The organism is Streptomyces sp. NPDC007088, assembly GCF_042869355.1.
GTDB lineage: Bacteria > Actinomycetota > Actinomycetes > Streptomycetales > Streptomycetaceae > Streptomyces.
In genome coordinates this window covers 56,853-114,523 of sequence record NZ_JBIAFO010000011.1, presented here as the reverse complement: position 1 = coordinate 114,523, position 57,671 = coordinate 56,853, and the positions used below count along the sequence as shown (strand labels likewise).

The window sequence follows — 57,671 nt, the reverse complement described above, 5'->3', positions numbered from 1 at the left end:
GCGCGACCATCTCGACCGGGGACGGCCGCCCCGGCCCCGGGACTTCTTCCGGGACCTGGCGGCGGTGATCGACGCCCCGTGGGACATGGCGGTGGGCGGCGATCTCGGCCACCCCGGCGTCCAGGGACGCCGGGGCCTCAAGGTCCGCTGGGGGAATTTCTACATCCCGCGCCTCCAGGCGGCCGCCGCGAAGGACGGCGTCCTCTCCGACGCCTTCCTGCGGGCCGCCGGGATGGTGGACCCGCCACAGGCCCTGATGCGTCCCAAGGTCGCCCTCCGGGTTCTGCGGGGAGCCACCTCCTCGTGACACCACGGCGGCCCTTCCGGCACATGCCACCACCGGCCGGCCCCGTCGGCCGGCCCGGACTCAGAGGAGTGAACGTGACGACCACGACCACCGCACCCCCCGACGTGGACCTCGCCCAGCGCGTGGCGCAGACCCTTCCGGTCCTGAGGGAACACGCCGGATGGGGCGAGAGCAACCGGCGCCTGCACGAGGAGACCCTGGAGGCGCTCTCCGGGGCCGGCGTCTTCCGCATGCGGATACCGGCCCGCTACGGCGGCTACGAGACCGACGCCACCACCCTCCTCGACGTGGTGGCGGAGATCGCGCGGGGAGACGGTTCGGCGGCCTGGACGGTGTCCGCCTGGTCCGTCTCGGCCTGGCTCGCGGGCCATTTCCCCGACCACGTCCAGGACGAGGTGTTCACCCCCGGGGCCCGCGTGTGCGGTGTGCTCAGCCCGAGCGCGACCGCCACCCCGGCAGGCGGCGGCGACTACCTCGTGAACGGCCGCTGGGGGTTCGTCAGCGGCGCCCACCACAGCCAGTGGCAGGTGGTCCTCGCCATGGCGCCGGCGCCTGACGGCACCTCTCAGTGGCCGGTCATGGCCGTGGTGCCCATGTCCGGACTCTCCCTGCTCGACGACTGGCACACCATGGGACTGCGCGCGACCGGCAGCGTCACCACCGTCGCCGAGAACGTCCGGGTGCCCGCGGACCGGGTCGTGCCGCTGGTCTCGGTACTGCGGGGGGAGTCCGCCTCGCAGGCCAACCCGCTCTCGCCCGTGTACCGCAGCCCGATGATCCCCACGGGCTGTTCCACGTTCACCGGCCCCGCCGTCGGGATGGCGAGGGTCGCCCTGGAGTCCTTCATGGCCCGGCTCGACCGGAAGATGACCTACACGGACTACCCGAGCCGCCGGGACGCGCCGGTGACACACCTCCTCGTGGCGGAGGCGGCGATGAAGGTGGAGGAGGCCGAGTCGCACGCCTCCCGGCTGGCGGCGCTCACGGACGCCAAATGCGCCGCGGGAGAGGAGTGGAGCCAGGAGGAACGCGTCCGCTCCCGCGCCTACCTGGGACGGGTCTTCCACCTCGCCGACGAGACCGCCTCCCTTCTGGCGGCGGAGGGCGGCGGCTCCTCGATCCGCACCTCGGAGCCGCTTCAGCGCGTGGCCCGCGACCTGCGCGCACTGAGCACACACGCCCTGATGCACTCGACGACCAACGCCGAGCTCTACGGCCGGGTCCTGTGCGGACTCGAACCGAACACCATGTACGTCTGACCCGGTCCGGGCCTCCGGAGCAGAACAGGCCCGGCCCCGCGCACGTCGCCACGATCCGCGAGCGAGGCCGGGCCACCCACTGGTGCCGGAGACCGGACGAGCCTGCCGCCGGCCCGGCGGGTGCCGGCCGGCGCCGGCGGCGCGGAGGGACGTCTCGTGGAAGATCGCGCACAACGTCGCCCCTGAGCGCATCCGCGCGCCGACGCCGAGGACGGCACCCGGGGAACCAGTACCGGTGTCGCGGGCGACGAGCGGTACCCCGTCGACCAGCAGTCACGTCAGCAGCGGGCTCATGAAAAGCGGCCCCCCAGCAGCGGCGTGCCGGACGCCCGGCCTTCGGTGAACAGGCGGATGACCGGTGAGCGCGGCGCACGATCCGGCTCGACCCTGAGGAGGGAACCTGTCGGTGAGCACGCCCGCGGCGAAAGACCGGCCCGGCGGCGGGGCCACGCCGGGGCCACGGCGGTGCGACCGGCGTCGCGGCTCTCTCGCCGGTGCGCCGGTCGGCCGGTCGGCCGGTCGGCTGCGAGCGCGAGGCATCGTTCCCGCGCAGGCAAGCCCTCCCGCGCCGGTACAGGCCCCCGCCCGCCGCCCCACCCACACGCCTACGGAAGCAGCTCGGCCACCAGCGTCCGGTACAGCCATTCCTGGTAGCGCTCCGCATCCCAGCGTCGGTCGGCGGTGAACCGGATGAAGACCTGGGGCCCGGTGAGGACCCAGCAAGCATCAGCCAGCCCGGCCGGGTCCGCGCCCGTACGCAGGAGATTCCGCTCGTCGAGGTGGCCGACGAAGGCCGTGACACCGGTGAAGCGCTCCTGTTCCGTCACGGCGAGGAGCTGGGCCACTTCGGGCCCCGCCTCGCCGAGCAGGGCGAAGAGTGGGGCGGTCCGGGCATGTACGCCGCACACGAAGGCCGCGTACCCGCGGAGCTTGGCGTGCGGCTCCGGTTCGGCCCACACCTGCCGGAGGGCGGCGCGCCCGGACATCGGCACGGGTTCGTCGTCCCCGGCCAGAGTGGTGTCCCACAGGGCCTTCATCAGGCCGGACTTGTTGCCGTACATCTTGTAGACCGCTTCGGGGGAGACCCCGGCCCGCGCGGCCACCGCGCGCATCGTCGTGGCCCGGTACCCCTCGGCCGCCAGCAGCTCCAGGCTCGCCCGCAGGACGGCGGCGCGCCTGCGCCGGGCGGCGGCCCGCCGCCCGCTGGCGTCGTACGGCCTGCGCGAGGCCGGCTCGGTCGAGGACACGGGCGGAACCCCCAGAAATTGATTACAGTCACTTGCATCCAAAATGCGGGGGAGGACCGCTGCCCCTTCCGCCGCCTCGCCCATTCTCCCGCCACCGGAGCACGCCATGCCCTCCACCGCCCCCGCCCGCACCGTCGCCCCCGGCGTCGACCGCCTCGGCGACGACATCGTCAACTTCTACGTGGTCCACCACCCCGACGGCCTCGTGCTCGTGGACGCGGGCCTGCCGGGGCACCTGAAGCAACTGCGCGCGCACCTGTCGGGCACCGGCCTCGGCCTGGCCGACGTGAGGGCCGTCCTGCTCACCCATTCCCACCCCGACCACACCGGCCTCGTCACCGCGCTCCACCGGGCCGGAGCCGAGATCCACGTGCACCGGCCGGACGCCGCGACTCTCACCGACGGACCGCGCAGCTCGATGCGGCACGCGAAGCCCGAGCGCTCGATGGCCCCGTATCTCTTGCGCCGGCCGGCCGCCCTCGGCACGCCCCTGCACATGGCCCTGCGGGGCGGGTTCACCGCGCCACCCTTCGCGCACGCCCACCCCTTCGACGGCGACACGACCTTCGACGCGCTCCCCGGACGGCCCGCCGCGGTGCCCCTCCCCGGCCACACCCCGGGAAGCGTGGCGTACGTCTTCGCCGAGGCCAAAGCGGTCTTCACCGGCGACGCCCTGGTCACCCACGACGGCATCACCGGACACCGCGGCCCGGCCACCGTCTGCCGCGCCTTCACCAGCGACAGCGCCACCGCCCTCGCCTCGCTCGACCGGCTCGCCGGACTGCCCCACACCGTGCTCCTGCCAGGACACGGGGAGCCGTTCACCCGGGGCGCGGCCGCCGCGGCCCGCGAGGCCGAGGCGTACGGCGCCTCCTGAGCGGCGTGGACCGCGTCACGGCCGGGCGGTGGCACTGAGCGCCGCGCCTCATCGCCGCAGCGCTCGCGGCGATTCGAACGTAACCCATGTCCGGCCGTTGTAGCCCCCCTCCAAAAAAGCGAGCCAGCCCCGTCAGCGGCCCCGAGTAACGGCTTGCACACCCCGGTGCACGCGACGCCACGGGCACGCCACGCGTGCTCACACAGAGAGCGAAGAGCGGAGGGCCACTCGCGCCTCATCGCTCACCCCAACGACAAAACCCCAGGTCACGTAGTCCGTGACCTGGGGTTCTATGGAGCCGCCTTCGGGATTCGAACCCGAGACCTACGCATTACGAGTGCGTTGCTCTGGCCATCTGAGCTAAGGCGGCGTGACGTGCTGACCATCGTGGGGCAGCGGCCTCGGCAAGTCTACACAGTTTTGGGGGGTGCTCCTGACCACCTCCGAGGTCTCGTCGGTTCAGGAGCAGCGGGTGTCCTGCTTCGGGGGGCGGCCCGTCAGGAGGTACGTGGTGACGTGGGTGTCGACGCAGGTGCTGCCCCGGCCGTACGCGGTGTGGCCGTCGCCCTCGTAGGTGAGGAGGACGCCTGAGCCGAGCTGGGTGGCGAGGGAGCGGGCCCAGCGGTAGGGGGTGGCCGGGTCGCGGGTGGTGCCGACCACGAGGATCGGGGGCGCGCCTCGCGCTGTGAGGCGGTGCGGCTCTCCCGTGGCCCGCACCGGCCAGTACGCGCAGTTGAGGGCGGCCCAGGCCATGCTCTCGCCGAAGGCCGGGGACGCCTTCTCGAAGTCCGGGAGCGCCGCCTCCACGGCTTCGGGGCCGGAGAAGGCCGGTGGGAGGTCCAGGCAGTTCACGGCCGCGTTGGCCGCCATCAGGTTCGAGTAGGCGCCCTTCTCGTCCCGCTCGTAGTAGGCGTCGGACATCGCGAGGAGCGTCGAGCCGTCCCCGTCCCGGAGGGCCCGCGTCAGCGCCTCGCGCAGCAGTGGCCAGGCCGCCTTGTTGTACATCGCCGCGATCACGCCCGTCGTGCCCTGCGCCTCGCTCAGGTCCCGGTCCGTCTCCGACGTGCGCAAGGGCTTCTCGTCCAGCCGGCCGAAGAACGTCCTGAGTCTCCGGCCCGCCGCGTCCGGGGCGCCCCGGCCCAGCGGGCAGTCCGTGTGGGTCGCGCAGTCCTCGGCGAACGACCGGAAGGCCGTCTCGAAGCCCGCCGTCTGGTCGAGGTTCACGCGCAGCGCGTCCAGTGAAGGGTCCGTCGCCCCGTCCAGGACCAGGCGGCCGGCGCGCGCCGGGAACAGTTCCGCGTACGTCGCCCCGAGGAACGTGCCGTACGAGGCACCCACGTAGTTCAGCCTCCGGTCGCCCAGGGCCGAGCGCAGCAGGTCCATGTCGCGTGCCGAGTCGGCTGTGGAGACGTGCCCGAGGACCTTCCCGGACCGCTCCGCGCACGCCGAGGCGTAGTCCTTGAAGGAGCGGATCAGGTCGTCCTTGTCCGCCTGGTCGTCCGGGGTCAGGTCGGTGCGGGTCCAGCGCTCCGTGCGGGGGCCGTCCAGGCAGGTGACGGGGGTGCTGCGGGCCACTCCGCGGGGGTCCGCGGCGACCATGTCGTAGCGGGCCCGCACCTTCTTCGGGTAGTGCTCGCCCGCGTACGCCGTGAGGTAGTCCACCGCCGAGCCGCCCGGACCGCCGGGGTTCACGAGGAGGGAGCCGAGGCGCTCACCGGGGCCCGTCGCCCTCTTCCGTGCCACCGACAGGTCGACGTGCCCCTCCGCCGGGCGCGCGTAGTCCAGCGGGGCCTTCAGCGTCGCGCACTCGAAACCGGTCGCGGCCGCGCCCGCCGGAGCGGAATCCGGAGCGGAATCCGGGGCGGCCGCACCTGCCGGAGCGGAATCCGGGGCGGCCGCATCTGCCGGGGCCGGGCCTTCCGGCGACGGAGCCGACGGTTCGCATGCTCGCCACCGCAGGCGTTGCCCCTCGTACGCGGCGACCGGCCCGGCGGACGACGCCGCCGGTGCGGACGCCGCCGTCTCCCGCGCGGGCGCGGAGCCGCTCGCCGTGCCGGAGAGGCAGGCCGCGGCCAACAGGGCGACGGCGGCCGGCACAGTCGTCGCGGTGGCGGTGAACTTCATCCGCCGATGTTAACGGTAAGCGATCACGGCACTACCTTGCGTCCGCTCCTTCCGCCCTATCGGGTGACCGGGGGGAGGCGCCCGTGGACCGGGGGACCGGACGAGGGGCCTCCGGACCGGGTGACCAGGACCAAGTGACCCGTATCGGCGAATCGGCGCCTCGGCCGCGCGTCAGCCGGCGTCTCGCCGCGCGCGAGTCGGCGCCTCGGCCGCGCTCCCTCCGACGAGCAGTCGGCCCCGGGGCGGGTCAGCCCGCGCGCAGGGCCATCGCCATCGCCTCGACGGCGAGGAGCGGGGCCACGTTGCGTTCCAGCGCCGTGCGGCACGCGCCGATGGCCTCCATGCGCCGCAGCGTCGCCTCCGGGCTGCTGTCCCGCGCGATCCGTTCCACCGCGTCCTGCACGTCGGCGTTGGCGAGGGGGGCCCGGGAGCCGAACTGGAGGGCCAGCACGTCGCGGTAGAACCCGGTGAGGTCCACGAGGGCCAGGTCGAGGCTGTCGCGCTGGGTGCGGGTCGAGCGGCGCTTCTGACGGTCCTGGAGTTCCTTCATCACCCCGGCCGTGCCGCGCGGCATCCGGCCGCCCGCCTGCGCGCCGAGCGCGGCCCGCATGTCCTCGGTCTCCTTCGCGTCGGTCTCCTCCGCGACCTGTTTCGCGTCGTCGCCCGCCGCGTCGATCAGTTCCTGCGCGGCCCGCAGGCCCGCGCCGACGTCCCCGACCCGCAGGGGCAGTTTCAGCACCGCCGCGCGCCTGGCGCGGGCCCGCTCGTCCGTCGCGAGGCGCCGCGCGCGGTCGATGTGGCCCTGCGTCGCCTGCGCGACCGTCGCCGCGAGGGCCGGTTCGACTCCGTCCCTGCGGACGAGGAGGTCGGCGACCGCGTCCACCGGCGGCGTGCGCAGCGTCAGGTGACGGCAGCGCGAACGGATCGTGGGGAGCACGTCCTCCAGGGACGGGGCGCACAGCAGCCAGACGGTACGCGGGGCCGGTTCCTCGACGGCCTTGAGCAGGACGTTGCCCGCCCCCTCGGTCAGCCGGTCGGCGTCCTCCAGGACGATGACCTGCCAACGGCCCACCGCGGGCGAGAGCTGCGCCCGCCTGACGAGGTCGCGGGTCTCCTTGACGCCGATGGACAGCAGGTCGGTCCGCACGAACTCGACGTCCGCGTGCGTACCGACCAGGGTCGTGTGGCAGCCCTCGCAGAACCCGCAGCCGGGGTCGGCGCCCAGCGCGCGGTCGGGGCTCACGCACTGGAGCGCGGCGGCGAAGGCGCGCGCCGTCTCCGCGCGGCCCGAGCCGGGCGGGCCCGTGAACAGCCAGGCGTGCGTCATCCGTGAGCCCTCGGGACCGAGTTCGCCACCGGCCACGGCCGTGACCTGCGTGTCCGCGTCCTTGGCGGCGGCGGCGAGCTGCGCGCTCACCCGCTCCTGGCCCACCAGATCGTCCCACACCGTCATGCGGTCACCGCCTCTCCCTCACTCCGCCGCCGCCCTGCGCCGGCACGGCCACCCGTACTTCCTCTTCGTGCGGCGCGCGGCCCCTGCCCGCACCTCGCGCGCTGGTCCATTGTCGACGATGCCACCGACAACGGCGGACGAGGACGAAGACGAAGACGAGAAAGGGGACAGGACGGGACGAGGCCGGGGCCGGGGACGGGACGACAACGGGAGCGGGGCGAGAACCGGACGGGAGCGGCGGGGGCGGTCGGCCGCACCGGGCGGCGTACGGCCCCTGCCGCTCTCCCCTCACGGCACCAGCCGGCCCCTGCCGCGCTCCCCTCACGGCACCGGCAGACCGGCTACCGCCCTCAGTCCCGTCGACCCTTCCCGCGGCCGCGACCGCCCCCGCGTCCGGAACCGCCGTCCTCCTCCTCGTCGAAGCGGGGGCCGAGCAGTTCGTCCGCGAGGGTCGGGAGGTCGTCGAGCGGGGTCTCCTCCGCCCAGTCGGGGCGCGGGCGGCGGCGCGGGGCGCCGGTCTCGTCGAGCTGCGGCAGTTCCCTGGTCCGGTCGTTCGGGCCGAGCGCGTCGGCCCTCCCGGTGTTCCCGGCCGCTCCCTGTCCGGGCCGCTGCCGGTCGCCGCGTCCGGCAGACGGGGCCTCGTCGCGGAAGAACCCGGGCGGGACGCGGTCGGCGGGGCTGTCGGTCGGCGCGCCGGAGAAGGGCCGCCGGGACGCCTCCCCGGAACCACCCTTACGGGCCTCCGCGGAACGGCTCCCGCTCCCCTTCGCGCCCCGCGACTTCCGGCCCGGCGCGTTCCCGTCCGGCGCGTTCCCGTCCGGCGACCGCCGGTCCGACGGACTTCCGTCCGTCGCCCCTCCGGCCGCTTCCGGCGCACCGTCACGGAACTGCGGCAGCACCGTCGTCTCGTCCTGGGCCCCGGGCGGCGGCGTCTCGCTCTCCCGGCCCTCCTCGGCGTCGGCGTCGGTCGCGTCACGGAACTGCGGGAGCACCGCCGTCTCGTCCTCGGGATACGCCGGGCGGGCGTCCTGCGGCCGGACGACCGGAGTGGAGATCGTCGTCTCGTCGCCGTGCCGGAAGATCGGCGTCGGCACCGTCGTCTCGTTGTCCGGGACGGGGTCCTCACCCGTGCCGCCGGCCGTTTCGCGGCTCTCGGCGGCCTCCTCGACGCGGCGCGCCTCCCCGGCGGCCCTGGCCCGCTCGGCGGCCTCGGCTTCCTCGGCGGCCCTGGCCCGCTCGGCGGCCCACGCCTGTTCGGCCGCCCGCGCCGCCTCGACCCTGGCCGCCTCGGCCTCCGCCCTGGCGGCCTCCTCGGCTTCGGCCTCGGCGGCCCGGCGTCGGCGGTCCTCCTCCTCGGCGCGCTGGCGCGCCTGTTCCTCCGCGAGCCTGCGCGCCTGTTCGGCGCGGAGCAGGGACTCCTCGGCCTTGCGCTGCTTCTCGCGGCGCTTGGCCTCGGCCTCCTCGCGCAGCCGCTTCTCCTCGGCGGCCTGCCGGCGCAGGCGTTCCTGCTCGGCCTCGCGCGCGGCCTCCTCCTCGGCCTTGCGGCGGGCCTCCTCCTCGGCCTGGCGGCGTTCCTCCTCGGCGCGCTGCCTGGCCTCCTCGGCGAGGCGCTCCTCCTCCTGCCGGCGGGCCTCCTCCAGCTCGCGGCGCTTGCGCTCCTCCTCCTCGGCGCGCAGCCTGGCGAGCTGTTCCTGACGCTCGCGCTCCAGCCGCTCCTCCTCGGCCTTGCGCGCGGCCTCCTCCTCGGCCTTGCGGCGGGCCTCCTCCTCGGCGGCCCTGCGCGCCTCCTCCTGGGCCTTGATCTCGGCCTCGGAGAGCGGAAGCATCTGGTCGAGACGGTGCCGGACTGTCGTCGTGACGGCCTCCGGCTCCCGCGCCCCGTCGACCACGAGGTACCGGCCGGGGTCGGCCGCGGCGAGCGTGAGGAACCCGGAACGGACCCGGGCGTGAAACTCGGCGGGCTCCGACTCCAGCCGGTCGGGCGCCTCGGTGAACCGTTCCCGCGCGGCCTCGGGCGCCACGTCGAGCAGCACCGTCAGATGCGGGACGAGCCCGCCCGTGGCCCACCGCGAGATCCGCGCCACCTCGACCGGCGAGAGGTCCCGGCCCGCGCCCTGGTAGGCCACGGAGGAGTCGATGTAGCGGTCGGAGATGACGACGGCCCCGCGTTCCAGCGCGGGCCGGACGACGGTGTCGACGTGTTCGGCGCGGTCGGCCGCGTACAGCAGCGCCTCGGCGCGGTGCGACAGACCGGCGCTGGAGACGTCGAGCAGGATCGAGCGCAGCCGCTTGCCGACCGGGGTGGCGCCGGGCTCGCGGGTCACGACGACCTCGTGGCCCTTGGCCCTGATCCACTCGGCGAGCGCCTCGGCCTGCGTGGACTTGCCCGCTCCGTCGCCGCCCTCCAGGGCGAGGAAGAAGCCGCTGGTCGCGGGGGCCTGGGCCGGGTCGCCGCCGCGCAGCGCCTCGCGCAGGTCACGGCGGAGCGGTACGCCCTGCCGGTCGTCGGTCTTCGCGAGGACGAAGGCGGCGACCGGGAGCAGCAGCGCGCCCACGAGCATCAGCGTGAACGAGGCCCCGTCGTGCTCGAAGGTGAACTTGCCGTTGACGACACGGTGCGGACCGATGAACGCGCCGAACACCGGCGCGGCGATCGCGGCGACCGCGACGGCCAGCCGTGCGACGGCCTGGAGATGCTCGGTCGTACGGGCCCTGCGGCCTTCCTCGATCTCCTGGTCGAGCAGGGTGTGCCCGGTGTTCGCGGCGACACCCGCGCTCACCCCGGCGAGCAGCAGGAGCAGCAGGACGGTGGTGATGTCGGGGACGAGCCCGGCGACCAGCAGCGCGACACCGGCCACGGCGATCGCGAGGGACAGCAGCCTGCGCCGGGACAGGGTGGGCAGCACCGAGCGCGCCGTACGGATACCGAGGACGGTGCCGCCGGTCAGGGCGAGCACGATCAGGCCGTACGCGACCGGTCCGCCGCCCAGGTCCCTGGCGTGCAGCACGCCGACCGAGACGGCCGCGCCGATCGCCGCGGCCACGGCCCCGCAGGCTCCCACCAGGACGGGGACGGCGCCCGTACGCCCCTTGTCGGCGGGCTCCGCCGCGGGAGTGGCGGCCGCCGTGGACCCGGCCTCGGTGTCGGGGCCGGCGGTCCGGGGCCGCCGGCTCGCGGCGCGCGGCCGGCGCAGCCCTTCGAGCGGGGAACGCGGGCGCGGCGTGCGGGCCGAGGGCAGCTCCAGGGCGGAGACGACGGACAGCGAGGCGGCGAACAGTCCGGCCGCGACGTACGAGGCGAGCGCGGCCTGGTGCTGCGCGAACCAGTCGAGTCCGGCGCCCAGCAGGTTGCCGACGAGGGACACGGCGACGAGGGTCAGCGCGGCGGCGGGCAGCGCGCAGAACGTGGTGCGCTGGAACAGGCGGCGCAGGGTCTCCAGGTGGTCCGGGAGCGGCCGTACGGCGTCGCCCTCGGGCGGCGGGACGGGCAGCAGCCCGGGGGCGGCGCCCTCCCGGCACACCGTCCACAGCCGTTCGGCGCCCCCGGCGAGGAACGCGGTGATCAGCACAATGGTGAGGGCGTTGTCCGGGGTCCAGTCGATCCACAGCGGCGCGACGATCATGAGCGCCGCGCGCACGCCGTCCGCGACGAGCATCGTCCAGCGCCGGTCGAGCGCTCCGCCGGGGGCGGTCAGCGCGGACACCGGTCCGAGCAGCACCGCTCCGAACAGCAGCGTGGCGAGGACGCGCACGCCGAAGACGATGGCGACCGCGAACGCCGCACCCCGGTAGCCCCCGCCGAACGAGCCCTGGAGCAGGTCCGCCTGAAGGACCAGCACGACCAGCACCAGGAGGGCGAGACAGTCGCCGACACCCCCCACGAGCTGGGCGCTCCAGAGGCGTTTCAACGGTTGGGAGCGCAGCAGAGCGCGGATCGCGCGCTCCTGGGAATCTGCGACCAGGGCGGTGTCTGAGGTCGTCTTGACGACCGGTGGCTGCTCGGCTCGCGTCATTCCGACAGCCTATCGGCCGGATACGACACCTCGAAGGCCCGTCCGAACAAACGTCTCCGCTCCCGGTGTGCCCCGCACAAACGTTTGCAATCGCGCTCGACCAGGCGGTTTCGACGGCTGAGGAGCGGGAACCCGCGAAGGTCGCCCGAAGCGCCACGCCCTCCTGCGACGACCCGCGTCCTGCCTATGAGGACCCGCGCCCTGCCGTGAGAACCCGCGTCCTCCCGCGTGGCCCGGACCCGCCTACCCGAGGACCGGACAGGGCAACGAACCGGAGACGGACAACGGGCCGGGCACGGCAACGAGCCGGAGACGACGGCGGGGCCGGTCCCGGAATCCCCGGACCGGCCCCGCCGCAAGAAGGTCTCAGCCCTCGTCAGTCGTCCTCGTCGCCGTGGCCGACTTCCCGGAGGCCGCCGACTTGCCCGCGGCCGCCTTCTTCGCCGCGGCCGACGTCTTCTTCGCGGCCGTCGCCGTGGTCTTCTTCGCCGCGGTGGTCGTCTTCTTGGCCGCGGTGGTCGTCTTCTTCGCCGTCGACTTCGCGGCCGACTTCTTCGCGGGCGCCTTCTTGACGGCCTTCTTCGCCGTCTTCTTGGCGGGGCCCTTGGCCCGCTTCTCGGCGAGCAGCTCGTACCCGCGCTCCGGAGTGATCTCCTCGACGCTGTCGGCGGCCCGCAGCGTCGCGTTGGTCTCGCCGTCGGTCACGTACGCGCCGAAGCGCCCGTCCTTGACGACGACCGGCTTCCCGCTGACGGGGTCCTCGCCCAGCTCCTTGAGCGGGGGCTTGGCGGCGGCCCGCCCGCGCTGCTTGGGCTGCGCGTAGATCGCGAGAGCTTCCTCAAGAGTGATCTCGAAGAGCTGCTCCTCGGTCTGGAGCGAGCGCGAGTCCGTGCCCTTCTTGAGGTACGGCCCGTACCGCCCGTTCTGCGCGGTGATCTCGACGCCCTCCGGGTCCACGCCCACGACCCGCGGCAGCGACATGAGCTTGAGCGCGTCGGCGAGGGTCACCGTGTCCAGGGACATCGACTTGAAGAGCGAGGCGGTACGCGGCTTGACCGCGTTCTTGCCGGTCTTCGGAGTGCCCTCGGGCAGGATCTCGGTGACGTACGGGCCGTAGCGCCCGTCCTTCGCGACGATCTGCCGGCCGGTCTCCGGGTCGGTGCCCAGCTCGAAGTCGCCGCTCGGCTTGGCCAGCAGCTCCTCGGCGTACTCGACGGACAGCTCGTCGGGAGCGAGGTCCTCGGGGATGTCGGCGCGCTGGTGGTTCTCGGAGTCCTTCTCACCGCGCTCGACGTAGGGCCCGTAGCGCCCGACACGCAGCACGATGCCGTCGCCGACGGGGAAGGAGGACACCTCACGGGCGTCGATCGCGCCGAGGTCGGTGACCAGCTCCTTCAGACCGCCGAGGTGATCGCCGTCCCCTCCCGCGTCAGCGGCGGAACCAACGGTTCCGGCGTCCCCCTCGCCGAAGTAGAACCGGCGCAGCCACGGCACGGCCTGGGCCTCGCCGCGCGCGATGCGGTCGAGGTCGTCCTCCATCTTCGCGGTGAAGTCGTAGTCGACGAGCCGCCCGAAGTGCTTCTCCAGCAGGTTGACCACGGCGAAGGACAGGAAGGACGGCACGAGGGCCGTGCCCTTCTTGAACACGTAACCGCGGTCCAGGATCGTGCCGATGATCGACGCGTACGTCGACGGGCGGCCGATCTCGCGCTCCTCCAGCTCCTTGACCAGGCTGGCCTCGGTGTAGCGGGCCGGCGGCTTGGTGGAGTGGCCGTCGGCGGTGATCTCCCGGGCGCTCAGCGCGTCGCCCTCGGCGACCTGCGGCAGCCTGCGCTCGCGGTCGTCCAGCTCCGCGTTCGGGTCGTCCGCGCCCTCGACGTACGCCTTGAGGAAGCCGTGGAAGGTGATGGTCTTGCCGGAGGCGGAGAACTCGGCGTCCCGGCCGTCGGCGGAGGTGCCGGCGATCTTGACGGTGACGCTGTTGCCGACCGCGTCCTTCATCTGGGAGGCGACGGTCCGCTTCCAGATCAGCTCGTACAGCCGGAACTGGTCGCCGGTCAGGCCCGTCTCCGCCGGGGTGCGGAAGCGGTCCCCGGAGGGGCGGATCGCCTCGTGCGCCTCCTGCGCGTTCTTGACCTTCCCGGCGTACGTACGCGGCTTGTCGGGCAGGTAGTCGCCGCCGTACAGCTGCGTGACCTGGGCCCGCGCGGCGGACACGGCGGTGTCCGAGAGCGTCGTGGAGTCGGTACGCATATAGGTGATGAAGCCGTTCTCGTACAGCTTCTGCGCGACCTGCATCGTGGCCTTCGCCCCGAAGCCGAGCTTGCGGCTCGCCTCCTGCTGGAGCGTCGTGGTGCGGAAGGGCGCGTACGGCGAGCGACGGTACGGCTTCGACTCGACGGAGCGGACCGCGAAGCTGCTGCCGGCCAGGCCGGCGGCGAGCGCGCGGGCGTTCGCCTCGTCGAGGTGCAGGGTGCCGGACTTGAGCTGCCCGAAGGAGTCGAAGTCGCGGCCCTGGGCGACACGCTTGCCGTCGACGGCGGACAGCCGCGCGGTCAGCGTGGACGGGTCACTCGCGTCACCGGTGCGGCCGGTGCCGAAGGTGCCGGTGAGGTCCCAGTACTCGGCGGAGCGGAAGGCGATGCGCTCGCGCTCCCGCTCGACGACGAGCCGGGTCGCGACCGACTGCACACGCCCGGCCGACAGCCGCGGCATGACCTTCTTCCACAGGACCGGCGAGACCTCGTATCCGTAGAGACGGTCGAGGATTCGGCGGGTCTCCTGGGCGTCGACCAGCTTCTGGTTCAGCTCGCGCGGGTTGGCCACGGCGGCCCGGATCGCGTCCTTGGTGATCTCGTGGAAGACCATGCGGTGGACGGGGATCTTGGGCTTGAGCACTTCCTGGAGGTGCCAGGCGATGGCCTCGCCCTCGCGGTCCTCATCGGTGGCGAGGAAGAGTTCGTCGGAGTCGCGCAGCAGATCCTTGAGCTTCTTGACCTGCGCCTTCTTGTCAGCGTTGACGACGTAGACGGGCTGGAAGTCGTTCTCAACGTCCACGCCGAGCCGGCGCACCTCGCCCGTGTACTTCTCGGGCACCTCGGCGGCACCGCTGGGGAGGTCGCGAATGTGCCCGACGCTCGCTTCGACGGTGTAGCCGGGGCCGAGGTAGCCCTTGATCGTCTTCGCCTTGGCAGGCGACTCGACGATGACGAGTCGGCGACCGCCGCGTGCGGTCTCGCTGGTCGGGGACAACGTGGCTCTTCTCTCCGGTCGAGGCTCAAGGCCCGCGGGGAACGCCCGGGGGCCGGACCCGAGGGGGTCCGTGCCGCCCACGCTCCTGCGGGTGGGTGACTGCTGACGCTGCGGAGTGTGACGGTACCTCCCGCCCCCGTGTCAAACGGGAAAAGCCCGCAACGGCCACTCGAACGGTAACCCGACTACCGCCATTCCTGCCGCCCGGACCACCTGTACGCCGTTTCGGGCCATGTGCGCCCCTACCGGGGACGCTCGGCTCCACCGCAGGTGGGGGCCTACGCCGACGCCTACGCGGGGGCCTCTCGGCGGCTTCTGCGCGTCCACCGGAAGAGCCCGCCGGGGCCGCGGGAACCACGACGGGCGCACGACCGGCCCCCGGCCGCGGACCCCGCGCCGCGCCGGGGGCGCACGGATTCACGGGGCGCCGCGCCTCGCCCCCGGCCCCGGCCCGGACACGGATCAGGCTCACCCTTCGCTCCCCGCCGGTCCCCCGTCGACCACGAACCTGACTCGGACACGACTTCGGACGTGGACACCCGGCGCCGGAGGCGGACACCCGGCTTCGGACGCGGCCGACGCCGGCCTCTGATGTGGCCGACATGAGATAGGGATACGGCCGACTTCGGACAGACCGGCGTCAGATACGGCCGATTTCAGGTACGGCTGACTTCAGACACGGCCGACTTCGCATACGGGCCGGCTACGTGTACAGCCGACTTCGGATACGGGCTGACTTCAGACACGGCTGAAGCACCAGAGCGCGAGGAGGACGGTTCCGGCACCGGTGAGCAGCCCGAGTGTCGCCGAGGCCAGTGGATGCGCCCCTTCGGCCACGGGCGCCCGGTGCGCGAGACGTACACAGGTCCACAGGAGCAGACCGCCGCCGAAGAGCAGGAAGACCGCGCCCGCGAATATCGCGGGCAGGCTCTCCGTGATCGCGTCCATACGTTCCCCCGCCTCGCCTCGCCGCACCGGCGGCGGCCGCCCGTTCGAGCCCCGGTGACCGCCCACAGGATCGGGAGGCTGGCAGCACGGGACGTCGCGGACGCGAACCCCGGGTGAACACCAGGACAGCGCCACGCGTCCGACGGGCGGGCACGGGGGCCACGAGAGACCGCCGGGCGACGGGAGAGCGCCGGGGCGACGGGAGAGCGCCGGGGCCGGGGACGGCGGAGACCGGGCCGCCGGCTACTCGACGGGTTCCAGGAACCCCTGTTCCACGAGCAGCCTGATCTGGGCGGGGGTGCGGTCCCGCAGCCGGACCGGGTCCTCGTCGACGAGCTGGGCGATGGCGTCGAGGATCGCCCCGGCGGTCAGCGTTCCGTCGCAGGCCCCGGCGAACCCGGCGCCGACGGTGTCCACCTTGGTGGCCCGTCGCATCCCCCGGTGCTGCCGCAGCACGAGGTACTCGGGGTCCTCGGCCCCCGGGGCCCCGATCTGTTCCTGCACCACCTCGGGGGCGAGCCGGAAGCGGTCCGCGAGCAGGGCCGCGTCATCGTGCGAGCGCAGGTAGTCGACGCGGGCGAAGTGGTCGAGGACGGTGTCGCCGAGCGGCTGCTCGACGGAGTGCGGCCACTCCTCGACCGTCACGGAGGGTTCCTCCGCCGCGGTACGGCGCAGCGTGATCCAGCCGAAGCCCACCGCCTTGGTGCCGCGCGCCGCGAAGGTGTCGAGCCACTCCTCGTAGCGTCGGGCGTAAGCCTGTGGGTCGCGGCGGTGGTCCCCCGCGTCCCGGAGCCAGAGTTCGGCGTACTGCGTGACGTCCTGCGCCTCGCGCTGCACGATCCACGCGTCGCAGCCCGCCGGGACCCAGGAACGGACCCGCTCGGCCCACTCCTCACCCTCGACGTGCTCCCAGTTGGCGAGGAACTGCGCGTACCCGCCCACGGTGAGCCGCTCCCCCGCGCCGCCGACGAGGCTCCGGCACAGCGCGTCCCCCTCCATCCCGCCGTCCCGGTAGGTCAGCCGGGCACCGGGGGAGATCACGAACGGCGGGTTCGAGACGATCAGGTCGAAGCTCTCCTCGCCCACCGGCTCGAACAGCGAACCGGCGCGCGCCACGGCGGGCGGCATTCCCGACAGGGCGAGGGTGAGCGCCGCGAAGACGAGGGCCCTGGGGTTGAGGTCGGTCACGGTGACGCGGCTCGCGTACGGCGAGGCGTGCAGGGCCTGCACCCCGGAGCCCGTACCGATGTCGAGCGCGCTGCCGACCGGCTTGCGCACCGTGAGGCCCGCGAGCGTCGTGGAGGCGCCGCCGACCCCGAGCACGACGCCCTCGTCCCGGCTGCCGATGCCTCCGGCACCGCCGACCGCGCACCCGAGGTCGGAGACGATGAACCAGTCCTCGCCCCCCGGCCCGCCGTACGGCCGGACGTCGACCGCGGCGCGCGGCCTTCCGCGCCCGTCACGCACCAGCCAGCCCGCCGACTCGGCGTCCCGCACCAGTTCCTCGGACAGCACCGCCTCCAGCGCTCCGGACGGAACCGTGTCCTGGAGCAGGAAGAGGCGCGCGAGTACGGCTACGGGGCTCCGCTCCCTGGTCGCCCGCAGCGCGGGCACGGTCTCCCCGCGAGCGAGCGCCGCGTAGGCCGGGGCGCCGAGCAGGTCGAGCAGCCCGTCGGCGGTGAACTCGGCCTTTCGCAGCGCCTCCCCCAATCGGCCGGCCACCTCGGCCCCGCTCCCCTCGTGGGAGGGGAGACCGGGCAGGGGGCGGAGGTCACCGGACTCCGCCGGCACCCAGGACGGACCGGCCTGACCGGACGGACTGGCCTGACCGGACGGACCGGCGGGCCGGCCGCCGGGGCCCTCGGGATCAGCGGGACTGCTCGGGCTCATGGAACTGTTGCTCACCCGTCCATTGTGTCCGCCCCCACCGACAACGGAGCCCACCATCCGCCCGGCATGCCGCGCCGGGCGGGTGGTGGGCTCACCCCGGAAGGCTCTCGCCCGTGCCCGACACGCGCCCCTGCACCTGCCCCCTGAAGGAAGGAGACGTTCCCTCAGCGACGCTGTCCGGGCCCCCGCCTGGGGGGCCGTCAGCAGGCCGGGGGGACGGCAAAGCACCCGAAGGTTCCCGAAAGCCGCCCCCAGCTGCCCGAAGCCGCCCGGAGCCGTCCGAAGGCTTCCTCAAGGTGCCGGAAGCTTCGCCAGGACGGCCTGAGAAGAAGCCAGAGCGGGTCCGGAGCAGTTCCGGGCGGATTCGGAGCGGTTCCGGGCGGGTTCGGAGCGGGTTCAGGACGGGCTGGCGGTGGCGGCCGGCGAGGCGTTCTGGCAGCTCTCCTGGTCCTTCATCGCCTTCGCGACATCGCCGGACTGGAGCTTGTCCAGGGCGCGGTTGCCGTTCTGGCTGATCTTGCCGAGGCGGGTGGCGACGTCCTTCAGGCCGTCCGCGAACTTCGCCTGGTCCTTGACGTTCAGGGCGTCGACCCTCTTCTTGAGGTCGGCGTAGGAGGCGGAGATGGAGTTCAGCTCCTTCACCGCGTCGTTCTTCGTCTTCTCCCCGTCGTCGACCGGAGGAGCACCCGCCTTGGTCACGGCGGACGCCATGCCCTTGTACGCGTCCGACAGATCCTGGAACGCCTTCGAGTCCGTCTTCTGCACATCGGCCGGCGCACTCGTGTCCGAGGTCTGCTTCTGGATGGCGTCGTTGGCGCCCTCGATCTTCTTGACCTGCGGCTGCACGTCGCCGCAGAAAGTCTTCGCCCAACTGTCGAGCTTGTCGTTCTTGTCGTCCCCGCATCCCGACAGGGCCAGCACCAGTACCGCACTGCCGGACAGTGCGAACGCGAGTTTCTTGTTCACCGGATCGGTCCCTCCATGGTCTCGGCCCCGGAACTTACACGGCACGCGATCAACCACAGGGAGACTTGCGTACGTTTTGTCAGATCTTAGGCCGTTCGCACCACGGGAGAGATGTCTCACGGACCGCTTCGCCCCCGTATGACCGCCGCACGGAGACGGCCTGACGGCCAGTAAGACGACATCTGACGGCCTCGGGGAAATGGCCGTTATGGGGGTCGAGCGCGGCGGGAGGAGCGGGCACGGCGGGAGGAGCGGGCGCTGCTGCGGGAGGAACAGGCGGACCTCAGGCCGGATGCACGCCAGGTCGGGCACAAGACAGGGCGGACGCGGAAGAAAGGGCAGAGCCGCGCGGACATGGCGGAGTGCCACCAGTGCCACATCGGGACCACTTCGGGACCACCGAGGAAACCCGGGACCGGTGGGGCCCGAACCCGCTCCCGCCCCGTCCCGCCGCCCCGGGCGACCGCCGCCGCGTCCGTCTCAGGAGGCCGCGGTGGGCCCGCTCTGCGCGGGGGTGGTCGGCCAGGTCATACGCAGCCGTCCTCCGCCCTGCGCCGTGGTCACCTCGACGTCGTCGACCAGGCCGCTGATGACGGCGAGCCCCATCTCGTCCTCACCCTCCGTGTCGACGTCCTCGGAGTTGAGCATGGCGCCGGGCGAGGCGTCCGTCGCCGAGGCGTGCGGCGCCTGGTCGACCACCTCGATGGAGAACTGCTTCTCCTCCTCGATCAGCAGCACGCTGACCGGTTCGGAGACGTCGTGGTTGCGGTGCAGGCCGACGGCGCGGGTGCACGCCTCGCCGACCGCGAGGCGGACCTCGTCGAGCACGGCCTCGTCCACCCCGGACCTGCGCGCCACGGAGGCGGCGACGAGCCGGGCTGTCCTGACATGCGAGGGCAGGGCGCTGAAGCGGAGTTCGACGGTGGCCATGCGGTCCCCCTCAGACATACGTACGTGCTCGGGCGACGCCGGGGCTCCGCGCCCCGCGCCACCCACGCCTGACCCCCGGACCGACCGGGCCCGGGGTCACACGCTGCTCAGTCGGTCGCCGCGACGGCTTCGTCGACCGAGTTGTGAATGGGGAAGACCTTGGTCAGGCCGGTGATACGGAAGATCTTGAGAATGCGCTCCTGGTTGCACACCAGGCGCAGCGAGCCCTCATGGGCCCGCACCCTCTTCAAGCCACCCACCAGGACACCGAGTCCGGTGGAGTCGAGGAAGTCGACTCCCTCCATGTCGACGACGAGATGGAAATTGCCGTCGTTCACCAGCTCCACGAGCTGCTCGCGCAGCTTGGGAGCGGTGTACACGTCGATTTCGCCGCCTACCAGGACGACCGTACGGTCGCCGCTGGGGCCGGAAACATTGCGAGTCGACAGGGACAGGTCCACTGATCCTCCAGCACCTTGCTATCGAGCGGTCGTCCCTCGGGACACCTCGGCCTGAGCCCCCGGGACGGTTCGCCAGCCGCCATGGCATTCAATCACTTACCTGCACGCGTGCACGACGCTTCAACGCATTGTCCGCCGCACCAGTGACACACTCGATGCCGATGGCCACGTTCTCCACGACCGGCCGGCCCTTCGAGGGCACGGCCGCACAGCACTCTCCCCGAGCGGTTCTCGACCGCATCGCCGCAGGGGCGAGCCGCGCTGAGCGCATCACTCATACGGAGCACCTGCCCCCACGTGCGGCCCGCTATGCCGTCTGGCCCGACCGGGTTCGCGCCGAGGTCGTCGCGGCCGTGCAGGCCGCCGGTATCGAGCATCCCTGGTCCCACCAGGCCGAGGCCGCCGAGCACGCCCTGGACGGGAAGTCGGTCGTGGTCTCGACCGGTACGGCCTCGGGGAAGTCGCTCGGCTACCTCGTACCCGTCCTGTCCGCCCTCCTCGACGGCTCCGAGGCCCCGAACGGGCGCGGCAGCACGGCCCTGTACCTCGCCCCCACCAAGGCCCTCGCCGCCGACCAGCGCCGGGCGGTGAAAGCGCTTGCGCAGCCGCTGGGCCGGGCGGTGCGCCCCGCCGTCTACGACGGGGACACGCCGGTCGAGGAACGCGAGTGGGTGCGCCAGTACGCGAACTACGTGCTGACCAACCCGGACATGCTGCACCGGGGCATCCTGCCGTCACACCCCCGCTGGTCCTCCTTCCTGCGCGCCCTGCGCTACGTGGTGATCGACGAGTGCCACGTCTACCGCGGCATCTTCGGCTCGCACGTCGCCCAGGTCCTGCGGCGACTGCGCCGGCTGTGCGCCCGCTACGGCTCCGAGCCGGTGTTCCTACTGGCCTCCGCCACGGCCGCCGAGCCCGCCGTGGCCGGGCGCCGGCTGACCGGGCTGCCGGTCGCCGAGGTCGCGGACGACGGCTCCCCGCGCGGCGAGGTCGTCTTCGCCCTGTGGGAGCCACCGCTCACCGAACTGGTGGGCGAGAAGAACGCACCCGTACGACGGACCGCGACCGCCGAGACCGCGAGCATCCTCACCGACCTCACCGTCCAGGGTGTGAGATCCGTCGCTTTCGTGCGCTCCCGGCGTGGCGCGGAGCTGATCTCGGTCATCGCGAAGGAACGCCTCGGCGAGATCGACCGCTCGCTGCCCGCCCGGGTCGCCGCCTACCGAGGCGGATACCTGCCCGAGGAGCGACGCGCTCTGGAGCGGGCGCTGCACTCCGGTGAGCTGCTCGGCCTCGCCGCGACCACGGCCCTGGAGCTGGGCGTCGACGTGGCCGGTCTCGACGCGGTGGTCATCGCCGGCTATCCCGGGACCCGCGCCTCGCTGTGGCAGCAGGCCGGGCGTGCCGGGCGCACCGGTCAGGGAGCCCTCGCCGTGCTCGTCGCGCGCGACGACCCGCTGGACACCTTCCTCGTGCACCACCCCGAGGCGATCTTCGACCAGCCCGTCGAGTCGACCGTCCTCGACCCGGACAACCCGTACGTCCTCGCCCCGCACCTGTGCGCGGCGGCGGCGGAACTCCCCCTGAGCGAGGCCGACCTCGACCTGTTCGGGCCCGCCGTCGCCGGGCTGCTCCCGCAACTGGAGTCCGCGAAGCTGCTGCGCCGTCGCGGCGCCTCCTGGTACTGGACCCGCAGGGAGCGCGCCGCCGACCTCGCCGACATCCGGGGCGAGGGCGGCACCCCCGTGCAGATCGTGGAGGACGGCACCGGCCGGCTGCTCGGCACGGTCGACGCCTCCGCCGCCCACACCACCGTGCACGAGGGCGCCGTCCACCTGCACCAGGGCCGCACCTATCAGGTACGCCACCTCGACCTGGACGACAACGTCGCCCTCGTCGAGGAGGCCGCTCCGCCGTACTCCACCACCGCCCGGGACACCACCGCCGTCTCCGTACTGGAGACCGACACCACGATCCCGTGGGGCGAGGGCCGGCTGTGCTTCGGCTCGGTCGAGGTCACCCATCAGGTGGTCTCGTACCTGCGCCGCCGGCTCATCACCGGCGAGGTGCTCGGCGAGACCAAACTCGACCTACCGCCCCGCACCCTGCGCACCCGCGCCGTGTGGTGGACGGTCACCGAGGACCAGCTCGACGCCGCCCGGATCAACCCCGAGCAGCTCGGTGGCGCCCTGCACGCCGCCGAACACGCCTCCATCGGGCTCCTCCCGCTCTTCGCGACCTGCGACCGCTGGGACATCGGCGGCGTCTCGGTGCCGCTGCATCCCGACACCCTCCTTCCCACGGTCTTCGTGTACGACGGCCATCCGGGCGGCGCGGGCTTCGCGGAGCGCGCCTTCCACACCGCACGGGAGTGGCTGACGGCGACCCGCGAGGCCATCGCCGCGTGCGAGTGCGAGGCGGGCTGCCCCTCCTGCGTGCAGTCCCCCAAGTGCGGCAACGGCAACGAGCCCCTGCACAAGCGCGCCGCCGTACGCCTGCTCACGGTGCTGCTCCGGGGGGCCCCGCCCGCGCCCTGACCCGCACCGCGTACGGCCCGAGCGCCGCGCGCGCCGCGACCTCGGCGATCTGGCCCCGCACCGAGCAGACCTCGATCAGTCCGCCCTGCGCCCGCGCCACCCGCCGGGCCGCCGCACAGGCCGCCTCCGGTCCCCGGACCCACGAGTCGGCCGCCGCGAGAGCCGCGAGATCCGCCGTCCCGGCAGCGCGGTGCCGCGCCACGACAGCTTGCCCCGTCCCCAGGGCGGCCGCGAAGAGCAGGCCGAGCACCGACATCGTCACCACGACCCACACCGTGGCCGCCCCACGATCGGACCGCGCCCTCGAACGCGCCCCGCCTCCGGTGACCGGTGGTCGTCCCCCGCCCGTGGGGGGCTTCGGGTTCACGGCCCCACCGCCTCCTCGCGCCCCTTGTACGACGCAGGGCGCACCGCCGTGAGGGAGCGGCCCACGGCCGCCGGGGCTCCCGCGTGACCGGCCGGCGGGGAGCCCCGGCCCGTACCGGCCGGTGGTGAGCCCGGTTCGGGCGCGCCACCCGGCGTGGTGCCGACCGTCTCCTCCGCGAGGGCCACCGCCGTCGAACTGAGCCTTACCCCGAGCCCTCGGGGGCCCGGAGCCTCGGCGCTGACCCGAACCCGCACCAGATCACCCTCCCTGCTGACCGTGACCCTCGCGCCCTTCGGTGCCGCGCCACGCGCCGTGTCCAGCGTCTCCCCGCCGGTGTCCTGCCGGGCCGCCGAGCGGGCCGCCGCCCGCGCCGCGTCGACGCACTGCACCTGGGCCGCCGCCGCGAGCAGGGCCCAGACGAGCCCCATCGCGAACAGCGCGAGGAGGGGAAGCACCACGGCGGCCTCGGCCGTCACCGTCCCCCTGTCGTCCCCGGGCCAGAGGTGGCCACCACGTCGGGGCCGGTCACTTCGTCCGGGCCGGACACCCCGCTCAGGGCGGACACCCCGCTCAGGGCGGCCGGCGCGTCCGGGGCGGCCCGGGGGCCGGCGGGTGCGCCGGCCCCCGGCCTCCCTAGCCATGGAGCGCCTTCGTGACCAAGGCTTCCAGCGCGGACCGCACGGCTCCGCCCGTCACGATCTTGTAGAGGATTCCGGCGAACCCGACCGCCGCGAGCAGTGCCATGGCGTACTCCGCGGTGGCCATCCCCGCGTCCTGCCGTGCCGTCCTCCTGATCCACCGCAGTCGCAGGGCGAGAAGTGCCCTCTTCCTGCCCGCGGCCTCCCGCGTCCGCTTCCGAGGCGGCGCCGACCGGACCCCGACCGGGCGAAGCCGCGTCACCGGGGCGCCGGGCGGGCTGTCCGTGCGCGTGCCCCGCGCCAGCGCGTGCGGCCTCGTCGTGTCCCTCCGGCGGAGCGTCCCGACAGGCGGGGCGACCTCCGTACCGTGCCCTCCGCCCGTCCGGTCGCTTGTCCTCTCGATCCTCCTGAGGCCGGCCGCGCACCGCTGCCCGCCCGCGCCGGTCCTTGTGCCGTTCCTCACGGTGCCGCCCATGTCCGTCTCCGTCCTGCTCATTCCTGTCTCCGTCCTGCTCAAGTGCCGCTGATCGAGTGCTGTCGATGTCAGTGCTGCCGATATGGGTGCTGCCGATGGGGGTGCCGATGGGGTGCTGTCGAGAACCGCTCACCGCTCGCCGCGGGCTGCCTGTGCGGGCCGCTCACGCCCCCCTCAGGAGCGCGCCGGCCAGACCGATCAGGACGGGGGCCACCCCGACGACCAGGAAGGCAGGCAGGAAGCAGAGGCCGAGGGGTGCCGTGACCAGCACGGCGGCCCGCCTGGCCCGAGCCGTCGCCGCGCGGTTCCAGCGCGCCCGGCAGTCGGCCGCGAGACGGGTCACGGGCTCGGCGGCGGGCGCACCCGAGGCGGTCGCCCGTTCCAGTAACCGGGCCAGCCCTCCGGCCCCCGGCAAGGCGCCGAAACCGGCCCAGGCCCGCGCCGGGTCGCCTCCGAGTCTGATCTCCGCGGCGACCTGGGCGAGCCGGGTCCCCACCGGGCCGCCCAGCGAGTCGCCGACGGCCTCCGCGGCTTCCACCGGCCCGGCGCCCGCCGCCACGCAGGCGGCCAGCAGGTCGGCCGCAAGAGGCACTTGTGCCTCGCACTCCGGACCGCCGGTGCGCGCCACCCCGTAGGAGGACCCGCGGACGGCCTTTCCGTTCCGGTGGGCCGCTCCTGCTGACCGGGCACGTCGACGCCGTACGAGCAACCCGCCCACGCATCCGGCGAGCACCCCCGTCACTCCTCCGACGAGGACGTAGCCGGCGGCGACCGCCCCCACCACCTCCGCCCCTCCCCGCAGGCGGCCCGGACCGTCCGGCCCTCCCGACAGCCGGGGCACGACCCACCGCCACCACCCGGGCGGGTCCAGGAGCACCCGGTGCGCGACCGCCCGCGGCCCGGCGCCACACAGGAGCCGGTCGGCCCTGCACCGCAGCGCTCGTATCGCGTACCGCTCGACGGCCCACACGAGGAGCGTCAGGACCGCGGCCGTCCCCCACACCACCACCCCCAGCCTGTGGACGACTTCCGCGCCGGTCATCCGGGCCTCCCTGCGCCGGCCCCGGTCTCCGCACGGCGCACGAGCCCGAGCGCCCACCACAGGCCGACCGCCTCCAGCGCCCCTCCCACCCCGAGGCACATCAGGCCCGCCGAGGTGTGGAGCAGTACCCGCAGCGGGTTCGCGCCGAGGGCCGTGCCCACGAGCAGGCCGAGGAGCGGAAGACCGGCGAGCAGCAGCGCCGTGGCACGCGCACCGGTCAACTGCGCCTCCAAGTCCGCCCGCTGGTCGCGCTCGGCGGTGAGGGAACGCTCCAGCCGCTCCAGCCCGGCCGCGAGCCCGGCGCCCCGGTCCACCGCGACGCGCCAGCAGGCGGCCAGGCCGACCAGCCCTTCGGCGCCCGGCTCCCCGGACGCGGACCGCAACGCCCCGGGGACGTCCCCGCCGAAGCGGGCCGCCGCCACGACGGCCGCCTCCGCCCCGCCGAGTCCTCCGCACTCGCGCAGCGCCGTCAGCAACCCCGCCGCGGGCTGCCGGCCCGCCCGGACCTCACCGGCCAGCACCCCGCACAGGGTGATGACCGCGTCGGTCCGTGAGGCCCGTGCCCTGCGCACGGCCCGGCCTCGGCTCGCCCGCCGCACGAGGGGCATGCTCAGGCCGCCGAGCAGAAGCGGCAGTACCGACGCGGTTCCCACGGCGGCCAGCACGCCCGCGACCGGACACCACCACTGCGGCCGCATCCGCGCACGCACCAGTGCGACGGCCCGTGTGCGGGCCGAAGACACCCGAGCGCCCTTCGGGTCGTGCAGGCCGTCCGCGAACAGGCGCGCCGCGCGCGCGGGCACAGCGTCGCGCCCCGCGCCCCAGAGGACCGCGCCGGCCGCCACGGCCGACACCGCGAGCGCCCAGGGAAGCGAAGTGAGCTGACCGGCCGCCCCGTGCCACGAGTCGGCGCCGAGCCGCCCTTGGCCCGTCACGACGCCGGCTCCGCGCAGCCCCGCTCGTCCAGCAGCTCCCGCAGCCTGGGCCAGCCCGTTTCCCGGTGGAAAGCCCGTTCGCCCCAGCGCAGTGCCGGCACCGTACGCACGAACCCGGCCGAGTCCCTTTCCAGCACGCGGATCTCGGCGATCCGGCGCCGTCCCCTCCGGTCCCGCACGAGGTGGATCACGACGGACAGGGCCGCGGCGACCTGGCTGTGCAAGGCCGACCGGTCGAGCCCGGCAGCCGTGCCGAGCGCCTCCAACCGGGCCGGCACGTCCGACGCGGTGTTCGCGTGAACCGTGCAACAGCCGCCCTCATGACCCGTGTTGAGCGCCGCGAGCAGATGGACGACCTCCCCTCCACGTACCTCGCCCACGACCAGCCGGTCCGGGCGCATGCGCAGCGCCTGCCGCACGAGGTCCTGGAGCGCCACGTGCCCGGCGCCCTCCTGGTTCGCCGGTCGCGTCTCCAGTCGCACCACGTGGGGGTGGTCCGGCCGCAACTCGGCCGAGTCCTCCGCGAGGACGAGACGCTCCCGCTCACCGACGAGGCCGAGCAGGGCGCTCAGCAGGGTGGTCTTGCCCGTGCCCGTACCGCCGCTCACCAGGAACGACAACCGGGCCTCCACAAGTCCCCGCAGGACGGCGTCCCCACCGGGAGGTACGGTGCCGGCCTCGGTCAACTCCCGCAGGGTGAAGGCTCTTGGCCGCACCACTCGCAGCGACAGGCACGTGGAGCCGACCGCGACGGGAGGCAGTACGGCGTGCAGACGAGTGCCGTCCGGCAGCCGGGCGTCCACCCACGGCCTGGCGTCGTCGAGCCTGCGCCCGGCGACGGCGGCGAGTCGCTGGGCGAGTCTGCGGACGGCGCCCGCGTCGGTGAACCGCACGCCCGTCAGCTCCAGTCCGCCACCCCGCTCGACCCACACCTGATCGGGCCCGGACACCAGGACGTCCGTGACCTCGGGGTCGGCGAGCAGAGGCTCCAGCGGTCCCGCGCCGACGAGTTCGGAGCGCAGCCGGTGGGCGGCGAACAGCACCTCGCTGTCCCCGAGCACCCGGCCCTGCTCCCGCAGTGCCCGCGCCACCTGGGCCGGAGTGGGCTGCGCGCCGCGCTCGGCGAGCCACTGCCGCACCCCGTCGAGGAGCGCTTCGGAGGTCGCGGCGCTCATACGCCGACACCGCCTTCGGCAGGTCCGGCCGGAACCCTCACCGTGGACGGCCGCGTGCCCGCGGGCCAGGCCCCCACCCGGCGAGGCCGAAGCCGTGCCGTGGGCGCGCCGCCCACCGGGGCGCCGGCCGCCACAAACGAGGAACCGAGCGAGGCCCCACCGCCCGCACCACGCACCCACCCCGGCACCCGCGGCCCACGGGCGAAGGCACCGTCGGTGAACACTTCCGGCGCACGGCCCTCGGCGAACGAATCCGAAGCCCGAGCGTCGTAGGCGTCGGCGTGCGCGCCCGAGGCGCGGACGCCGTAGGTATCGGCGTACGGCGCCGGTTCACGAGCGCCCTCGGCGTACAGCTTCGGAGCGCCGGCGTCCTCGGCGAACGCCTCTGACGCACCAGGCCCTTCGCCACGGGAGACGGGTTCGGGGCCGGGCGCCTCTCCGGCGGGTGGCGACGAGGTCACCACCGGCCCCGGAAACCCACCGGCGACTGGGGACGAGGCGACCGCCCCCGAAGCCGCGACCAGAGGCCCGAGCGGCCCCGCCTCCGGGTCGGACGGAGCCACCCGCGCCCAGAAGTCCCGGCAGAAGCGGGCCAGGGGCCCGCGTGCGGCCGCGCCGGGCGGCCGCCCCGCCGCCTGGGCCTGCGACACACCCCGGTCGAACGGCACTTCGCCGACCAGGGGCAGGTCGAGCAGCCGCGCCATCGCCTGCGCGTCGAGACCCTTGGCCACCGGCCCCGTGCCGGCCGCCACCACCGCCCGCACGTCCCGCAGCACCATGCCGACCGTGGACGCGACCCTGCTGGCCGCCGCGAGGGCCCTCAACTCCTTGGGCACGACGAGCAGTCCGAGGTCGAGCTGGGCCAGTGCCTCCGCCGTCGTCTCGTCGAGGCGGCGCGGAAGATCGACGATCAGAATCCCGCCCCGCCGACGCGCCGCCGCCAGCACCGCCCGCACCGCCTCCGGGCTGATGGTGCTCGCGGGACCGCGATCCCAGCTCAGCACCCGCAGCGCGTGCAGTTCGGGCAGGGACTCCTCCAGGGCCCCTCCCGCGACGCGGCCCCGAGAGCGGGCGAAGGCGGGCCAGCGGAGGCCCTCGACGGTCTCTCCACCAAGCAGTACGTCGAGGCCGCCACCGAGCGGATCGGCGTCGACGAGCATGGTGCGGCTGCCCCGCGCCGCCGCCGTGATCGCGAGCGCGCAGGCCAGCGTGGAAGCGCCCGCACCGCCCCTTCCGCCCACCACACCGATGCTGAGCGCCGGCCGTGCCGCCCCCTCGGCGGCGTCGGCGATCCGGTACGTCAGCCACTCCTCGGCCTCGGGCAGCCGCAGGACGTTCTCCGCGCCGATCTCCACGGCCCGGCGCCAGACGTCCGGCTCGCCCGTGTCGCGACCGACGAGCAGGACCCCGCTCCTGCGGGAGGCCCGCCGCACCCGGGGCACGGCGTCGTCCCCGACCAGCACCAGCGGCGGCGCTTCCCAGCCCCCACGTGTCTCGGGAACCCCGTGGTGCACCTCCGGGCGCACGCCCGCCGCCGCGCACAGGCGCAGCAGATCGTCCAGCAGGTCGAGATCCTCGGTGACGATCAGCGGCCCGGGACGCCGCGTCCGGCCCGGCAGGCACTCGGCCGCCCGATCCGGACGATCCGCCCGATCCGACGGGTCCTGCCGATTCCACTGAACCCGCCGGCCCGGCCGGTCCGTCCGACCCGACCGGTCCGGCCACGGCGACCGGGCCTGCTCCGCTCCACCCGCGGCAGCCGGCCGCGGCTGCCCGCCCGCGCCCTCCCGGGCGGCGTTCTCCCTGTTCTCTTCCATCCCGATTCACACCCCTTGTCCGCGAGACCACGCGGGCCCCGCCATACGCACGTGAACATCCGTGAACTCCGCGAATTGACTCTCCCAGCACCGCTCACGAACTCCGTGAACAGCCCGACTTCTTCGCGAACGGGAATCACCTTGCGACGGCAAGAGAAATGATGTGGATCTTGGTCGAAAACTGTGGACAACTCAGCGGTTCGGAATATCCCCATCACCCATACCGGTGACAACTCAAGGGTTTTCCACAGATCTTCCCCGACCCGCCCACACGACTACAGTGAGTGACATACTGGACTCGCGGCGCACACGCGGCGGCACGAAGCGAGCGGCTCGCAGGGCGGCGGAAAGGGAGAGGACGTGACACGTCAACGGAACAAAGCACCCGAAATGGGTCCGGACATGCGACGACCCCCGCCGGGGGGGAGAGCGGGGGTCGTCTCCACGGCCGACTCGGGGGGGGAGGAGTCGGACCGGGTTGGACACGGTCGCGAACGATCCGTGACTTCCATGGTGTACCCGAGAGCCTTCTCAGGCAAACCCACACGCCAGACCTTACGCCGAATGGTGGGCGCCTATGCTCGGGCATGTGGAAAACCACTCCTTGCCGCGCACCGCAGCCTTCTTCGACCTGGACAAGACCGTCATTGCGAAGTCGAGCACGCTCACCTTCAGCAAGTCCTTCTATCAAGGGGGTCTGATCAACCGCCGGGCGGCACTGCGGACGGCCTACACGCAGTTCGTCTTCCTGGTCGGCGGCGCCGATCACGACCAGATGGAGCGGATGCGCCAGTATCTGTCCGCGCTCTGTCGCGGCTGGAACGTCCAGCAGGTCAAGGAGATCGTCGCCGAGACCCTGCACGACCTGATCGACCCGATCATCTACGACGAGGCGGCCTCGCTGATCGAGGAGCATCACGCGGCCGGCCGCGACGTGGTGCTCGTCTCGGCCTCCGGCGTCGAGGTGGTGGAGCCGATCGGGGAACTCCTGGGCGCCGACCGCGTGGTGGCCACCCGCATGGTCGTCGGGGAGGACGGCTGCTTCACGGGGGAGGTGGAGTACTACGCCTACGGGCCGACCAAGGCGGAGGCCGTGAAGGAGCTGGCCGTCTCCGAGGGCTACGACCTCTCGCGCTCCTACGCCTACAGCGACTCGGCGACCGACCTGCCCATGCTGGAGGCGGTGGGGCACCCGGCGGCCGTCAACCCGGACCGCGCCCTGCGCAAGGAGGCGGTGGCCCGGGACTGGCCGGTGCTGGACTTCCACCGGCCGGTACGACTCAAGAAGCGGTTGCCCCGGTTCCCCGCCCCACGACCGGCACTGTTCGCGGCGGCCGCGTTCGGGGCGGCGGCCGCCGCGGGCCTCGTCTGGTACACGGGCCGGCGCCGGAACGCCCTCGCCTCCCCCTGACATCCGAGGCCGGCGCCACCGGGGCCGACGCCACCGGGGCCGGGCCCGACAAGACGGCATCCACCACCGGGGCCGCCGGACGCCTCGGCGGAGCGGGGCCCGGCACCCGCCCGCCGCCCCACTGTCGTACCCCCACGAGAAGGAGTACAAAGGAAGAGACGGCCCGCGAGACCAGGGACATCCGCGAGGAAGACCTGATACGCAGTACGGCCCCACGGACCGCGCGCACCGCCGGGTACCCACGCGACGTTCACCCGTCGACTACGGGAGCCGCACCAGGAACGGGCGAAGACTCCGTCCTGATGGGCAACACGCAGGCGCTTGTTCACCCGGCGGCCGCGAAGCGGTGCGGCGGTACGCCTCCTGTTCGTGCCGTCGCACCCTTCTCCTCCGTGCCCTCCGCGCCCTTCGCCCCCTCTTCACGGAGGCGCCGGGGAGGTACGGCACGCGGCGCCCGGAAGCCCGCAGCGGGCGACGCCGTGCGGCGGACCTCAGGCCGCGCCCCGCTGGAGTGCCTCGCACACCGCCGTCGACTCCCTCGCGCCCAGTTCGACGGCGCGCGCGCAGTGCCCGATCCAGGCCGACATCCCCTCGGCCGTGCCCGAGGCGTAGCCGGCCAGAGCGCGGGTGTACGCCTCCGCGCCCAGCTCGGCGTGGCCGACCTCGGCGGGGCAGATGGCCTTCGGGTCGAGTCCACTGCCGATGAGGACGATGCGCTCGGCGGCGCGGGCGACGAGCCCGTTGCGGCTGCCGAAGGGACGCAGGGCGAGCAGTTCGCCGTGGACGACGGCGGCGGTGACCAGCGCGGGAGCCGAACTTCCCGCGGTGACCAGACCGGCGAGGCCCTCCAGCCGGGCGGCCGTCTCGGCGGCGTCGGGCAGCGGCAGTTCGACGAGGGGCTCGTCGACGGCCTCGCCCGCGAGCCGCGGCCGGCCCACGGCCGGGGCCTCGGTCGCCTCGGCGACGACATGCAGCCGGGCCAGCACGCGCAGAGGGGACTGCTTCCAGATCGACAGGAGCTGACCGGCCTCGGCGCACAGCCGCAGCGCCGCCCCCATGGTCTGCGCCTCCGGTTCGGTACCGAAGTCGGTGCGGCGCCGCACCTCTTCCAGCGCCCAGTCCGCGCCGGAGAGCGCGGCGGTACCCCGGGCCCCGCGCAGCGCGGCCTCGGAGCTGATCTCGTTGCTGCGCCGACGCATGACGCGGTGCCCGTAGACCCGGTCCACCGCCGTGCGGACGGATTCCACGGCTTCGGCGACCCCGGGCAGGTCCGCGAGAGGGGCGAGCGGATCGGCGGCGGCACGTGTCGTACTCATGAGTACGACAGTACGCAGTCCGTCGGCGGACCCCTCGAAGGAGTGGTGTTCTTCACTTCGATGCGGCACGGAAGGCGATGATCCCACTACTCTTGGTGAACATGAAGATCGCTTTCGTGGGGAAGGGCGGCAGCGGCAAGACGACGCTGTCCTCGCTCTTCATCCGCCATCTCGCCGCGTCCGCCGCACCCGTCGTCGCCGTGGACGCCGACATCAACCAGCACCTGGGCGCCGCTCTCGGGCTCGACGAGCAGGAGGCGGCCCGGCTCCCCGCGATGGGGGCGCGGCTGCCCCTCATCAAGGAGTACCTACGGGGCAGCAACCCACGGATCGCCTCGGTCGAGACCATGATCAAGACAACACCGCCCGGCTCCGGCTCCCGTCTCGTACGGGTACGTGAGTCGAACCCGGTGTACGACGCGTGCGCCCGCGATCTGCCGCTGGAGGGCGGGGAGATCCGGCTCATGGCGACCGGGCCGTTCACCGAGTCGGATCTCGGCGTCGCCTGCTACCACTCGAAGGTCGGGGCGGTGGAGCTGTACCTGAATCACCTCGTCGACGGCCGGGACGAGTACGTCGTGGTGGACATGACGGCCGGCTCGGACTCCTTCGCCTCGGGCATGTTCACCCGCTTCGACATGACCTTCCTGGTCGCGGAACCGACCCGCAAGGGGGTCTCCGTCTACCGCCAGTACAAGGAGTACGCGCGGGACTTCGGAGTAGCGCTGCGCGTGGTGGGCAACAAGGTGCAGGGCCCGGACGACGTGGACTTCCTGCGCGAGGAGGTAGGCGAGGACCTGCTGGTCACCGTCGGGCACTCGGACTGGGTGCGGGCGATGGAGAAGGGCCGCCCCGCGCCCCTCGCGCGACTGGAGGAGCCCAACCGGACGGCGCTGCGCACGCTCCAGGGATGTGCGGACGCCGCGTACGAGCAACGGGACTGGGAGCGCTACACGGGGCAGATGGTCCACTTCCATCTGAAGAACGCCCGTAGCTGGGGAAACGAGAAGACCGGCGCCGATCTGGCCGCTCAGGTCGACCCCGCCTTCGTCCTGCACGAGCGACGGGCCGCGCAGCCGGCCTGAGCGGGGCGGGAGAGGGCGGAGGGCGGGCGGCCGGAGGGCGGGCGGCGGTCCGGGCGATGTCCCGGCCCGCCGCCGCCCCCGCACCCACCGGCCCTGGCATCGCACCGGTCCTGGCGCCCCGCCGGCCCCCGCCACCGCCCCACGACCGCCGCGGCCCACGGACCCCGGGGTCCCATCGGCCTCCGCGACCGCCCACGACCGCCGCAGCCCACCGGCCCGGGGGGCGTCGGTACCACCGGCCCTGACGCCCCGCCGCCCCAGCACCCCATCGGCCCCCATGACCGCCGCGGCCCACCGCCCCCGGGACCCACCGGTCCCGTCGCCTCCGTCGGCCCCATCCGGTCTTACCCGCCGCTCGCCCTACTCCGACGCCCCCTCAGCCTCCTTCGGACCCCTCAGCCTCCCCCGGACCCCTCAGGCTTCCCCTCCCCCTCGGCGTTCCCCGGCTGCTCGGGCTTCGATCCGGCCTTGCCCGTGTTCCCGGCGTCCGTCGTCCTGCCCGGGTCGGCCGCGGGTGGCGGGGCCGCCAGGAACCGCTGCCAGCCGCCCCGGGGCGCCTGACCGACGTCGAGGCCGCGCAGTTTGGCCAGGGTCGCGGGGTCCTGTGCGTCGAGCCAGTCGGCGAGCTGCCGGAAGGAGACGCAGCGGACCTCCTTCTTGTGGCACACGCTCTTCACCGTCTCCTCGACGGCCCGCATGTAGGTGCCGCCGTTCCAGGACTCGAAGTGGTTGCCGATGATCACCGGCGCGCGGTTGCCCTGGTAGGAGCGCTCGAAGCCCTTGAGCAGCCCGTCCCGCATCTGGTTGCCCCAGAACTCGTGCCGGGAGGGGTCCCCCTTGGTCGTCCCCGACTGGTTGACGAGGAAGTTGTAGTCCATGGAGATGGTCTCGAAGGCGCGGCCCGGCACGGGCACGAGGTGCATCGAGAGGTCCCACATGCCCTGTTTCTTGTCCGGCCAGACCTGATTGCGCACTCCGCTGGTGTCGTAGCGGAAGCCCATCTCCCGGGCGGCCGTCATGAAGTTCTCCCGCCCTTCGAGGCAGGGGGTCCGGGCGCCGACCAGCTCCTTGTCGTAGTCGAAGGGCAGCGGGTCCGCCTTCCGTTCACCGGTGTTGCTCTTCCAGGTCTTGACGAAGCTCTTGGCCTGGTTGATCTCGCTGCGCCACTCGGCGACCGACCACTCCCCGACCCCGCCGCCCTTCCCGCAGAAGTGGCCGTTGAAGTGGGTGCCGATCTCGTTGCCCTCCAGCCACGCGGCCCGCAGCTGGGTGACGGTGTCACGGATGCCCTTCTCGTCGTTGAAGCCGATGTCGGAGCGGCCCGGGGAGTGCATCGGCGGGTGGTACATGTCGCGCTTCTCGGAGGGCAGCAGGTAGACGCCGCTCAGGAAGAACGTCATGGAGGCGTTGTTCTCCTTGGCGACCTTACGGAAGTGCGAGAAGAGCTTCTGGCTGTCCTCGCCGGCCCCGTCCCACGAGAACACGACGAACTGGGGCGGGCGTTGACCGGGTCTGAGCTTCTGCGGTCTGGCCGGCTGGTGCGGCTGGAGACCGGTGAAGGCGGTGGAGCCGTCGCCGATGAGGCGTACGGCGTTCCTGGGCGCGGGCGCGGGCTCCGCGTTCTCCCGGGCGCCCGAGGCCCCCTCGCGCGCGTGCTTCTCCGTCTCCTGGGAACTGTCGCCGATCCCGCACCCGGCCAGGGCCGTGGCGCAGGCGGCGGCCAGCGCGGCCGCCGCGGCGATCCTCTTGGTGGCTGCCATGACGGCCCACCTTCTTTCTCGGGTCGTGCTCTGAGGCCGCACCGACGAGGGCCCGGCGCTGTGCGGGTGCCGGTCCGGCCGAGGTCGGCGCCAACCTCACACGCCCGATCGGCCTGTCATGTCCTGACAAGCCGTACAAAATTATTAATAACTCCTTAGAGTGAATTAATGATCCGTTTGCCCCGATAATCCACAGCAGTTCTTTACTCTGAATTACGGTCCATTTACCGAACGTTGAATCAATCCAGAAACATGTAGGAAACACACAGCACCGCGCAGGGACCGCCGGCCCGACCCATCCCCGGCGTCCTCGCGCAGCGCACCCGCTGAGCACATCCCGCCGCTGTACGCCGTGACCCACGGCCGCGCCCCAAGACCGCGACCGCGCAGCCCCGGAGGAGACGGGAACACCATGACCGCCTGCGTATCCACTTCCACCCCCCACGGCCCCGCACGGGACTCAGGCTCCCCCGAGCCGCATGCCCCGCCGCCGCGCCGCAAGCCCTTCCGCATCGCCGGGGCCGACTTCTCGGCCTCTCTCGCGGTCTTCCTGATCGCGCTTCCGCTGTCGCTGGGCATCGCCCTGGCCACCGGCGCCCCGCTCCAGTCCGGGCTGGTGGCCGCCGCGGTCGGCGGGCTCGTCGCCGCCCGGCTGGGCGGCTCCCCCCTTCAGGTCAGCGGCCCGGCCGCCGGCCTGACCGTGGTCACCGCCGACCTCATCCACCAGTACGGCTGGCGCGCCACATGCGCCATCACCGTGGGCGCCGGCCTGTGCCAGCTCGGCCTCGGGCTGCTCCGGGTCGCACGCACCGCGCTCGCCGTGAGCCCAGCGATCGTGCACGGCATGCTCGCGGGTATCGGCATCACCATCGCCGTCGCCCAGCTGCACGTCGTCCTGGGCGGCACCCCGCAGAGCGTCGTGCTCGACAATCTGCGCGGCCTGCCCGCGCAGTTCGCCGCCGCGCAGTGGGAGGCCGTCACGATGAGCGGGCTCGCGCTCGCCGTGCTCTACCTCTGGCCCCGGCTTCCGCGCCGGCTCGGCCGGATCGCCCGCAAGGTGCCCGCGGCGCTCGTGGCGGTGACCCTCGCTACCGCCGTGGCCTCGCTCAGCGGCCTGCGGCTGCCCAAGGTGGACCTGCCCTCGTGGAGCAGCCACGCTCTGCCGGGTCTGCCGGAGGGGCCGGTTCTCGGCATCCTCGCCGGGGTTCTCACCACGACGCTGGTCACCAGCGTCCAGTCGCTGCTCGGCGCGGTGGCCGTCGACAAGCTGGTCGCGGGCCGCCCGGAGCAGGCCACCCGGGTCCCCCGTTCGAACCTCGACCGCGAACTGCTCGGCCAGGGCGCGGCGAACATCACCTCGGGCGCCCTCGGTGGACTGCCGGTGGCCGGGGTCGCCGTCCGCAGCACGGCCAACATCAACGCGGGCGCGGTCAGCCGCGACTCCTCGACACTGCACGGGGTGTGGGTCGTCGTCGCGGCCCTGCTGCTCGTGCCCGTACTGGAGCTCATCCCGCTCGCCGTCCTGGCGGCGCTGGTGATGGCGGTCGGCATCCAGATGGTCAGCCTGAACCACATCAGGACCGTCACGCGGCACCGCGAGATCCTCGTGTACGGGGTCACGACGCTCGGCGTCGTCCTCTTCGGTGTGCTGGAGGGGGTCGCCCTCGGGGTCGCCGCGGCCGTCGCCACGGCGCTGCACCGGCTCGCCCACACCCGTATCAGCCACCACGAGCAGGACGGCACCCATCTGGTCCGGGTCCGAGGCCAGTTGACCTTCCTCGCGGTGCCCCGGCTCAGCCGCGCGCTGCACCTCGTACCACCTGGCGCACCCGCGTTCGTCGAACTGGACGGGTCGTTCATGGACCACGCCGCCTACGAAACCCTTCAGGACTGGGAGACCGCGCACCTCGCGCAGGGAGGAACCGTCGAGATGACCGGACCGGCCGGTACCCGTATCGCCGAACCCGCGGCGGACCCGCACATCCACTGTCGGCCGTGGATTCCGTGGCGCAACCACAGCTATCCGGCCGCGGCTCCCGGGCGGCCCGTGGCCGTACGGCCGGGGGGACACCAACTGGCCTCCGGTATCGGCGTCTTCCAGCGCGACACGGCTCCGCATGTCCGCGGTGAACTCGCGCGGCTGGCCCGCGAGGGCCAGAGCCCCTCGCAGCTGTTCCTCACCTGCGCGGACTCCCGTCTCGTCACCAGCATGATCACGGCGAGCGGTCCGGGCGACCTGTTCACGGTGCGCAACGTGGGCAATCTGGTGCCGCTGCCGGGCGAGGAGAGCGGCGACGACTCGGTGGCCGCCGCGATCGAGTACGCCGTGGACGTCCTGCGCGTCGCCTCCATCACGGTGTGCGGCCACTCCGGCTGCGGGGCCATGCAGGCGCTGCTGAGCGACGCGGACCAGGCGGCGGAACCGGTGCCGGCCACCGGAGCGAGGGCGGCCGGGCCGGGCGGGGGCGGGATCGCCGTCGCGCCCGGGGCCGGGCCGGTCACGCCTCTGCGGCGCTGGCTGCGGCACGGCGGACCGAGTCTGGAGCTGCTGTCCGCTCCGGCCCAGGAACTTCCCGGGCTCGTGGACCGCAGTCCCGCCGACCGGGTGGAGCAACTGTGCCTGATCAACGTGGTGCAGCAACTGCGGCATCTGCGGGCGCATCCCTCGGTGGCCCGGCGCCTGGCGGAGGGCTCGCTCGAACTGCACGGCATGTACTTCCACGTCGGCGAGGCCCAGGCGTACCTGCTGACCGAGGACGGGAGCGACGGGGACACGAAGGGCGCGAAGGGCCCGAGGCTCTTCGAGCGCGTCAGCGCGACCTGACGGGGAGTCCGCTGGGGAGGGGAGCGTTCGCTGGGGTGGGCCCGCCTGCCGGGTCCCACCCACGGGGAGACCGCTTACCCACCCACGGGGAGACCGCTTGCCCACCCATGCGGACACCACTGCCCACCCACGAGGAGACCGCTTGCGGGGGTCCTCCCGCCGCAAGTCCGCTCACCCGACCGGGGCCCGGCCGCTCGGCCGGGCCCCGGCCTGCCTCCCCCCGGACGTGCCCTGTCCCCTGTCCCCGTCCCCGTCCCCGTCCCCGTCCCCCGAGCGTCAGCAGAGTCCCGCGTCCCGTCCCGTCTCCCGCATGGCGCGTCCCGCATCCCCTGCCTGCCCCGTGCCCGTGCCCCGCGTCCCGTGCCCGTGTCCCCTGCCGCCCGCCTCCGTTCTCCCGTCTCCTGTCCACCTGCTCTGTACGGCTCGGGGAACCCCGAAAGGGTGCCGGTCGCGGTTGCGAACCGTCAGGGGTGGAAGAAGCAAAGGAGCAGGCGGGAGGGCTTGCGCCGGGCCTGGCTGTTCGTGCGGTGCGGTGAACCCTCCACCTGCGGGATACGTGCCATCGGTGTCGGGTCTCCTGATCCGCGCACCCCTGCCAGTATCGGGGCGGACGGGGGTTGACCTCGTCTACGCGCAAGCGTTGAATCCCCCTGGCAGAACAGAATTGGTCTACACCACGGGAGGGTGGGTCAGTGAGCGAGCGTTCGTCTATCGCCAACATGCTCAAGGAAGAGCGGAAGTTCCCGCCACCGGCGGATCTGGCGGCGCACGCCAACGTGAAGGCGGACGCCTACGCGCGGGCCGAGGAGGACCGCCTCGGCTTCTGGGCCGATCAGGCCCGCAGGCTCAGCTGGGCCACGGAGCCGACCGAGACCCTCGACTGGTCCAACCCGCCGTTCGCGAAGTGGTTCGCGGACGGGAAGCTCAACGTCGCCTACAACTGCGTGGACCGGCATGTCGAGGCGGGCCACGGCGACCGGGTCGCCATCCACTTCGAGGGTGAGCCGGGCGACAGCCGGTCGATCACCTACGCGGAGCTGAAGGACGAGGTCTCACGCGCCGCCAACGCGCTGATCGAGCTGGGTGTGGGCACCGGTGACCGCGTCGCCGTCTATCTGCCGATGATCCCCGAGGCGGTCGTCGCGATGCTGGCCTGCGCGCGGATCGGGGCGATGCACTCGGTGGTCTTCGGCGGTTTCTCCGCGGACGCCATCGCGGCCCGGATCGCCGACGCGGACGCGAAGGTCGTCATCACGGCCGACGGCGGGTACCGCCGTTCGAAGCCCACCTCGCTCAAGCCCGCGGTGGACGAGGCGGTCTCGCGGTTCGAGACGGTCGAGCACGTGCTCGTGGTCCGGCGCACCGGCCAGGAGGTCGGCTGGACCGAGGGACGCGACGTGTGGTGGCACGAGGTCGTGGAGCGCCAGTCCGCCGAGCACACCCCCGAGCCCTTCGACGCCGAGCACCCGCTGTTCATCCTGTACACCTCGGGTACGACGGGGAAGCCGAAGGGCATCCTGCACACCTCGGGCGGCTACCTGACACAGACCTCGTTCACCCACCACGCGGTGTTCGACCTCAAGCCGGAGACCGACGTCTACTGGTGCACCGCCGACATCGGCTGGGTCACCGGGCACTCGTACATCGTCTACGGGCCGCTGTCGAACGGCGCGACGCAGGTCATGTACGAGGGCACCCCGGACACCCCGCACCAGGGCCGGTTCTGGGAGATCGTGCAGAAGTACGGCGTGACGATCCTGTACGCGGCGCCGACCGCGATCCGGACCTTCATGAAGTGGGGCGACGACATCCCCGCGAAGTTCGACCTGTCCTCGTTGCGGGTGCTCGGTTCGGTGGGTGAGCCGATCAACCCCGAGGCGTGGATGTGGTACCGGAAGAACATCGGTCACGACAACGCGCCGATCGTGGACACTTGGTGGCAGACCGAGACCGGTTCCATGATGATCTCCCCGCTGCCCGGGGTGACGGCGACCAAGCCCGGTTCGGCGCAGACCCCGCTGCCCGGGATCGCCGCGACGGTCGTGGACGACGAGGGCAACGAGGTGGCGAACGGCGGGGGCGGCTACCTCGTGCTGACCGAGCCGTGGCCCTCCATGCTGCGCACCATCTGGGGTGACGACCAGCGGTTCGTCGACACGTACTGGTCGCGGTTCGAGGGCAAGTACTTCGCGGGTGACGGTGCGAAGAAGGACGAGGACGGCGACATCTGGCTGCTGGGCCGGGTCGATGACGTCATGCTCGTCTCGGGGCACAACATCTCGACCACCGAGGTCGAGTCGGCGCTCGTCTCGCACCCGGCGGTGGCCGAGGCCGCCGTGGTCGGCGCGGACGACGCGACGACGGGCCAGTCGATCGTGGCCTTCGTCATCCTGCGCGGTTCGGCCGCGGAGTCCGAGGATCTGGTGGCCGATCTGCGTAACCACGTGGGCCGCACTCTCGGCCCGATCGCCAAGCCGAAGCGGGTCCTGCCGGTGCAGGAACTGCCGAAGACGCGCTCCGGGAAGATCATGCGGCGGCTGCTGCGGGATGTCGCGGAGAACCGTGAGCTGGGCGATGTCACGACGCTGACCGACTCGGCGGTGATGGACCTCATCCAGACGCAGCTGCCGAGCGCGGGAAGCAACGACTGAACGGGGTCTGAGAAGGGACCGGGACGAGGCGGAGAGGACGGGGCGGGCGGGGAGAGGAGCGCGCGGGGGCGCGGGCGGCGCGGGCGGACACAGGATTACGCCCGAGCCCGCTCCTCTCCCCTGGATGGGCTCGCGTCCCCTGGATGGGCTCGCGCCACCCACGCGAGGTGAGAGCCACCCGTTAGGGTGAGAGGCACGCCCCAGCGCGGAGCGGACCACAACGGAAGTCACAACAGAAGAGGGGTGCCGGGAAGTCTGGTCGGCGGCTGTAGTCAACGCCGCGCGGCGCCTGTGAGGCGCCGGCCCATATCCCGGAGGCACCCTTCCGTGACACCCCCGTCCTCGTCCGGCCCGTCGGGCACCCCGCCCGACCCGTCCGGCCCCTCAGGCACCCCGCCCGACCCGTCCGGCCCTGACTGTTCCCCGCACCCCGGTTCCCCGGCCCCCGGTTCCCCAACACCCGCCCCTCCCCCCACCCCTCTTCCCGGCGCCACCCCGGCCCGTTCCCGGCCCAAGGTGTTCGGGCGGTTGCCGCTGCCGGAGTACCGATACCTCGCGGACGCCTTGCGCGCCGAGACGCTGGGCGGGGTGCTGCTGCTGACGGCCGCCGTACTGGCCCTGATCTGGGCGAACACCCCGTTGTCCGGGAGTTACGCCTCCGTGCGGGACTTCCACTTCGGCCCCGCCTCGCTGGGGCTGCGCCTGTCGGTGGAGCACTGGGCGGCCGACGGGCTGCTCGCGGTCTTCTTCTTCGTCGCGGGAGCGGAGCTGAAGCGGGAGCTGGTCGCGGGTGATCTGCGCGATCCGCGGGCGGCGGCGCTGCCGGTGGTCGCGGCGGCCTGCGGGATGATCGCCCCGGCTCTCGTGTACACGGTGGTCAACGTGGCCGGGGGCGGGGACCTGGGCGGCTGGGCGGTGCCCACGGCGACCGACATCGCCTTCGCGCTCGCGGTCCTCGCGGTGCTCGGCACCTCGCTGCCGTCCCCGCTGCGGGCCTTTCTGCTGACGCTCGCCGTCGTCGACGACCTGTTCGCCATCCTGATCATCGCGGTCTTCTTCACGAGCGACCTGGACTTCGCGGCGCTGGGCGGGGCCTGCGCCGGGCTCCTCGTCTTCTGGGTGCTCGTACGGAAGAACGTACGCGGCTGGTACGTCCACGTCCCGCTGGCCCTGGTGATCTGGGGCCTCATGTACAACAGCGGCGTGCACGCGACGATCGCCGGGGTCGCGATGGGGCTGATGCTGCGGTGCACGCGCCGGGAGGGCGAGGCGGTCTCACCGGGGGAGCGGATCGACCATCAGGTCAGGCCGCTGTCCGCCGGTCTCGCGGTCCCGCTGTTCGCGCTCTTCTCGGCCGGGGTGAGCGTCTCGGGCGGCGCTCTCGGGGACGTCTTCAGCCGTCCGGAGACGCTCGGTGTGGTGCTGGGCCTGGTGGTCGGCAAGGCGCTGGGGATCTTCGGCGGTACGTGGACGACGGTGCGCTTCACGCGGGCCTCGCTGAGCGGGGAACTGGCCTGGGCGGACCTGTTCGCGGTCTCCGTGCTCGCGGGGATCGGCTTCACGGTGTCCCTGCTCATCGGGGAGCTGGCCTTCCCCGGCGATCCCGGACTGGCCGACGAGGTGAAGGCCGCCGTTCTGACCGGTTCACTGATCGCCGTACTCCTCGCGGCGGTCCTGCTGCGCAGGCGTAACCGGGTGTACCGGCGGATCGCTCTGGAGGAGGAACGGGACGAGGACCGGGACGCGGTGCCCGACGTCTACCAGGAGGACGATCCCGAGCACCACTTGCGGCTGGCGGTCCTGTACGAGCGGAAGGCCGCCGCGGAGCGGAGACAGGCGGCGGCACTCGGCGGAGGGCTGCCCGCGGCGGAACGTACCGGCCACCGCCCCGGGCCGGCGCGGACCCCGGCGGAGGGCGACGGGCACGGGTCCGGGTCCGGGGACGAGGACGAGGACTCCGGGAACGAGGACCCCGGGAACGAGGACAAGGACGAGGACAGGGGCGGGCACGCTCCGACGGACGCCACCGCCGGTACCGCCTCCCCCACCGGCACACCGCGCGGCGCCGGCGATCCCTGAACGGAGGACGGGGACTCCTCCCCTCGTCAGAACGGAGGATCATCCCCTCATGAGAACGAGGCGCCTCCCCATAGAGCCCCATAGAGCCCCATAGATCCCCGTAGATGCCCCGTAGATCCCCCGTAGAACAGAGGCTTCGCCCTTTCAGGTCAGTCTCCCCGGCTGGTTCGGCTCCCCCGTCCGCGCGCCTTCGCCACGCCCGTACGGCGCAACGTCAGAAAGGCGGCGGAGAGCGGGGCGCCGGAGGGCGGCCGTCGCGGGGAGGCGGCAAGTGGGCGGCGCGCCACGGGAAGCCGCGGGAAGCGAGGCACGGGGTTCAGGAGTCGGCGGGCCGGGTGGGGGAAGCGGCAAGGACAGGGGTCCGGCATGATCTGAGGTCTGACCCTGTTTCGGGCCGCGGCGCCGGGGCCTCCGGAGCCACCCGCCGGGACAACCGGGGCGGACGACAGCAGGGCCACCCCTGGCCGGGTGGCCCGGGGAAGAGATGAGGGAGTACGCGATGAGCGCACCTGACAGCGCAGACCGCAGCCTCGGCAACGCGAGCGCCGGACTCGGCAGCGCGGACCGCAGCCTCGGCGAACTGGTCGCCTCGGCCACCGCCGAGATGTCCGCGCTGATGCACGACGAGATCGCTCTGGCCAAGTCGCAGCTCAAGCAGGACGTGAAGCGGGGCGCGGTCAGCGGCGGCACGGGGGCCGTCGCCGGGGCGATCCTGATCTTCTCGCTGCCGATGCTGAGTTTCGCCCTGGCCTACGGGATTCAGGCGTGGAGCGACTGGCACATCTCGGTGTGCTTCCTGCTGTCCTTCGCCGCGAACGTCCTGGTCGCCGTCCTGTTCCTGCTGGTGGCCGCCGTCTTCGGCAAGAAGGCCAAGAACGGCAGGGGCCCGCAGAAGGCGATCGCCGCCGCGAAGACCGATGCCGGGGTGCTCTCCAACGCCAAGCCGCACCCGCGTCCCGAGGTGCCGGAGCTGGAGAAGTTCCCGGCCCTGGAGCAGCCCGCTCTCACCAAGGAGCAGCCGGCCCTCGCCAAGGGGGAGGCTGGCAGCACCGCGGCTGTGGCACGCTCGTCCTCATGACCGCCTCTGCCCCCCATTCGGCGCAACCCGCCTCCGTCGTCCGCATCGAGGGTCCGTGGACCCACCGGGACGTCGCGGCCAACGGCGCACGCTTCCACATCGTGGAGGCCGGTGAGGGGCCGCTCGTCATGCTCGTGCACGGCTTCCCGCAGTTCTGGTGGGCGTGGCGGCACCAGCTGACCGCGCTCGCCGAGGCCGGTTACCGTGCCGTGGCGATGGACCTGCGCGGGGTCGGCGGCAGCGACCGCACGCCGCGCGGCTACGACCCGGCCAACCTGGCGCTCGACATCACGGGCGTCATCCGTTCCCTGGGCGAGCCGGACGCCGCTCTCGTCGGGCACGACCTGGGCGGCTATCTCGCGTGGACGGCGGCCGTGATGCGGCCGAAGCTGGTGCGCCGCCTCGCCGTTTCCTCGATGCCGCATCCGCGCCGCTGGCGTTCGGCGATGCTCGCCGACGTGAAGCAGAGCGCGGCCGGTTCGCACATCTGGGGTTTTCAGCGGCCCTGGGTGCCGGAGCGGCAGCTCGTGGCGGACGACGGCGCGCTGGTGGGCCGGCTGATCCGGGACTGGTCGGGGCAGCGGCCGCCCGACGACAAGGCGGTGACGACGTACCAGCGGGCCATGTGCATCCCGTCGACGGCGCACTGCTCGGTCGAGCCGTACCGGTGGCTCGTGCGCTCGCTGGCCCGGCCGGACGGCGTGCAGTTCTACCGGCGCATGAAGCGTCCCGTACGGGTGCCGACGCTGCATCTGCACGGCTCGCTGGACCCGGTGCTGCGCACGCGCAGCGCGGCCGGGTCCGGGGAGTACGTGGAGGCCCCCTACCGCTGGCGGCTCTTCGACGGCCTCGGGCACTTCCCGCACGAGGAGGACCACCTGGCCTTCTCCACGGAGCTGGTGAACTGGCTCAAGGACCCCGAACCCGACCGCTGAGCCCCGGCCGGCGGGCCGCCTGCCCCCACGCGTCGCTCAACGGACGCCCCTGACCGCCCATCGAACATGTGTTGCCAGCCGCATAGGCCAATTGGGGACCGGCGCCGCGATTACCGACCTTGGGGGCCGGGCAGACGTGGGGGTATGGGCTGGACGCACGATTACAGTGACGCCGCACGCGACCGCCGCTCAGCCACCGCGCTGAACAGCCGTGAGGGGGTCGGCCCGTTCGTACCGGGCCACGACCATCCCTCCCAGGAGGGGGTCGGAATCCCCCACATTCTGCGCCGCCGGGCCCGCTGGGTCTCGGCGCGCCTGAAGCACACGCGCCCCTGACCGCACGCGCACCACCACTTCACCGGCCGCCGCCTTCCGGCGGCCGCCATCATCTTCGCCCCCGCACACCCACCTGACGACGCGATACGGCGACCGGGACCGCCCGGTCGCCGTATCGCGTCGTCAGGTGGGCGCGGCTCAGAGCGCGCAGCCCTCGCTGTCCACCCGCTGGTCGGCGGAGCGGCCCTTCTCGGCGTCCTCGCGGACCTCGTCGCCGGTGAGGGCGTAGCCGGTGTCCGGGTCGTCGAGGGACTTCGCGAAGACGACGCCGTAGACCTTCCCCCCGGGCGTCAGCAGCGGTCCGCCGGAGTTGCCCTGACGCACGGTCGCGTACAGCGAGTAGACGTCACGGCGGACGGTGCCGCGGTGGTAGATGTCCGGGCCGTTGGCGGTGATGCGGCTGCGGACGCGAGCGGGCCGCACGTCGTACGCGCCGTTCTCCGGGAAGCCCGCGACGATCGCGCCGCTGTCCGCGGAGGCGTCGCTCTCGGCGAACTTGAGGGCGGGGGCGGGCAGTCCGGGCACGTCGAGTACGGCGATGTCGCGGGCCCAGTCGTAGAGCACGACCGTCCCGTCGTAGCGCCGGCCCTCGCCGCCGATCTGCACGGTGGGTTCCTTGACGCCGCCGACGACGTGCGCGTTGGTCATGACGCGGTTCTTCGCGAACACGAAGCCGCTGCCTTCGAGGACCTTCCCGCAGCCGGTGGCGGTGCCGACGACCTTGACGACGGACTGGCGCGCGGTCCTCGCCACGGTGCTGTTCGCGAGGGCCGGGTCGGGCGGGTCGACCTGCTTGATCGGCTCGTTCGAGAACGGGCTGAAGACCTGCGGGAAGCCGTTCTGCGCGAGCACCGAGCTGAAGTCGGCGAACCACGTGTCGGCCTGCTGCGGAAGGGCCCGGGACACGCCGAGCAGGACCTTGGAGTTACGGACCTGCTTGCCGAGCGTCGGCAGCGTCGTGCCGGCGAGCGCCGAACCGATGAGCCAGGCCACGAGCAGCATCGCGAGCACGTTGACGAGGGCTCCGCCGGTCGCGTCGAGCGCCCGCGCGGGGCTCCAGGTGATGTGCGTGCGGAGCTTGTTGCCGAGGTGGGTGGTGAGGGCCTGGCCGACCGAGGCGCACACGATGACCACGATCACCGCGACGACGGCGGCGGTCGTACTCACCTCCGAGTTGTCGGTCAGGCTGTCCCAGAGCACGGGCAGCACGTACACGGCGACGAGTCCGCCGCCGAGGAAACCGATCACCGAGAGGATGCCGACGACGAAACCCTGGCGGTAGCCGACGATCGCGAACCACACGGCGGCGGCCAGCAGAAAGATGTCCAGCGCGTTCACTGAGCCACCCTGTCACGAGCGCCAGTCGAGTGAGACACGCTTACGGCGATCCCACGGGCGTTCCCAGCCCGCGAGGTGCAGGACGCGGTCGATCACTCCGGCGGTGAATCCCCAGACCAGCGCGGAGCGCACGAGGAAGGCCGGGCCCTCGTGACCGCGCGGGTGCACGGCCGTGGCGCGGTTGGCGGGGTCGGTGAGTTCGCTCAGGGGCACGGTGAAGACCCGGGCCGTCTCCCCCGGGTCGACGGCGCGCACCGGGCTCGGGCTGCGCCACCAGCCGAGCACCGGGGTCACCACGAACTCGCTGACCGGGATGTAGAGCCGCGGCAGCACCGCGAAGACCTGCACCCCGGCGGGGTCGAGACCGGTCTCCTCCTGCGCCTCGCGCAGGGCGGCGCGCAGCGGCCCGGTGGTCCGCGGATCGCCGTCCACGGGGTCGAGGGAACCGCCGGGGAACGAGGGCTGCCCCGCGTGCGAACGCAGGGAGGTGGCGCGCTCGGTCAGCAGTATCTCTGGACCGTCGGCGCCCTCCCCGAACAGGATCAGCACCGCGGACTGCCGGCCCGCGCCGCTCTTTGGCGGCAGGAACCGGCTGAGCTGCTCACCGCGTACGGTGCCGGCGGCCCGTACGACCGGGTCGAGCCAGCCGGGGAGGCCGTCGGTGCGGACGGCGGGGGCGGGGGCCTGGCCCGCCGGGCCCGACGGGTCCCACCGGGTGTCCCCCGGGCCGCTCTCCCCGGAGCGCGGCCCCGCCCGGTGCGAGGGGGGCGGGACGGGGGTGCTCAGGGCCGCCGTCGTCCCGTTCGCGCCGTTCATGCCGCTTGTCGCGCTCGTCCCGCTTGACGTGCTCGTGCCGCTTATCGTGCTTGTCCCGCTTATCGTGCTCGTCCCGCTTGTCGCGCGGTCCTCGCTCAGCGCGTTCTCGGTCGTGCCGTCCGTGCTCAGTGTCGCTTCACCGCCAGGTGCTTCCTCCGGCCGTCCCCGGCCGGATCGTCGTCGGTCCGTGTCGTCCTTCGCGGCGCGCCGGTCCGGGTCTTGCTTCGTGGCGCGCCGGTCCGGGTCTTCCCTCGGGACGCGCCGGTCCGGGGCTGCCTTCGCGGCGCGCCGGTCCGGGTCGTCCATCGTGGCCCGCCCGTCCGAGGCGTCCCTCGTGGCGCGCCGGTCCGTGTCCATCCCGGCACGCCGGTCCGTGTCCTTCATGGGGCGTCGCTCTCCCGCTCCCCCGCCATCCATGCCCGTCGTTCTCCCGCACAACGCCTGTCCTCGCCCGGTTCGTTCCTTCGCAGGTCAGGCACCCAGGGGCGGGGCGGGCGGGCCGGGGAAGCCGGGCGGGGGCTTGAGCCGCTGTCCGGGCATCCCGCCCTTCTCGTACTTGAGCAGCTTCGTGGCCTTCTCCGGGTCCGTCTCACCGACACCGTACGAAGGGCAGAGCGGGGCGATCGGGCAGGCCCCGCACGCGGGCTTGCGGGCGTGGCAGATCCGGCGGCCGTGGAAGATCACCCGGTGCGAGAGCATCGTCCACTCGCTCTCCGGGAAGATCGCGGCGACGTCCGCCTCGACCTTCACCGGGTCCTCCTCCGCCGTCCACTTCCAGCGCCGGGCGAGCCGCCCGAAGTGCGTGTCGACGGTGATCCCCGGGACACCGAAAGCGTTACCAAGGACGACAAAAGCCGTTTTCCTGCCCACTCCGGGCAGCTTCACGAGGTCCTTCAGCTCGCCCGGGACCTCGCCGCCGAACTCGTCACGCAGGGCCGCGGAGAGGCCGAGCAGCGAGCGGGCCTTGGCGCGGAAGAACCCGGTCGGCCGAATGACCTCCTCCAGTTCCTCCGGGACCGCCGCCGCCATGTCCTCCGGAGTCGGGTACCTCGCGAACAACGCCGGGGTCGTCTGGTTCACCCGCAGGTCGGTGGTCTGCGCGGACAGCACCGTGGCGACGAGGAGCTGGAAGGGGTTCTCGAAGTCCAGCTCGGGGTGGGCGTACGGGTAGACCTCGGCCAGTTCCTCGTTGATGAGGTGCGCCCGGTGCACCATCGCGGCCCGCGACTCCCGTTTCGCGAAACCGGGGGGACGGGCGGACGCGGAGGTCTTCTTGGCGGGGGCCTTCCTGGCCGCGGTCTTCCCGGCGGAAGCCTTGCCGGCGGGAGCCTTCTTGGCGGAAGCCTTCGCGGGAGCCTTCTTGGCCGCCGCCTTCTTGGCGGGGGTCTTCTTCGCCGCCGCCTTCTTGGCGGGGGTCTTCTTGGCGGCGGTCTTGGTCGCGGCCGCCTTGGTCGCGGCCGTCTTGCCCGTCGCGGCGGTCTTGCCCGTCGCGCTCTCGGCCGCTCCCGTCGCCGCGGCGCCCGCTCCCGCGCTCTTGGCTCCCGCGCTCTTGGCTCCCGCGCTCTTGGCTCCCGCGCTCTTCACCGCCGCGCTCTTCGCTCCCGCGGTTTTCGCCGCCGCCGTCTTCTCAGCTGTCACGTCGTGCCCTCCGAACCCTCCGTCGAAGCCCTTCCCCGGTGTGTCGTCTGCCGCTCTCATGCGCTCTTACGGGCCCATCAGGTGCATGTTCGCCCAGAGCGGAATCGAGGGGACGTCCCGCGCCGCCCACCCCTCTGGCCTGTGCTCTCACGGGTGTGTTGGGCACTCGGTCAGCGTAGAGGGCGGTGCGGACATTCGCCGTCGAGGACGGGGTAGAGCACTCCAATCGGCCCCCTACCGCTCGGGACACGACAAGCGTGCGGCAGACTTGTGACTGATCACACTGTTTGGCACGTCCGGCAAAATGGGGTCCGACCGGTCCCCTGAGCAGGTCGACAAGGAGAGAACTCGTGGATGACGTTCTGCGACGCGCCCCGCTGTTCGCGGCGCTCGATGACGAACAGGCTGCGGAACTCCGCGCCTCCATGAGTGAGGTGACCCTCGCCCGTGGAGAGGCTCTCTTCCACGAGGGCGAGCCGGGAGACCGCCTCTACGTGGTGACCGAGGGCAAGGTGAAACTGCACCGCACCTCGCCGGACGGCCGCGAGAACATGCTCGCGGTGCTCGGCCCCGGTGAGCTGATCGGCGAGCTGTCGCTGTTCGACCCGGGCCCGCGTACGGCCACCGCCTCCGCGCTGACCGAGGTGAAGCTGCTCGGCCTCGGCCACGGCGACCTCCAGCCCTGGCTCAACGGCCGCCCCGAGGTGGCCGCGGCCCTGCTGCGCGCCGTGGCCCGCCGACTGCGCAAGACCAACGACCAGATGTCCGATCTGGTCTTCTCGGACGTCCCCGGCCGCGTGGCCCGCGCCCTGCTCGACCTGTCGCGCCGCTTCGGCGTGCAGTCGGAGGAGGGCATCCACGTCGTGCACGACCTGACCCAGGAGGAGCTGGCCCAGCTCGTCGGCGCCTCCCGCGAGACGGTCAACAAGGCGCTCGCCGACTTCGCCGGACGCGGCTGGCTGCGTCTGGAGGCACGCGCGGTGATCCTCCTCGACGTCGAGCGGCTGGCGAAGCGCTCGCGCTGACCCCCGGCGCCCCGCGCCCCCGCCCGCACGTCCGGGCCCACGACCACGACGGCGGCCGGCCCCCCGCACGGGAGCCGGCCGCCGTCGTGCGCGTACCCGGCGCACGGGGCCGCTCCGGCTCAGCGGCGTCCCCGCAGGTACTCCAGCTGGGCGGCCACGGACCATTCGGCGGCGGGCCACAGGGAGCGGTCCACGTCGGCGTAGACGCGGGCGACGACCTCGGGCGCGGTGGTGAGCCCGGCGGCGACGGCCTCCTCGACCTGGCCGAGGCGGGCGGCGCGGTGCGCGAGGTAGAACTCGACGGCGCCCTGCGCGTCGTCCAGGACCGGCCCGTGGCCCGGCAGGATCGTGCGCACGCCCTCGTCGGTGGTCAGGGAGCGCAGCCGGCGCAGCGAGTCGAGGTAGTCGCCGAGCCGTCCGTCCGGGTGCGCGACGACCGTCGTACCGCGCCCGAGGACCGTGTCGCCGGTCAGGACGGCTCCGTCGGCCGGCAGGTGGAAGGAGAGCGAGTCGGCGGTGTGGCCGGGGGTCGGCACGACCCGCATCTCCAGCCCGCCGGTCGTGACGACGTCCCCGGCGGCCAGCCCCTCCTCGCCCAGCCGCAGGGCCGGGTCGAGGGCGCGTACGGCCGTCCCGGTCAGCTCCGCGAAGCGCCCCGCGCCCTCGGCGTGGTCGGGGTGCCCGTGGGTGAGCAGGGTCAGGGCTATCCGGCGGCCGGCCCGTTCGGCGGTCGCGACGACCTCGCGCAGGTGCGTCTCGTCGAGCGGCCCGGGGTCGACGACGACGGCGAGGTCCGAGTCCGGTTCGGCCACGATCCACGTGTTGGTGCCGTCGAGCGTCATGACCGAAGGGTTCGGCGCCAGGACGTTCACGGCGCGCTCGCTCGCGGGACCGCTCACGACGGCGTCACGGGGGCTGCCGGGCGGCGCGGGCACGGCGCTCACCGCGCGCCCCGCCCCTCGTCGGCCGGTACGTCCGTGGGGACGCCGACGGACTCGGCGGACCGCGGGGGCTCCGGGATCTCCGGCATCTCCGGGACCCGTTTGGTGAACTCCTCGTGGCCCGGCCAGGTCAGGACGACCTCCTCGCCCTCCAGCCGCGCCTGGGCGAGGACGGGGGTGAGATCGGGGGCGTCGAGGTCGTCCATGACGCCGACGACCGAGCCGTACGGGACGAGGGCACGCAGGGTCGCGACGGTCGGCGGCATCATCTGCAACGCCCCGTCCTCGTAGCGGCCCAGCGCGTCCACGGGGCGGACCCACTCGGTGCGGTCGGCCTCGGTGGAGACGTCGCGGGTGCGCTGGCCCTCGGGGAGCGCGGCGACGAAGAACCACGTGTCGTAGCGGCGGGACTCGAACTCGGGGGTGATCCAGCGCGCCCACGCGCCCAGCAGGTCGCTGCGCAGCACGAGCTCGTGGCGGTTCAGGAACTGCGCGAAGGACAGTTCGTGCGCGACGAGAGCGGCCCGTTCGGCGTCCCACTCGGGGCCGGACACGTCGGAGACGACGGTGTCTGCGGTGGGCCCGGCGAGCAGGACCCCGGATTCCTCGAAGGTCTCGCGCACGGCCGCGCACACGACGGCCTGCGCGGCGGAGGGCTCGTCCAGTCCGAGCCGTACGGCCCAGTCGGCGGGCGAGGGCCCGGCCCAGCGCACCTGCTCTTCGTCGTCGCGCGGGTCGACGCCGCCGCCCGGATACGCGTACGCCCCGGCCGCGAAGGCCATCGAGGCGCGCCGCCGCAGCATGTGCACGGCGAGACCACCGGCGCCGTCCGGCACGTCACGCAGCAACAGCACGGTGGACGCCCGGCGCGGCGTCACGGGTTCGAGCTCCCCGCGCGCGAGCGCCCTGATCCGCTCGGGCCACTCGGCGGGATACCACTGTCCATGACGACCATTACCCATGGCCGGAGGCTAACTCTTCCCGAGCGACAGTTCGAAGCAGGAACGGGGCGGCGGGGCGCGCACCGGGGCGAAGGAAGCGGGGCGGGCCCCGTTTCGGGCCCGCCCCGCTCCGGGCGACGGCCGACGGGCGACGGCCGACGGCCGACGGCTTTCGCCCCCCGGACGACCTCAGCCCAGCAGTTCGACGATCAGCTCGACCTCGACCGGCGCGTCCATCGGCAGGACGGCGACGCCGACCGCGCTGCGCGCGTGCACGCCCCTCTCACCGAACACCTCGGCCAGCAGCTCGCTCGCCCCGTTCAGCACCGCGGGCTGCCCCGCGAAGTCGGTCGCGGAGGCCACGTAGCCGGTGACCTTGACGACGCGGGCGACCTGATCGAGGTCCCCGGCGACCGACTTGACCGCGGCCAGCGCGTTGAGCGCGCACACCCGGGACAGGCCCTTGGCCTCCTCCGCGGTGACCTCGGCGCCGACCTTGCCGATCGTCGGCAGCGCCCCGTCGACCATGGGAAGCTGCCCGGCCGTGTACACGTACACGCCGCTGCGTACGGCCGGCTGGTAGGCGGCCAGCGGCGGCACCACGTCGGGCAGGGTCAGCCCCAGGTCGGCGAGGCGCCGCTCGACGGCGCTCACGCCTGCTTCTCGCGCTTCAGGTAGGCCACCAGCTGCTCCGGGTTCGGGCCGGGAACGACCTGCACGAGTTCCCAGCCGTCCTCGCCCCAGGTGTCGAGGATCTGCTTGGTCGCGTGGACGAGGAGCGGCACGGTCGAGTATTCCCATTTGGTCATGCGGCGACTTTAACGGCTGGCCGGGACGCGGCCCAACGCCTCCCCGGACGGCCGCCCCGGGCCGTGCGCGACGCCTGCCGGGCGGCGGCCCCCCGCTGGAACGACGGAACAGCGGAACAAACGGAACAGCGGAACAAAGGGGACGAACCTCCCCAGCCCCTCCACAGGAGCCGGTGAGGATTTAGGCTCGCGGGCATGAGGTGGATGTGAGCAGGCTCCAGGTCGTCAGCGGCAAGGGCGGGACCGGAAAGACTACGGTCGCCGCCGCCCTGGCGCTCGCCCTCGCCACCGAGGGCAAGCGCACCCTCCTCGTGGAGGTCGAGGGCAGACAGGGCATCGCGCAGGTCTTCGAGACGGAACCGCTGCCCTACGGCGAGCACAAGATCGCGGTGGCCCCGGGCGGCGGCGAGGTGTTCGCGCTCGCCATCGACGTGGAGCTGGCGCTGCTCGACTACCTCCAGATGTTCTACCGGCTCGGCAGCGCGGGCCGCGCGCTGAAGAAGATGGGCGCGATCGACTTCGCGACGACCATGGCGCCCGGCGTCCGCGACGTCCTGCTCACCGGCAAGGCCTGCGAGGCGGTGCGCCGCAAGGACAAGCAGGGCCGGTTCGCGTACGACTACGTGGTCATGGACGCCCCGCCCACCGGCCGCGTCACCCGCTTCCTCAACGTCAACGACGAGGTCGCCGGACTCGCCAGGATCGGCCCCATACACAACCAGGCGCAGGCCGTCATGCGGGTGCTGAAGTCCCCGGAGACGGCGGTGCACCTCGTGACGCTGCTGGAGGAGATGCCGGTCCAGGAGACCGCCGACGGCATCGCCGAACTGCGCGCGGCCCGGCTCCCGGTGGGCCGGGTCCTGGTCAACATGGTGCGCCCCGCGCTCATCGGGGACGCCGATCTCGGCCGCGCCCTGGACGACGGCGGGGACGGCACCCGGCACGCGGAACTCGCCCGGACCCTGTCGGCGGCCGGACTGGGCTCCGCGCGGCCCGGTGGCCCCGCGCGGCGGCTCGTGGACCCGCTGCTGGAGCAGGCCGCCGAGTACGCGGAACGGCACGCCCTGGAGGCCGCCCAGCGCGAGGTCCTCGCCGGTCTCGGTCAGCCCCTGCACGAACTGCCGCTCTACGCGGGGGGAATGGACCTGGCCGGGGTCTACCGCCTGTCGAAGGAGCTGCGGAGCCAGGGCCTGTGACCGCGCCCCCGCCAGAAGGAGCTGCGGAGCCAGGGCCTGTGACCGCGCCCCCGCCAGCACGAACGCCACGGCCGCCTCAGCCGCCGCCTCCACAGACGTCCCCGCCGCCTCCACCACAGACGTCCCCGCCGCCTCCGCAGGCTCCCCCGCCGCGCCCCGGCACCCCGCTGACCACCGCCGTACCGCCCCACGCCACCGAGAGGGACAAGGACATATGAGCCTGGACCCGGCGCCCGCCCTGGAGATCGATCCGCTGCTGGACGACCCCGGGACCCGCATCGTGGTGTGCTGCGGCTCCGGCGGCGTCGGCAAGACGACGACGGCCGCCGCCCTGGGCCTGCGCGCCGCCGAACGCGGCCGCAAGGTCGTCGTCCTCACCATCGACCCGGCCCGCCGCCTCGCGCAGTCCATGGGGATCGACGCCCTCGACAACACCCCGCGCCGCGTCACCGACGTCAAGGGTGAGGGCGAACTGCACGCGATGATGCTCGACATGAAGCGGACCTTCGACGAGATCGTCGAGGCGCACGCCGATCCGCAGCGCTCCCGGGCCATCCTGGAGAACCCCTTCTACCAGTCCCTGTCCGCCGGTTTCGCCGGTACGCAGGAGTACATGGCGATGGAGAAACTGGGCCAGCTGCGGGCCAGGGACGAGTGGGACCTCATCGTGGTCGACACCCCGCCCTCGCGTTCGGCGCTGGACTTCCTGGACGCGCCGAAGAACCTCGGCTCCTTCCTCGACGGGAAGTTCATCCGCGTCCTGATGGCCCCCGCGAAGGCCGGCGGCCGGGCCGGGATGAAGTTCCTCAACGTCGGGATGTCCATGATGACGGGCACCCTCGGCAAGCTGCTGGGAGGCCAGTTCCTCGGCGACGTACAGACCTTCGTCGCGGCGATGGACACGATGTTCGGCGGTTTCCGCACCCGCGCCGACGCGACGTACCGCCTGCTCCAGGCGCCCGGGACGGCGTTCCTCGTGGTCGCGGCGCCCGAGCGGGACGCGCTGCGGGAGGCCGCGTACTTCGTGCAGCGACTGGCCGCCGACGGGATGCCGCTGGCCGGTCTCGTCCTCAACCGGACGCACCGCAGCGGCGCCGCCGGGCTCTCGGCGGAACGCGCGCTCGCCGCCGCCGAAAATCTTGACGAGAACGGCATTGTGGATCAGCGGGCCGGGAAAGCTGGTCTCGGTAACGCCCCCGAGACGGACTCCGGCGCCCTCGACTCCCCCGAGGACGGACCGGGTTCGGCGGCGCCGCCCGACGAGGAGGATCCGGCTGCCGCGGCCCGCGTGGCGGCGGGACTGCTGCGTCTGCACGCCGAACGGATGCGCCTGCTCGACCGCGAGCAGCGCACCCGGGACCGCTTCACGGCCCTGCACCCCGAGGTGCCGGTGGCCGAGGTGGCGGCACTCCCCGCCGATGTGCACGACCTGTCCGGCCTGCGCACGATCGGCGACCGCCTCGCGGCGGCGGCCGAGGAGCCCCGCCCGCCAGCGGAACGGAAGGACGAGACCGTCGACAACGGGTGACAAGGCCGACAAAGGCGACTAGGGCGACGACGAGTAAGCAGGGACCCACGGGAGGACGAGGAGAGCAGCGAGCGCTGAGCCGGGAGCAAGAGCGGCCCGCAACGAGGGCGCGATCCGCGACAGGCCGGGACAGGACACGACGACACGTCGAACGGCCCGCCGGCCACAGCGCTACCGGATCACCGGCCGACGCCGGATCACCGGCCGACGAACCCCCACGTCACAGAACCGCCCGTCGCGTCGCCCGCCCGGCAGCCGTCCCCCTCGGCACCCGCGCAGGACACACGACATGGGCACGCCCCACCACCACACAGCTCGCGACGGCACGGCACCGTACGGCACGGCACCGAACGCCCAACTCCCGTACCGCGTACGTCACTGACCGCACCAGTCGTCAGCGGCGCGCCGGCCCGCGCGCCGCCCTCACCCCACGGCCGCGTACCGCCCGAACCGCAGGACCCGGGCGGCGGCGGACTCGCGCCGCTCCCGTTCCCGCGCGTCCGCGCTCTCCAGGTCGCCGCCGCCACTCTCGGACAGCTCGACCCCGGACAGCCCGGCGCCGGTGTCCACACCGACGCCCAGGCCCAGGTCGAGGCCCCCGTCGGCGCTCCCGGGCATCAGGCCCGTCCCGCGCTCGTACTCGCTGCGCGCGGTCTCCAGCAGTCGGCGCCAGGAGGTGACGGTGGGGCGCCTGCGCAGCAGCGCGCGGCGTTCCCGCTCGGTCATCCCTCCCCAGACACCGAACTCCACACGATTGTCCAGCGCGTCGGCCAGGCACTCGGTCCGCACGGGGCAACCCGTGCACACCGCCTTGGCCCTGTTCTGCGCTGCCCCTTGTACGAATAGTTCATCCGGATCGGTAGTGCGGCAGGCAGCCTGCGCACTCCAGTCGGTAACCCAGCCCATGCCGGCGCCGTCCTCTCCCGAATCGAGGCTCCCCCACGGCGGCAGCGGCATATTCACCGCCGCCAGTCCAGGACGTTACGGAACGTGGACACAGCGCAACACCCCCTTCGGGCCCAATCTTGAATGGCCCGAACGGACTATGCGCATGCGGCACATCACCCAACGGAGTGAGCGCAGGACAAACACACCAAGCCGAACTGTTCGGGACAGTTCGATTGCCACGCGAGGGACGAGGAAGGACGTAAGGGAGGGAACCGGACAGCGGTTGAGCGGGAGAACACAGGGGCGCTGACCGGGGAGGACGAGCGGCTGGGCAACAGTCGGGCAACAGCTCGGGGACGGGATTGCGCTCCCGTGACTGCTGCTGTGACAGTTGGGTGCAGCTTAGGCCAAGGCATATACGGATGTCCGGCGATTGAGAACGTAGGCTGCCCTGCATGGGAAAGAAGCGCTCGGGCGGTGGACTCTCCCCTGTCCAGCAAGCCGCCAAGTTCCTCGGTGTCAGCGTGCTCTCGGGGGCGGTGCTCGCGGGGATCGCCCTCCCGGCCGTCGGTGCCCTGGGACTGGCGACCAAGGGAACCGTCCAGGAGTTCGACGAGATCCCGGCCGATCTGAAGCGCCCGCCGCTGAGCCAGCGCTCGACCATCCTGGACTCGAAGGGCGGTCAGATCGCGACCGTCTACTTCCGCGACCGCACGGTCGTACCGCTGAAGGACATGTCTCCGTACGTCCGCAAGGCGCTCGTCGCCATCGAGGACGCGCGCTTCTACGAGCACGGGGCGGTCGACCTCAAGGGCGTCCTGCGCGCGGTCAACCAGAACGCCCAGAGCGGCGGAGTGGCCCAGGGGGCGTCGACCCTGACGCAGCAGTACGTGAAGAACGTCTTCATCGAGGAGGCGGGGAACGACCCCGACAAGGTCGCGCAGGCCACGCAGCAGACGATCGGGCGCAAGATCAAGGAACTCAAGTACGCCATTCAGATCGAGAAGGAACTCGGCAAGAAGGGCATTCTGGAGAACTACCTCAACATCACCTTCTTCGGTCAGGGCGCGTACGGCGTCGAGGCCGCCTCGCAGCGCTACTTCTCCACCCACGCGAAGGACCTGAAGCTGGAGCAGGCCGCGATGCTGGCCGGCATCGTGCAGTCGCCGACCCGCTACGACCCGGTCAACGCCCCCAACGAGGCGAAGAAGCGCCGGGACACGGTGCTGCGCCGCATGTACGAGGTACACGCCATCACGCGCGGCGAGATGCAGGCCGCGCGGGCGAAGCCGCTGGGGCTGAAGGTGCAGCGCCCGAAGAGCGGCTGCATCACCGCCACGCGCGGGGCCGGCTTCTTCTGCCAGTACGTCGAGAACGTGCTCATGACCGATCCGGCCTTCGGCAAGACGAAGGCGGACCGCGCCAAGCTGTGGAACCGGGGCGGCCTCACGATCCGCACGACGCTGGACCCGCAGGCGCAGGACGCGGTGCAGAAGTCGCTGTCCGAGCACGTCTACCGGACGGACCCGGTGGACGCGGCCAGCACGCTGGTCCAGCCGGGCACCGGCAAGATCCTCGCGATGGGCCAGTCCAAGCCGTACGGCAACGGCAAGAACGAGTCGGCCTACAACCTCAGCGTCAACAAGGACATGAGCGGCTCGAACTTCGGCTTCCCGACCGGTTCGACCTTCAAGCCCTTCGTGGCGGCGGCGGCGATCGAGAAGGGTATGCCGCCCACGAAGGAGTACCCCTCGCCGTACTCGATGGAGTACCCGAGCCCGGTCCAGGGCTGCGAGAAGCCGTGGACCAACGAGGAACACGCGAAGGTCGAGAACGAGAACGAGACCGAGAAGGGCCCGTACCGGATGAAGGAGGCGATGGCGAAGTCCATCAACACCTACTTCATCTCGCTCATCTCCGAGGTCGGCACCTGCCCGGTGACCCAGCTGACCGACAAGCTCGGCATAGTGCAGGGCAGCGGCGAGAAGCTGCCGCAGGTCCCCTCGATCGCGCTCGGCGCGAAGGGCCTGTCCCCGCTCACCATGGCCTCGGCGTACGCGGCTTTCGCGACCCGCGGCACGTACTGCACCCCGGTCGCGATCGAGTCGGTGACCGGCATGGACAAGAAGCCGATCGCGGTCCCCAAGTCGACCTGCACGAGGGCGATGTCCGAGAAGACCGCCGACACGATAAACACCCTGCTGAACGGCGTGATCGACTCCGGTACCGGTAAGGAGGCCGGGCTCGACAACCGTCCGAGCGCCGGTAAGACGGGTACGACGGACGAGCGCCGCAACGCCTGGTTCGTGGGCTACACCCCGAACATGTCGGGCGCGGTGTGGGTCGGCAGCGCGACGCAGCAG

Annotated in this window: 39 protein-coding genes, 1 tRNA gene and 4 pseudogenes (2 of these 44 cut by a window edge); 16 read left to right on the top strand and 28 right to left on the bottom strand. The window is 72.9% G+C overall.

What is annotated here, in order from left to right; translation table 11 throughout:
* Window positions 1-307: the 3' portion of an FAD-dependent oxidoreductase gene (locus ACFYMP_RS19210; RefSeq protein WP_388858593.1), read on the top strand. 1,019 nt of this gene lie to the left of the window's left edge; only the last 307 of its 1,326 coding nucleotides appear in the window; its start codon lies beyond the left edge, outside the window; its stop codon occupies window positions 305-307.
* Window positions 308-381: 74 nt separating this feature from the next.
* The gene (locus ACFYMP_RS19205; protein ID WP_388858590.1) at window positions 382-1,566 is read left to right on the top strand and encodes an acyl-CoA dehydrogenase family protein; all 1,185 of its coding nucleotides are present in this window, start codon (window positions 382-384) and stop codon (window positions 1,564-1,566) included.
* A 605-nt stretch (window positions 1,567-2,171) separates the two neighbouring features.
* On the opposite strand, the gene ACFYMP_RS19200 is transcribed toward ACFYMP_RS19205, so the two are convergent.
* A complete protein-coding gene (locus ACFYMP_RS19200) occupies window positions 2,172-2,813 on the bottom strand; it encodes a TetR/AcrR family transcriptional regulator (protein WP_388858587.1) in 642 nt (213 codons plus the stop codon).
* 106 nt (window positions 2,814-2,919) lie between these two features.
* On the opposite strand from ACFYMP_RS19200, the gene ACFYMP_RS19195 reads away from it, so the two are divergent.
* Window positions 2,920-3,690 (top strand): MBL fold metallo-hydrolase, encoded by a 771-nt coding sequence (locus ACFYMP_RS19195; RefSeq protein ID WP_388858584.1) that lies wholly within the window; start codon window positions 2,920-2,922, stop codon window positions 3,688-3,690.
* A 293-nt stretch (window positions 3,691-3,983) separates the two neighbouring features.
* On the opposite strand, the gene ACFYMP_RS19190 is transcribed toward ACFYMP_RS19195, so the two are convergent.
* The 10 genes from ACFYMP_RS19190 to ACFYMP_RS19145 all read right to left on the bottom strand — a co-directional run bounded on the left by ACFYMP_RS19190 (window position 3,984) and on the right by ACFYMP_RS19145 (window position 19,727).
* A tRNA-Thr gene (locus tag ACFYMP_RS19190) sits at window positions 3,984-4,060 on the bottom strand.
* A gap of 89 nt (window positions 4,061-4,149) precedes the next feature.
* The gene (locus ACFYMP_RS19185) at window positions 4,150-5,814 is read right to left on the bottom strand and encodes an alpha/beta hydrolase (protein ID WP_388858581.1); all 1,665 of its coding nucleotides are present in this window, start codon (window positions 5,812-5,814) and stop codon (window positions 4,150-4,152) included.
* A gap of 247 nt (window positions 5,815-6,061) precedes the next feature.
* Window positions 6,062-7,267 (bottom strand): DNA polymerase III subunit delta', encoded by a 1,206-nt coding sequence (locus tag ACFYMP_RS19180; RefSeq protein ID WP_388858578.1) that lies wholly within the window; start codon window positions 7,265-7,267, stop codon window positions 6,062-6,064.
* 350 nt (window positions 7,268-7,617) lie between these two features.
* Window positions 7,618-11,280, bottom strand: coding sequence for a dTMP kinase (gene tmk, locus ACFYMP_RS19175; protein WP_388858575.1), 3,663 nt, complete (start codon window positions 11,278-11,280; stop codon window positions 7,618-7,620).
* Between the two features lie 366 nt (window positions 11,281-11,646).
* Window positions 11,647-14,532, bottom strand: a complete 2,886-nt coding sequence (gene topA / locus ACFYMP_RS19170) for a type I DNA topoisomerase (RefSeq protein ID WP_388858572.1) — start codon at window positions 14,530-14,532, stop codon at window positions 11,647-11,649.
* 738 nt (window positions 14,533-15,270) lie between these two features.
* Window positions 15,271-15,480: a hypothetical protein gene (locus ACFYMP_RS19165; RefSeq protein WP_388858569.1), complete on the bottom strand. Its 210-nt coding sequence runs from the start codon at window positions 15,478-15,480 to the stop codon at window positions 15,271-15,273.
* Window positions 15,481-15,723: 243 nt separating this feature from the next.
* Window positions 15,724-17,427: a methyltransferase gene (locus tag ACFYMP_RS19160; RefSeq protein WP_388858566.1), complete on the bottom strand. Its 1,704-nt coding sequence runs from the start codon at window positions 17,425-17,427 to the stop codon at window positions 15,724-15,726.
* Window positions 17,428-17,766: 339 nt separating this feature from the next.
* Window positions 17,767-18,336 carry a small secreted protein gene (locus ACFYMP_RS19155; RefSeq protein WP_388858563.1) on the bottom strand — a complete coding sequence of 190 codons (570 nt, stop codon included), beginning with the start codon at window positions 18,334-18,336 and terminating at the stop codon, window positions 17,767-17,769.
* Between the two features lie 480 nt (window positions 18,337-18,816).
* Window positions 18,817-19,266 (bottom strand): ATP-binding protein, encoded by a 450-nt coding sequence (locus ACFYMP_RS19150; protein WP_388858560.1) that lies wholly within the window; start codon window positions 19,264-19,266, stop codon window positions 18,817-18,819.
* A gap of 107 nt (window positions 19,267-19,373) precedes the next feature.
* Complete coding sequence (locus ACFYMP_RS19145) at window positions 19,374-19,727, bottom strand: STAS domain-containing protein (protein ID WP_363145596.1); 354 nt, start codon at window positions 19,725-19,727, stop codon at window positions 19,374-19,376.
* A gap of 81 nt (window positions 19,728-19,808) precedes the next feature.
* On the opposite strand from ACFYMP_RS19145, the pseudogene ACFYMP_RS19140 reads away from it, so the two are divergent.
* A pseudogene (locus tag ACFYMP_RS19140) lies at window positions 19,809-22,264 on the top strand (DEAD/DEAH box helicase).
* Here the strand turns inward: ACFYMP_RS19140 and ACFYMP_RS19135 are convergent.
* The 7 genes and pseudogenes from ACFYMP_RS19135 to ssd form a co-directional block, all read right to left on the bottom strand.
* On the bottom strand, window positions 22,227-22,538 hold the full coding sequence (locus ACFYMP_RS19135) for an Rv3654c family TadE-like protein (protein ID WP_388859021.1): 312 nt from the start codon (window positions 22,536-22,538) through the stop codon (window positions 22,227-22,229). The pseudogene ACFYMP_RS19140 and the gene ACFYMP_RS19135 overlap by 38 nt on opposite strands.
* Window positions 22,539-22,789: 251 nt before the next feature.
* Window positions 22,790-23,107: pseudogene (locus ACFYMP_RS19130) on the bottom strand (TadE family type IV pilus minor pilin); the annotation flags it as partial.
* Between the two features lie 157 nt (window positions 23,108-23,264).
* Window positions 23,265-23,396, bottom strand: coding sequence for a DUF4244 domain-containing protein (locus tag ACFYMP_RS19125; RefSeq protein WP_388858557.1), 132 nt, complete (start codon window positions 23,394-23,396; stop codon window positions 23,265-23,267).
* Between the two features lie 511 nt (window positions 23,397-23,907).
* Window positions 23,908-24,786 (bottom strand): type II secretion system F family protein, encoded by an 879-nt coding sequence (locus ACFYMP_RS19120; protein WP_388858554.1) that lies wholly within the window; start codon window positions 24,784-24,786, stop codon window positions 23,908-23,910.
* Window positions 24,783-25,721, bottom strand: coding sequence for a type II secretion system F family protein (locus ACFYMP_RS19115; RefSeq protein ID WP_388858551.1), 939 nt, complete (start codon window positions 25,719-25,721; stop codon window positions 24,783-24,785). The genes ACFYMP_RS19120 and ACFYMP_RS19115 overlap by 4 nt, the downstream gene beginning before the upstream one ends.
* Window positions 25,718-26,896, bottom strand: a complete 1,179-nt coding sequence (locus ACFYMP_RS19110) for a TadA family conjugal transfer-associated ATPase (protein ID WP_388858548.1) — start codon at window positions 26,894-26,896, stop codon at window positions 25,718-25,720. The genes ACFYMP_RS19115 and ACFYMP_RS19110 overlap by 4 nt, the downstream gene beginning before the upstream one ends.
* 563 nt (window positions 26,897-27,459) lie before the next feature.
* Window positions 27,460-28,515, bottom strand: a pseudogene (gene ssd, locus ACFYMP_RS19105) (septum site-determining protein Ssd); the annotation flags it as partial.
* A 775-nt stretch (window positions 28,516-29,290) separates the two neighbouring features.
* Between ssd and ACFYMP_RS19100 the strand changes: the two are divergent.
* Window positions 29,291-30,124, top strand: coding sequence for an HAD family hydrolase (locus tag ACFYMP_RS19100; protein ID WP_388858545.1), 834 nt, complete (start codon window positions 29,291-29,293; stop codon window positions 30,122-30,124).
* A 491-nt stretch (window positions 30,125-30,615) separates the two neighbouring features.
* On the opposite strand, the gene ACFYMP_RS19095 is transcribed toward ACFYMP_RS19100, so the two are convergent.
* Window positions 30,616-31,440: an oxidoreductase gene (locus ACFYMP_RS19095; RefSeq protein WP_388858542.1), complete on the bottom strand. Its 825-nt coding sequence runs from the start codon at window positions 31,438-31,440 to the stop codon at window positions 30,616-30,618.
* Between the two features lie 101 nt (window positions 31,441-31,541).
* Between ACFYMP_RS19095 and ACFYMP_RS19090 the strand changes: the two genes are divergently transcribed.
* Entirely contained in the window at window positions 31,542-32,525 is a 984-nt protein-coding gene (locus ACFYMP_RS19090) for an ATP-binding protein (protein ID WP_388858539.1), read from the top strand.
* A gap of 395 nt (window positions 32,526-32,920) precedes the next feature.
* Here ACFYMP_RS19090 and ACFYMP_RS19085 read toward each other — a convergent pair whose 3' ends face one another.
* Window positions 32,921-34,285 (bottom strand): hypothetical protein, encoded by a 1,365-nt coding sequence (locus ACFYMP_RS19085; protein WP_388858536.1) that lies wholly within the window; start codon window positions 34,283-34,285, stop codon window positions 32,921-32,923.
* A 412-nt stretch (window positions 34,286-34,697) separates the two neighbouring features.
* Between ACFYMP_RS19085 and ACFYMP_RS19080 the strand changes: the two genes are divergently transcribed.
* From ACFYMP_RS19080 to ACFYMP_RS19055, 6 genes are all read left to right on the top strand, one after another.
* On the top strand, window positions 34,698-37,109 hold the full coding sequence (locus ACFYMP_RS19080; protein WP_388858533.1) for a bifunctional SulP family inorganic anion transporter/carbonic anhydrase: 2,412 nt from the start codon (window positions 34,698-34,700) through the stop codon (window positions 37,107-37,109).
* Between the two features lie 719 nt (window positions 37,110-37,828).
* Complete coding sequence (gene acs, locus ACFYMP_RS19075) at window positions 37,829-39,760, top strand: acetate--CoA ligase (protein ID WP_388859019.1); 1,932 nt, start codon at window positions 37,829-37,831, stop codon at window positions 39,758-39,760.
* 528 nt (window positions 39,761-40,288) lie between these two features.
* A complete protein-coding gene (gene nhaA, locus ACFYMP_RS19070; protein ID WP_388858530.1) occupies window positions 40,289-41,839 on the top strand; it encodes a Na+/H+ antiporter NhaA in 1,551 nt (516 codons plus the stop codon).
* A 499-nt stretch (window positions 41,840-42,338) separates the two neighbouring features.
* Window positions 42,339-42,917 (top strand): phage holin family protein, encoded by a 579-nt coding sequence (locus ACFYMP_RS19065; protein ID WP_388858527.1) that lies wholly within the window; start codon window positions 42,339-42,341, stop codon window positions 42,915-42,917.
* The gene (locus tag ACFYMP_RS19060; protein WP_388858524.1) at window positions 42,914-43,852 is read left to right on the top strand and encodes an alpha/beta fold hydrolase; all 939 of its coding nucleotides are present in this window, start codon (window positions 42,914-42,916) and stop codon (window positions 43,850-43,852) included. The genes ACFYMP_RS19065 and ACFYMP_RS19060 overlap by 4 nt, the downstream gene beginning before the upstream one ends.
* A 144-nt stretch (window positions 43,853-43,996) precedes the next feature.
* Window positions 43,997-44,188, top strand: a complete 192-nt coding sequence (locus tag ACFYMP_RS19055; RefSeq protein ID WP_388858521.1) for a hypothetical protein — start codon at window positions 43,997-43,999, stop codon at window positions 44,186-44,188.
* A gap of 138 nt (window positions 44,189-44,326) precedes the next feature.
* On the opposite strand, the gene ACFYMP_RS19050 is transcribed toward ACFYMP_RS19055, so the two are convergent.
* The 3 genes from ACFYMP_RS19050 to nth form a co-directional block, all read right to left on the bottom strand.
* Complete coding sequence (locus ACFYMP_RS19050) at window positions 44,327-45,526, bottom strand: MarP family serine protease (RefSeq protein WP_388858518.1); 1,200 nt, start codon at window positions 45,524-45,526, stop codon at window positions 44,327-44,329.
* Window positions 45,527-45,538: 12 nt separating this feature from the next.
* Window positions 45,539-46,342: an NUDIX hydrolase gene (locus ACFYMP_RS19045; protein ID WP_388858514.1), complete on the bottom strand. Its 804-nt coding sequence runs from the start codon at window positions 46,340-46,342 to the stop codon at window positions 45,539-45,541.
* A 471-nt stretch (window positions 46,343-46,813) separates the two neighbouring features.
* A complete protein-coding gene (gene nth / locus ACFYMP_RS19040) occupies window positions 46,814-47,980 on the bottom strand; it encodes an endonuclease III (protein ID WP_388858511.1) in 1,167 nt (388 codons plus the stop codon).
* A 350-nt stretch (window positions 47,981-48,330) separates the two neighbouring features.
* On the opposite strand from nth, the gene ACFYMP_RS19035 reads away from it, so the two are divergent.
* Window positions 48,331-49,005, top strand: a complete 675-nt coding sequence (locus ACFYMP_RS19035) for a Crp/Fnr family transcriptional regulator (RefSeq protein WP_363145580.1) — start codon at window positions 48,331-48,333, stop codon at window positions 49,003-49,005.
* A gap of 119 nt (window positions 49,006-49,124) precedes the next feature.
* On the opposite strand, the gene ACFYMP_RS19030 is transcribed toward ACFYMP_RS19035, so the two are convergent.
* The 4 genes from ACFYMP_RS19030 to ACFYMP_RS19015 all read right to left on the bottom strand — a co-directional run bounded on the left by ACFYMP_RS19030 (window position 49,125) and on the right by ACFYMP_RS19015 (window position 51,696).
* Entirely contained in the window at window positions 49,125-49,949 is an 825-nt protein-coding gene (locus tag ACFYMP_RS19030; RefSeq protein ID WP_388858508.1) for an MBL fold metallo-hydrolase, read from the bottom strand.
* Complete coding sequence (locus ACFYMP_RS19025) at window positions 49,946-50,908, bottom strand: NUDIX hydrolase (RefSeq protein WP_388858505.1); 963 nt, start codon at window positions 50,906-50,908, stop codon at window positions 49,946-49,948. The genes ACFYMP_RS19030 and ACFYMP_RS19025 overlap by 4 nt, the downstream gene beginning before the upstream one ends.
* A 168-nt stretch (window positions 50,909-51,076) precedes the next feature.
* Window positions 51,077-51,541: a RidA family protein gene (locus ACFYMP_RS19020; protein WP_388858502.1), complete on the bottom strand. Its 465-nt coding sequence runs from the start codon at window positions 51,539-51,541 to the stop codon at window positions 51,077-51,079.
* Window positions 51,538-51,696 carry a DUF4177 domain-containing protein gene (locus tag ACFYMP_RS19015; protein ID WP_210871712.1) on the bottom strand — a complete coding sequence of 53 codons (159 nt, stop codon included), beginning with the start codon at window positions 51,694-51,696 and terminating at the stop codon, window positions 51,538-51,540. Before ACFYMP_RS19015 ends, ACFYMP_RS19020 begins: the two co-directional genes overlap by 4 nt.
* 206 nt (window positions 51,697-51,902) lie before the next feature.
* Here ACFYMP_RS19015 and ACFYMP_RS19010 point away from each other — a divergent pair, with 206 nt between their 5' ends.
* Together ACFYMP_RS19010 and ACFYMP_RS19005 are read left to right on the top strand one after the other, a co-directional pair.
* Window positions 51,903-52,892, top strand: a complete 990-nt coding sequence (locus ACFYMP_RS19010) for an ArsA-related P-loop ATPase (protein WP_388858499.1) — start codon at window positions 51,903-51,905, stop codon at window positions 52,890-52,892.
* A gap of 214 nt (window positions 52,893-53,106) precedes the next feature.
* Entirely contained in the window at window positions 53,107-54,420 is a 1,314-nt protein-coding gene (locus ACFYMP_RS19005) for an ArsA family ATPase (protein WP_388858496.1), read from the top strand.
* Window positions 54,421-55,032: 612 nt separating this feature from the next.
* On the opposite strand, the pseudogene ACFYMP_RS19000 reads toward ACFYMP_RS19005, so the two are convergent.
* Window positions 55,033-55,326 (bottom strand): annotated as a pseudogene (locus tag ACFYMP_RS19000) (WhiB family transcriptional regulator); the annotation flags it as partial.
* Window positions 55,327-55,763: 437 nt separating this feature from the next.
* Between ACFYMP_RS19000 and ACFYMP_RS18995 the strand changes: the two are divergent.
* Window positions 55,764-57,671 carry the 5' portion of a transglycosylase domain-containing protein gene (locus tag ACFYMP_RS18995; protein WP_388858493.1) on the top strand. The gene runs 360 nt beyond the window's last position, so the window shows 1,908 of its 2,268 coding nt (coding positions 1-1,908); it begins with the start codon at window positions 55,764-55,766; its stop codon lies beyond the right edge, outside the window.

Excerpts from the sequence above, each read along its gene's own strand:
- ACFYMP_RS19185 (WP_388858581.1), bottom strand. The coding sequence starts at position 5,814 with ATGAAGTTCACCGCCACCGCGACGACTGTGCCGGCCGCCGTCGCCCTG.
- tmk (WP_388858575.1), bottom strand. The coding sequence starts at position 11,280 with ATGACGCGAGCCGAGCAGCCACCGGTCGTCAAGACGACCTCAGACACC.
- ACFYMP_RS19095 (WP_388858542.1), bottom strand. The coding sequence starts at position 31,440 with ATGAGTACGACACGTGCCGCCGCCGATCCGCTCGCCCCTCTCGCGGAC.
- ACFYMP_RS19125 (WP_388858557.1), bottom strand. The coding sequence starts at position 23,396 with ATGGCCACCGCGGAGTACGCCATGGCACTGCTCGCGGCGGTCGGGTTC.
- ACFYMP_RS19015 (WP_210871712.1), bottom strand. The coding sequence starts at position 51,696 with ATGACCAAATGGGAATACTCGACCGTGCCGCTCCTCGTCCACGCGACC.
- ACFYMP_RS19055 (WP_388858521.1), top strand. The coding sequence starts at position 43,997 with ATGGGCTGGACGCACGATTACAGTGACGCCGCACGCGACCGCCGCTCA.
- ACFYMP_RS19005 (WP_388858496.1), top strand. The coding sequence starts at position 53,107 with ATGAGCCTGGACCCGGCGCCCGCCCTGGAGATCGATCCGCTGCTGGAC.
- ACFYMP_RS19085 (WP_388858536.1), bottom strand. The coding sequence starts at position 34,285 with ATGGCAGCCACCAAGAGGATCGCCGCGGCGGCCGCGCTGGCCGCCGCC.
- ACFYMP_RS19090 (WP_388858539.1), top strand. The coding sequence starts at position 31,542 with ATGAAGATCGCTTTCGTGGGGAAGGGCGGCAGCGGCAAGACGACGCTG.
- ACFYMP_RS19060 (WP_388858524.1), top strand. The coding sequence starts at position 42,914 with ATGACCGCCTCTGCCCCCCATTCGGCGCAACCCGCCTCCGTCGTCCGC.
- ACFYMP_RS19160 (WP_388858566.1), bottom strand. The coding sequence starts at position 17,427 with ATGGTGGGCTCCGTTGTCGGTGGGGGCGGACACAATGGACGGGTGAGC.
- ACFYMP_RS19025 (WP_388858505.1), bottom strand. The coding sequence starts at position 50,908 with ATGGGTAATGGTCGTCATGGACAGTGGTATCCCGCCGAGTGGCCCGAG.
- ACFYMP_RS19100 (WP_388858545.1), top strand. The coding sequence starts at position 29,291 with ATGCTCGGGCATGTGGAAAACCACTCCTTGCCGCGCACCGCAGCCTTC.
- acs (WP_388859019.1), top strand. The coding sequence starts at position 37,829 with ATGCTCAAGGAAGAGCGGAAGTTCCCGCCACCGGCGGATCTGGCGGCG.
- ACFYMP_RS19120 (WP_388858554.1), bottom strand. The coding sequence starts at position 24,786 with ATGACCGGCGCGGAAGTCGTCCACAGGCTGGGGGTGGTGGTGTGGGGG.
- ACFYMP_RS19165 (WP_388858569.1), bottom strand. The coding sequence starts at position 15,480 with ATGGACGCGATCACGGAGAGCCTGCCCGCGATATTCGCGGGCGCGGTC.
- ACFYMP_RS19110 (WP_388858548.1), bottom strand. The coding sequence starts at position 26,896 with ATGAGCGCCGCGACCTCCGAAGCGCTCCTCGACGGGGTGCGGCAGTGG.
- ACFYMP_RS19150 (WP_388858560.1), bottom strand. The coding sequence starts at position 19,266 with ATGGCCACCGTCGAACTCCGCTTCAGCGCCCTGCCCTCGCATGTCAGG.
- ACFYMP_RS19180 (WP_388858578.1), bottom strand. The coding sequence starts at position 7,267 with ATGACGGTGTGGGACGATCTGGTGGGCCAGGAGCGGGTGAGCGCGCAG.
- ACFYMP_RS19065 (WP_388858527.1), top strand. The coding sequence starts at position 42,339 with ATGAGCGCACCTGACAGCGCAGACCGCAGCCTCGGCAACGCGAGCGCC.
- ACFYMP_RS19045 (WP_388858514.1), bottom strand. The coding sequence starts at position 46,342 with ATGAACGGCGCGAACGGGACGACGGCGGCCCTGAGCACCCCCGTCCCG.
- ACFYMP_RS19080 (WP_388858533.1), top strand. The coding sequence starts at position 34,698 with ATGACCGCCTGCGTATCCACTTCCACCCCCCACGGCCCCGCACGGGAC.
- ACFYMP_RS19195 (WP_388858584.1), top strand. The coding sequence starts at position 2,920 with ATGCCCTCCACCGCCCCCGCCCGCACCGTCGCCCCCGGCGTCGACCGC.